Source organism: Actinomadura madurae (assembly GCF_047130825.1).
In the GTDB taxonomy this organism is placed as follows: Bacteria; Actinomycetota; Actinomycetes; order Streptosporangiales; family Streptosporangiaceae; genus Spirillospora; species Spirillospora madurae.
The window spans coordinates 9938677-9994703 of the sequence record NZ_CP083237.1 but is presented as its reverse complement, the minus strand read 5'-3'; the positions used below and the strand labels follow the sequence as shown (position 1 = coordinate 9994703).

The 56027-nt window shown below is 72.8% G+C and carries 51 protein-coding genes (2 of these 51 only partly in view); 32 read left to right on the top strand and 19 right to left on the bottom strand.

What is annotated here, in order from left to right; translation table 11 throughout:
* Nucleotides 1–418, bottom strand: the beginning of a protein-coding gene (locus K8Z49_RS46830) for a hypothetical protein (RefSeq protein ID WP_024935260.1). 1232 nt of this gene lie to the left of the window's left edge; the window shows 418 of its 1650 coding nt (coding positions 1–418); the start codon lies at nt 416–418; its stop codon lies off the left edge, out of view.
* Between the two features lie 351 nt (nt 419–769).
* Between K8Z49_RS46830 and pip the strand changes: the two genes are divergently transcribed.
* The 14 genes from pip to K8Z49_RS46760 all read left to right on the top strand — a co-directional run bounded on the left by pip (nt 770) and on the right by K8Z49_RS46760 (nt 13671).
* On the top strand, nt 770–1738 hold the full coding sequence (gene pip, locus K8Z49_RS46825; protein ID WP_412517106.1) for a prolyl aminopeptidase: 969 nt from the start codon (nt 770–772) through the stop codon (nt 1736–1738).
* Between the two features lie 583 nt (nt 1739–2321).
* Nucleotides 2322–2870, top strand: a complete 549-nt coding sequence (ectA, locus tag K8Z49_RS46820; RefSeq protein ID WP_083597233.1) for a diaminobutyrate acetyltransferase — start codon at nt 2322–2324, stop codon at nt 2868–2870.
* 56 nt (nt 2871–2926) lie between these two features.
* Nucleotides 2927–4189 (top strand): diaminobutyrate--2-oxoglutarate transaminase, encoded by a 1263-nt coding sequence (gene ectB, locus K8Z49_RS46815; protein ID WP_021597326.1) that lies wholly within the window; start codon nt 2927–2929, stop codon nt 4187–4189.
* Between the two features lie 33 nt (nt 4190–4222).
* Nucleotides 4223–4618 (top strand): ectoine synthase, encoded by a 396-nt coding sequence (locus K8Z49_RS46810; protein ID WP_021597325.1) that lies wholly within the window; start codon nt 4223–4225, stop codon nt 4616–4618.
* Nucleotides 4615–5553: an ectoine hydroxylase gene (thpD, locus tag K8Z49_RS46805; protein ID WP_021597324.1), complete on the top strand. Its 939-nt coding sequence runs from the start codon at nt 4615–4617 to the stop codon at nt 5551–5553. Before K8Z49_RS46810 ends, thpD begins: the two co-directional genes overlap by 4 nt.
* A 103-nt stretch (nt 5554–5656) precedes the next feature.
* Entirely contained in the window at nt 5657–6550 is an 894-nt protein-coding gene (gene ehuB, locus K8Z49_RS46800) for an ectoine/hydroxyectoine ABC transporter substrate-binding protein EhuB (protein WP_021597323.1), read from the top strand.
* A 3-nt stretch (nt 6551–6553) separates the two neighbouring features.
* Complete coding sequence (gene ehuC, locus K8Z49_RS46795; protein ID WP_021597322.1) at nt 6554–7270, top strand: ectoine/hydroxyectoine ABC transporter permease subunit EhuC; 717 nt, start codon at nt 6554–6556, stop codon at nt 7268–7270.
* Nucleotides 7270–7923, top strand: coding sequence for an ectoine/hydroxyectoine ABC transporter permease subunit EhuD (gene ehuD, locus K8Z49_RS46790; RefSeq protein WP_021597321.1), 654 nt, complete (start codon nt 7270–7272; stop codon nt 7921–7923). Before ehuC ends, ehuD begins: the two co-directional genes overlap by 1 nt.
* Entirely contained in the window at nt 7910–8875 is a 966-nt protein-coding gene (gene ehuA, locus K8Z49_RS46785; RefSeq protein WP_021597320.1) for an ectoine/hydroxyectoine ABC transporter ATP-binding protein EhuA, read from the top strand. The genes ehuD and ehuA overlap by 14 nt, the downstream gene beginning before the upstream one ends.
* A 390-nt stretch (nt 8876–9265) precedes the next feature.
* Complete coding sequence (locus K8Z49_RS46780) at nt 9266–10465, top strand: RNA-guided endonuclease InsQ/TnpB family protein (protein ID WP_143118272.1); 1200 nt, start codon at nt 9266–9268, stop codon at nt 10463–10465.
* Between the two features lie 7 nt (nt 10466–10472).
* Nucleotides 10473–10868 (top strand): helix-turn-helix domain-containing protein, encoded by a 396-nt coding sequence (locus K8Z49_RS46775; protein ID WP_075019954.1) that lies wholly within the window; start codon nt 10473–10475, stop codon nt 10866–10868.
* A gap of 70 nt (nt 10869–10938) precedes the next feature.
* Nucleotides 10939–12129, top strand: coding sequence for a thiolase family protein (locus K8Z49_RS46770; RefSeq protein WP_021597317.1), 1191 nt, complete (start codon nt 10939–10941; stop codon nt 12127–12129).
* Nucleotides 12130–12131: 2 nt separating this feature from the next.
* The gene (locus K8Z49_RS46765; RefSeq protein ID WP_412517105.1) at nt 12132–12503 is read left to right on the top strand and encodes a Zn-ribbon domain-containing OB-fold protein; all 372 of its coding nucleotides are present in this window, start codon (nt 12132–12134) and stop codon (nt 12501–12503) included.
* A 34-nt stretch (nt 12504–12537) separates the two neighbouring features.
* Nucleotides 12538–13671, top strand: coding sequence for an NAD(P)H-dependent flavin oxidoreductase (locus tag K8Z49_RS46760; RefSeq protein WP_111833130.1), 1134 nt, complete (start codon nt 12538–12540; stop codon nt 13669–13671).
* Here K8Z49_RS46760 and K8Z49_RS46755 read toward each other — a convergent pair.
* A complete protein-coding gene (locus K8Z49_RS46755) occupies nt 13655–14200 on the bottom strand; it encodes a putative immunity protein (RefSeq protein ID WP_200871994.1) in 546 nt (181 codons plus the stop codon). The two genes, K8Z49_RS46760 and K8Z49_RS46755, sit on opposite strands and share 17 nt — an antisense overlap.
* Nucleotides 14201–14334: 134 nt before the next feature.
* Here K8Z49_RS46755 and K8Z49_RS46750 point away from each other — a divergent pair, with 134 nt between their 5' ends.
* Nucleotides 14335–15174 carry an aldo/keto reductase gene (locus K8Z49_RS46750; RefSeq protein WP_412517104.1) on the top strand — a complete coding sequence of 280 codons (840 nt, stop codon included), beginning with the start codon at nt 14335–14337 and terminating at the stop codon, nt 15172–15174.
* Nucleotides 15175–15181: 7 nt separating this feature from the next.
* Here K8Z49_RS46750 and K8Z49_RS46745 read toward each other — a convergent pair whose 3' ends face one another.
* Nucleotides 15182–15586, bottom strand: a complete 405-nt coding sequence (locus K8Z49_RS46745) for an ATP-binding protein (protein ID WP_021598833.1) — start codon at nt 15584–15586, stop codon at nt 15182–15184.
* 147 nt (nt 15587–15733) lie between these two features.
* Here K8Z49_RS46745 and K8Z49_RS46740 point away from each other — a divergent pair, with 147 nt between their 5' ends.
* From K8Z49_RS46740 to K8Z49_RS46730, 3 genes are read left to right on the top strand one after another with little or no spacing between them, the layout of a single operon-like run.
* Nucleotides 15734–16588 carry a helix-turn-helix domain-containing protein gene (locus tag K8Z49_RS46740; protein WP_412517103.1) on the top strand — a complete coding sequence of 285 codons (855 nt, stop codon included), beginning with the start codon at nt 15734–15736 and terminating at the stop codon, nt 16586–16588.
* Entirely contained in the window at nt 16585–16842 is a 258-nt protein-coding gene (locus K8Z49_RS46735; RefSeq protein ID WP_412517102.1) for a DUF397 domain-containing protein, read from the top strand. The genes K8Z49_RS46740 and K8Z49_RS46735 overlap by 4 nt, the downstream gene beginning before the upstream one ends.
* A 55-nt stretch (nt 16843–16897) precedes the next feature.
* Complete coding sequence (locus tag K8Z49_RS46730) at nt 16898–17569, top strand: hypothetical protein (RefSeq protein WP_412517101.1); 672 nt, start codon at nt 16898–16900, stop codon at nt 17567–17569.
* Nucleotides 17570–17575: 6 nt separating this feature from the next.
* On the opposite strand, the gene K8Z49_RS46725 is transcribed toward K8Z49_RS46730, so the two are convergent.
* Nucleotides 17576–18073: an FBP domain-containing protein gene (locus K8Z49_RS46725; protein ID WP_412517100.1), complete on the bottom strand. Its 498-nt coding sequence runs from the start codon at nt 18071–18073 to the stop codon at nt 17576–17578.
* A gap of 72 nt (nt 18074–18145) precedes the next feature.
* On the opposite strand from K8Z49_RS46725, the gene K8Z49_RS46720 reads away from it, so the two are divergent.
* The 3 genes from K8Z49_RS46720 to K8Z49_RS46710 all read left to right on the top strand — a co-directional run bounded on the left by K8Z49_RS46720 (nt 18146) and on the right by K8Z49_RS46710 (nt 23616).
* Nucleotides 18146–18715 (top strand): TetR/AcrR family transcriptional regulator, encoded by a 570-nt coding sequence (locus K8Z49_RS46720; RefSeq protein ID WP_412517099.1) that lies wholly within the window; start codon nt 18146–18148, stop codon nt 18713–18715.
* 142 nt (nt 18716–18857) lie between these two features.
* Nucleotides 18858–23102, top strand: coding sequence for a hypothetical protein (locus K8Z49_RS46715; protein ID WP_412517098.1), 4245 nt, complete (start codon nt 18858–18860; stop codon nt 23100–23102).
* Between the two features lie 31 nt (nt 23103–23133).
* On the top strand, nt 23134–23616 hold the full coding sequence (locus K8Z49_RS46710) for a pyridoxamine 5'-phosphate oxidase family protein (RefSeq protein WP_412517097.1): 483 nt from the start codon (nt 23134–23136) through the stop codon (nt 23614–23616).
* Here K8Z49_RS46710 and K8Z49_RS46705 read toward each other — a convergent pair whose 3' ends face one another.
* Nucleotides 23617–24438: a class I SAM-dependent methyltransferase gene (locus K8Z49_RS46705; protein ID WP_021598565.1), complete on the bottom strand. Its 822-nt coding sequence runs from the start codon at nt 24436–24438 to the stop codon at nt 23617–23619. It abuts the gene before it with no gap.
* Between the two features lie 56 nt (nt 24439–24494).
* Between K8Z49_RS46705 and K8Z49_RS46700 the strand changes: the two genes are divergently transcribed.
* The 3 genes from K8Z49_RS46700 (at nt 24495) to K8Z49_RS46690 (ending at nt 26647) form a co-directional block, all read left to right on the top strand.
* On the top strand, nt 24495–25082 hold the full coding sequence (locus K8Z49_RS46700; RefSeq protein WP_024936667.1) for a TetR/AcrR family transcriptional regulator: 588 nt from the start codon (nt 24495–24497) through the stop codon (nt 25080–25082).
* 75 nt (nt 25083–25157) lie between these two features.
* Nucleotides 25158–25754 (top strand): TetR/AcrR family transcriptional regulator, encoded by a 597-nt coding sequence (locus K8Z49_RS46695; protein ID WP_412517096.1) that lies wholly within the window; start codon nt 25158–25160, stop codon nt 25752–25754.
* Nucleotides 25751–26647, top strand: a complete 897-nt coding sequence (locus K8Z49_RS46690; protein ID WP_021598568.1) for an SDR family oxidoreductase — start codon at nt 25751–25753, stop codon at nt 26645–26647. The genes K8Z49_RS46695 and K8Z49_RS46690 overlap by 4 nt, the downstream gene beginning before the upstream one ends.
* On the opposite strand, the gene K8Z49_RS46685 is transcribed toward K8Z49_RS46690, so the two are convergent.
* Both K8Z49_RS46685 and K8Z49_RS46680 read right to left on the bottom strand, forming a co-directional pair.
* Nucleotides 26642–27613 carry a CapA family protein gene (locus K8Z49_RS46685; RefSeq protein ID WP_075019941.1) on the bottom strand — a complete coding sequence of 324 codons (972 nt, stop codon included), beginning with the start codon at nt 27611–27613 and terminating at the stop codon, nt 26642–26644. The two genes, K8Z49_RS46690 and K8Z49_RS46685, sit on opposite strands and share 6 nt — an antisense overlap.
* A gap of 25 nt (nt 27614–27638) precedes the next feature.
* Nucleotides 27639–28697 carry a class I SAM-dependent methyltransferase gene (locus K8Z49_RS46680; RefSeq protein ID WP_021598570.1) on the bottom strand — a complete coding sequence of 353 codons (1059 nt, stop codon included), beginning with the start codon at nt 28695–28697 and terminating at the stop codon, nt 27639–27641.
* 101 nt (nt 28698–28798) lie between these two features.
* Here K8Z49_RS46680 and K8Z49_RS46675 point away from each other — a divergent pair, with 101 nt between their 5' ends.
* On the top strand, nt 28799–31684 hold the full coding sequence (locus tag K8Z49_RS46675) for a BTAD domain-containing putative transcriptional regulator (RefSeq protein ID WP_412517095.1): 2886 nt from the start codon (nt 28799–28801) through the stop codon (nt 31682–31684).
* Here the strand turns inward: K8Z49_RS46675 and K8Z49_RS46670 are convergent.
* Nucleotides 31668–32243 (bottom strand): dihydrofolate reductase family protein, encoded by a 576-nt coding sequence (locus tag K8Z49_RS46670; RefSeq protein WP_021599620.1) that lies wholly within the window; start codon nt 32241–32243, stop codon nt 31668–31670. The two genes, K8Z49_RS46675 and K8Z49_RS46670, sit on opposite strands and share 17 nt — an antisense overlap.
* A gap of 70 nt (nt 32244–32313) precedes the next feature.
* Here K8Z49_RS46670 and K8Z49_RS46665 point away from each other — a divergent pair, with 70 nt between their 5' ends.
* Complete coding sequence (locus tag K8Z49_RS46665; protein ID WP_412517094.1) at nt 32314–32895, top strand: TetR/AcrR family transcriptional regulator; 582 nt, start codon at nt 32314–32316, stop codon at nt 32893–32895.
* Here K8Z49_RS46665 and K8Z49_RS46660 read toward each other — a convergent pair.
* The 3 genes from K8Z49_RS46660 to K8Z49_RS46650 form a co-directional block, all read right to left on the bottom strand.
* Nucleotides 32892–33926, bottom strand: coding sequence for an SGNH/GDSL hydrolase family protein (locus K8Z49_RS46660; RefSeq protein ID WP_412517093.1), 1035 nt, complete (start codon nt 33924–33926; stop codon nt 32892–32894). The two genes, K8Z49_RS46665 and K8Z49_RS46660, sit on opposite strands and share 4 nt — an antisense overlap.
* 70 nt (nt 33927–33996) lie before the next feature.
* A complete protein-coding gene (locus K8Z49_RS46655; RefSeq protein ID WP_021599617.1) occupies nt 33997–34494 on the bottom strand; it encodes a GNAT family N-acetyltransferase in 498 nt (165 codons plus the stop codon).
* 24 nt (nt 34495–34518) lie between these two features.
* Nucleotides 34519–35631, bottom strand: a complete 1113-nt coding sequence (locus K8Z49_RS46650; protein ID WP_412517092.1) for an ADP-ribosylglycohydrolase family protein — start codon at nt 35629–35631, stop codon at nt 34519–34521.
* A gap of 223 nt (nt 35632–35854) precedes the next feature.
* Here K8Z49_RS46650 and K8Z49_RS46645 point away from each other — a divergent pair, with 223 nt between their 5' ends.
* Nucleotides 35855–36427 (top strand): hypothetical protein, encoded by a 573-nt coding sequence (locus K8Z49_RS46645; protein WP_052357968.1) that lies wholly within the window; start codon nt 35855–35857, stop codon nt 36425–36427.
* A gap of 69 nt (nt 36428–36496) precedes the next feature.
* Entirely contained in the window at nt 36497–37333 is an 837-nt protein-coding gene (locus K8Z49_RS46640) for a GNAT family N-acetyltransferase (protein ID WP_111833121.1), read from the top strand.
* Here K8Z49_RS46640 and uvrB read toward each other — a convergent pair.
* Both uvrB and K8Z49_RS46630 read right to left on the bottom strand, forming a co-directional pair.
* Nucleotides 37326–39443, bottom strand: coding sequence for an excinuclease ABC subunit UvrB (gene uvrB, locus K8Z49_RS46635; RefSeq protein WP_021598744.1), 2118 nt, complete (start codon nt 39441–39443; stop codon nt 37326–37328). The two genes, K8Z49_RS46640 and uvrB, sit on opposite strands and share 8 nt — an antisense overlap.
* A gap of 87 nt (nt 39444–39530) precedes the next feature.
* Complete coding sequence (locus tag K8Z49_RS46630; protein ID WP_412517091.1) at nt 39531–40115, bottom strand: sensor histidine kinase; 585 nt, start codon at nt 40113–40115, stop codon at nt 39531–39533.
* A gap of 701 nt (nt 40116–40816) precedes the next feature.
* On the opposite strand from K8Z49_RS46630, the gene K8Z49_RS46625 reads away from it, so the two are divergent.
* From K8Z49_RS46625 to K8Z49_RS46615, 3 genes are read left to right on the top strand one after another with little or no spacing between them, the layout of a single operon-like run.
* Entirely contained in the window at nt 40817–41830 is a 1014-nt protein-coding gene (locus K8Z49_RS46625) for a hypothetical protein (protein WP_021598742.1), read from the top strand.
* Between the two features lie 21 nt (nt 41831–41851).
* Nucleotides 41852–42532, top strand: coding sequence for a hypothetical protein (locus K8Z49_RS46620; protein ID WP_075019933.1), 681 nt, complete (start codon nt 41852–41854; stop codon nt 42530–42532).
* A gap of 26 nt (nt 42533–42558) precedes the next feature.
* Complete coding sequence (locus tag K8Z49_RS46615) at nt 42559–43461, top strand: inositol monophosphatase family protein (protein WP_075019932.1); 903 nt, start codon at nt 42559–42561, stop codon at nt 43459–43461.
* Between the two features lie 9 nt (nt 43462–43470).
* Here the strand turns inward: K8Z49_RS46615 and K8Z49_RS46610 are convergent, their stop codons facing one another.
* Nucleotides 43471–44697 (bottom strand): SLC13 family permease, encoded by a 1227-nt coding sequence (locus K8Z49_RS46610; protein WP_244938867.1) that lies wholly within the window; start codon nt 44695–44697, stop codon nt 43471–43473.
* 68 nt (nt 44698–44765) lie between these two features.
* On the opposite strand from K8Z49_RS46610, the gene K8Z49_RS46605 reads away from it, so the two are divergent.
* Complete coding sequence (locus K8Z49_RS46605) at nt 44766–50618, top strand: TIR domain-containing protein (protein WP_412517090.1); 5853 nt, start codon at nt 44766–44768, stop codon at nt 50616–50618.
* Here the strand turns inward: K8Z49_RS46605 and coaE are convergent.
* From coaE to K8Z49_RS46580, 5 genes are all read right to left on the bottom strand, one after another.
* Nucleotides 50615–51214 (bottom strand): dephospho-CoA kinase, encoded by a 600-nt coding sequence (coaE, locus tag K8Z49_RS46600; protein WP_412517089.1) that lies wholly within the window; start codon nt 51212–51214, stop codon nt 50615–50617. The genes K8Z49_RS46605 and coaE overlap by 4 nt on opposite strands.
* Nucleotides 51215–51230: 16 nt before the next feature.
* Entirely contained in the window at nt 51231–51722 is a 492-nt protein-coding gene (locus K8Z49_RS46595) for a GNAT family N-acetyltransferase (RefSeq protein ID WP_412517088.1), read from the bottom strand.
* Nucleotides 51723–51916: 194 nt separating this feature from the next.
* Nucleotides 51917–53869 carry an endonuclease/exonuclease/phosphatase family protein gene (locus tag K8Z49_RS46590; RefSeq protein WP_024936538.1) on the bottom strand — a complete coding sequence of 651 codons (1953 nt, stop codon included), beginning with the start codon at nt 53867–53869 and terminating at the stop codon, nt 51917–51919.
* 230 nt (nt 53870–54099) lie between these two features.
* Nucleotides 54100–55578 carry a 30S ribosomal protein S1 gene (rpsA, locus tag K8Z49_RS46585; protein WP_075019929.1) on the bottom strand — a complete coding sequence of 493 codons (1479 nt, stop codon included), beginning with the start codon at nt 55576–55578 and terminating at the stop codon, nt 54100–54102.
* A gap of 237 nt (nt 55579–55815) precedes the next feature.
* On the bottom strand, nt 55816–56027 hold the end of the coding sequence (locus K8Z49_RS46580) for a polysaccharide deacetylase family protein (RefSeq protein WP_412517087.1). It continues 883 nt past the right edge of the window; the window shows 212 of its 1095 coding nt (coding positions 884–1095); its start codon lies off the right edge, out of view; its stop codon occupies nt 55816–55818.

The window sequence follows — 56027 nt, the reverse complement described above, 5'->3', positions numbered from 1 at the left end:
GGCGGTCGGCCTGCTCGGCCTGGCCGCGGGCGCGCTGCACCTCGCCCCAGGCGGCGGCCGCGTCGCGCTGCGCCGACTCCTTCTCCTGCTGGACGGCGGCGACCTGCGACGCCGTCTCGGTCTGCGCCTCGTTGACCTTGCGCTCCCCCGCGGCGAGCGCGTCGCCGATGAGGTCGGCCATCTGGCGGAGCCGCTCGACGATGTCCCAGGGCTGGGCCTCGTGCTGCTCGACGTCGGGGCGCACGATCTCGCCCGTCCGGGCGTGCGGCGCCTGCTGGCCGGGCTTGGACATCTGGATCGGCTGCTGGGCGGCCGGCAGCGCCTGGGGGGCGCGGTTCGGGTCGCGTCCCATGGCGGGCCAGGGGTTGGCGGCGTCCGGGACGCCGCGGGAACCGCCCGATCCGTTCAGCTCGCTCACCGGTCTCCTCGCCTCCCGGGCGGGAGCGCAGCGGCGCCGTTCACCCTGCTCGCCGCGTCGCTCGCCCGACGGCTCGTCACTTCGCTCACGTGTCTCCTCGCCCGGCGGCGCGCGGCCGCGTTCGCGGGGGTCGTTGTGCTCATCTCGTTCGCTCCGCAGCCGGCCCTGTGGCTCCTCGCTTCGCTCACTAGAGGCACTCTAGTCCCGACCAGCGGAACGTTTGCCCAGTTTGGGGTTTACTTTCTCGACTCTCGCGCCGTGTTCTCGCACGCCGGACGCCTGATCGAGGCGCGCACGGTGCCGTGGGTCACACCGCTGCGGGACGCGGCCGGGGTGGGACAATCGCGCCCCATGGAGCTTCGCACCCTGTATCCGCCGATCGAGCCGTACGATTCCGGGCTGCTCGACGTCGGCGACGGCGACCGTATCTACTGGGAGGTCTGCGGGAATCCGGAGGGCAAGCCCGCGGTGATGGTGCACGGCGGGCCGGGCGGCGGGTGCAGCCCCGCGCACCGCCGGCAGTTCGACCCGGAGGCGTACCGGGTCGTGCTGTTCGACCAGCGCAACTGCGGGCGGAGCGAGCCGCACGCGAAGGACCCGGAGGTGTCACTGGAGGGCAACACCACCTGGAACCTCGTCGCCGACATGGAGCGGCTCCGGGAGCACCTCGGCATCGAGCGCTGGCTGGTGTTCGGGGGGAGCTGGGGCAGCGCGCTGTCCCTGGCGTACGCGCAGACGCATCCGGAGCGGGTGACCGAGCTGGTGCTGCGCGGCATCTTCATGCTGCGGCCCTTCGAGCTGTACTGGTTCTACCAGGAGGGGGCGTCGTTGCTGTTCCCCGACCTGTGGGAGAAGTACGTGGAGCCGATCCCCGAGGACGAGCGCGAGGACCTCATCTCGGCGTTCCGGGAGCGGCTGGAGTCCCCCGACCGGGAGGTGCGGGTCGCGGCGGCGAAGGCGTGGGCGACGTGGGAGGGCTCGACGCTCACGCTGCGGCCGGATCCGGAGCTGGCCGGCGGGTTCGCGGAGCCGGACTACGCGGTGGCGTTCGCCCGCATCGAGAACCACTACTTCGTCAACGAGGGGTTTCTCGAGGAGGACCAGCTGATCCGGGACGTGGACAGGATCCGGCACATCCCGGCGGTCATCATCCAGGGCCGCTACGACGTCTGCACCCCGGTCGCGACGGCCTGGGATCTGCACCGCGCGTGGCCCGAGGCGGATTTCCACATCGTCGACGACGCGGGACACGCCTACAGCGAACCGGGGATCCTGCACCGCCTGATCGAGGCGACCGACCGCTTCGCCGGGAAGGGCTGACGCCGGATCAAAACGGCTGCACCCTAATGCGGTGGACTGGTGTCCGGAAAGTGGCCGGGGGCGGGCTTCGGGTCCCGGCCCCGGCCGTCGCATGTGCGGCCCGAAACCCACGATTTCTTACCAGATAGCAATCAAGCTCTTACTCTCAGGCTAGGGACCTCTGCGCTTGAAGGTCAGGAAACCGGGCCCCCCAGAGCCCGCGCCAACGCCTTGTCCCCCACCCGTCCCAGGGCGCCCGCAGGCGGACGACCTCCCGCGACGCGACGTGACGCCCGCCGCACGCGTCCAGTTGACAGCGAATCTGAGTGACTTACCTCACACAACCGATACCAAAACGCGCCCTCAGACCGGCGGCCGAACATTAAGGTGACGTTCAGGAAACGTCCCGCACGGTTCCGCGGCGCGCCCGGCAGTTACTCCTGCGTATCACCGGGAAATGCGCACGACGGCCCGGGCAAAGCCCGGCGGAATTGCACTCAAATCCGCAAAGCCCTTAACCATACCCAGTGGCAGATGGGGCTAAACATCACGCAGATAACAATCATCTGCGATCACCGGTCGAGATTCGCTAAGTTGCCTGGACATGGCAGCGCAACCCCTGGAATCACCGACCGGACGCCCCGATGGAAACGAGACGAACGCGGAAGTGGCAATCCAGGAGCCGAGCCTCACCGACGGCCCGCAGCTTTGGCGGCTCGCCCGGGACTCACGGGTCCTGGATGTCAACTCGCCGTACAGCTACACGCTTTGGTGCCGCGATTTCGCGGACACGTCCGTGGTGGCGCGTGACGGCGCGGGCGCCTGCGGCTTCATCACCGGGTACGTCCGGCCGTCCCGCCCGGACACGTTCTTCGTCTGGCAGGTCGCCGTCGACCACGACCATCGCGGCCAGGGACTCGCCCGCCGGATGCTCGACCGCCTCGCCGACCGGCTCGCCCCGCGCGGGCACCGGTACATGGAGGCGACGGTCACGCCGGCCAACACGGCCTCGACCGCGATGTTCGCATCGTTCGCCCGGGACCGCGGCTGCGAGCTAGCCCGCAGCCCGCTGTTCGGCGCGGAGCACTTCCCCGAGGGGGGACACGAGCCCGAGGTGCTCTTCAGGATCGGCCCGATCACCGGCGCGCACTGACCGACCCCGTTCCCACCCCCTGCCCGCTCCCCACCCCTACCTGCCTGGAGGCAGACATGGACGTCTTCGCCCGCCTGGAATCCGAAGTCCGCGGCTACTGCAGGAGCTGGCCCACCGTGTTCACCACCGCGCGGGGCAGCCACATGACCGACGAGAACGGTAAAACCTACCTTGATTTCTTCGCCGGCGCCGGAACGCTCAACTACGGGCACAACAACCCGCAGCTGAAACGCCGGCTGCTGGATTACCTCGCCGGCGACTCGGTCGTGCACGGCCTCGACATGTACACGACCGCCAAACGCGAGTTCCTGGAACGCTTCAACGAGTACGTCCTGATGCCGCGCGGCTTCGACTACAAGGTGCAGTTCCCGGGCCCGGCGGGCAACAACTCCGTCGAGGCGGCGCTGAAACTCGCGCGCAAGTACACCGGCCGCGAGACGGTGGTCAGCTTCACCAACGCCTTTCACGGGATGACGCTGGGCGCGCTCGCCGTCACCGGGAATTCCATGAAGCGGACGGGGGCCGGCGTGCCGCTCGGGCACGGCGTGGCGATGCCGTACGACAACTACCTCGACGGCCGGACGCCCGACTTCCTGCTCTTCGAGACGATGCTCGACGACAGCGGCAGCGGCCTGGACAAGCCCGCCGCCGTGATCGTGGAGACCGTGCAGGGCGAAGGCGGCATCAACGTCGCCACAGCCGAGTGGATGCGCGGTCTGCAGGACCTGTGCCACCGGCACGACATCCTCCTCATCGTCGACGACGTGCAGATGGGCTGCGGCCGCACCGGGCCGTTCTTCAGCTTCGAGGAGGCCGGGATCACCCCGGACATCGTCTGCCTGTCCAAGTCCCTCAGCGGCTACGGGCTGCCGTTCGCGGTGACCCTGATGAAGCGCGAGCTGGACGTGTGGGAGCCGGGCGAGCACAACGGCACCTTCCGCGGCTTCAACCCCGCGTTCATCACCGCCGTCGCCGCGCTGGAGGACTACTGGACCGGCGACGACATGGAGAAGGAGACCCTCGCCAAGGGCCAGCAGGTCCAGTCGGCGCTGGAGGAGATCGCGCTCGCGCACGCCGGCGCGATCGACGGCGTCCGCGGCCGCGGCCTCGCCTGGGGCCTGGTGATGAACGACGCCGAGATGGCGCCGCGGGTGTGCGACGAGGCGTTCGCGCGGGGGCTGCTCATGGAGACGTCCGGCCCGGAGGGCGAGGTCGTCAAACTGCTTCCGCCGCTCACCACGACGGAGGCCGAGCTGGGCCGCGGCCTGGAGATCATCGCGGAGTCCATGGAGGCCGTCCGCCAGAAGGTCACCGTCTGAGCCGCCCCCGGCACATCTGAAAAGAGGAGATTCATGATCGTTCGTTCCCTTGGGGAGATCATCGGCACCGAGCGGGACGTGCAGGCGCCGACCTGGTGCAGCCGGCGGTTCGTGCTGGCCAAGGAGGGCGTCGGGTTCTCGCTGCACGAGACGATCCTGTACGCGGGGACCGAGACGAGGATGTGGTACGCCAACCACATCGAGGCCGTCTACTGCGTCGAGGGGCAGGGCGAGCTCACCAACGACGAGACGGGCGAGAAGCACAAGATCGAGCCGGGCGTGATGTACCTGCTCGACGGACACGAGCACCACACCCTGCGGGCCCACACGGACGTGCGGACCGTCTGCGTCTTCAACCCCCCTTGCACCGGGCGGGAGGTCCATGACGAGAACGGTGTCTACCCGCTGCTGACCGAGGAGGACGCATGAGCATCATCGAGTCCCATCCGACCATCGACGACGCCTATCCGACCCGCAAGTCCTCCGAGGCGGCGCTGCTGTACCGCCAGGACCCGGTCGTGCACGGCGATGCGCAGGACGGGCCGATCGACGCCGCGACGCTCGACTCCTTCGAGGCCAACGGGTTCCTGTCCGTCGACCAGCTGCTCGCGCCGGACGAGGTCGAGGACTACCGCGCCGAGCTGCGCCGGCTGTCGGCGGACCCGCAGGTGCTGGCCGACGAGCGCACGGTCACCGAGCGCGGGTCCGAGGAGGTCCGCTCCATCTTCGAGGTGCACAAGATCAGCGAAGTGTTCGCCCAGTTGGTGAGCGACCACCGCGTCGTGGGCCGGGCCAGGCAGATCCTCGGCTCGGAGGTTTACGTGCACCAGAGCCGGGTGAACTACAAGCCAGGGTTCACTGGCAAGGACTTCTACTGGCACTCGGATTTCGAGACCTGGCACGCGGAGGACGGCATGCCCCGGATGCGCGCGGTGAGCATAAGCATCGCGCTCACCGAGAATTTCGTGCACAATGGCGGGCTAATGATCATGCCTGGCTCGCACAAGACCTTCGTGGCCTGCGTCGGGGAGACGCCGGACGACCACTACAAGGAGTCCCTGCGCGGACAGGAGATCGGCACGCCCGACCCGAACAGCCTGTCGATCCTGGCCGACAAGCACGGGATCGAGCTGTTCACGGGGCCCGCGGGCTCGGCGACCATGTTCGACTGCAACTGCATGCACGGCTCGAACGGGAACATCACCCCGTTCCCGCGATCCAACGTGTTCATCGTGTTCAACAGCGTGGAGAACACCTGCGCCGAGCCGTTCTCGGCGCCCGCGCCCCGTCCGACGTTCATCGGCGCGCGTGACTTCACTCCCGTCGGCGCCGGGGGCGCCGAGGGAGGCCCGGTCGGCGCCTGACCGAACACAACAATTCGATAACCCCGACCCACCCGCTCCGCGCCCGCGGGGGCCGCCACCGGTCCCCGCGGGCGCGGAGCACACCCATCCCAGGAGTTCAACGATGACTTCCTCGAGACGCGACTTCCTCCGGACCGCCGTTCTGCTGTCCGCCGCGGTACCGCTGGCCGCGGCGGGCTGCTCCACGACGGATCCGGAAGAGGAGAAGGCCGGCGGCGGCACGCTGGACAAGGCCAAGAGCGCCGGCACGATCACGGTCGGGTTCGCCAACGAGGCCCCCTACGGCTACACCGACAAGTCCGGGAAGCTGACCGGCGAGGCCCCCGAGCTCGCCCGCGTCATCTTCAAGAACCTCGGCATCGACGACATCAAGGGCGTCCAGGTCGACTTCGGCGGGCTCATCGCCGGGCTGAACGCCAAGCGGTTCGACGCGATCGCGGCCGGCATGTTCATCACGCCGGAGCGGTGCGCCTCGGCGGCGTTCGCCAACCCCGAGTACGTCGCCAAGAGCGCCTTCATGGTGCCCGAGGGCAACCCGGAGGGCCTGAAGGCCGCCGAGGACCCCGGCAAGAAGGGCGTCAAGGTCGGCGTGCTCACCGGCGCGGTCGAGGCCGGCTACGCCGAGAAGACGGGCGTCAAGAAGGGCGACATCAAGACCTACGCCGACCAGGCGAGCGCCTTCGAGGGCCTCAAGGCCGGGCGGATCGACTGCATCTGGCTGACCCGCATCTCGCTGGCCGACCTGCTGACCAAGCACCAGGGCGAGGGCTTCGAGGTCACCGACGCCTTCACGCCCGTGATCGACGGCAAGGAGCAGCTCGGCGCCGGCGCGTTCGCGTTCCGCAAGGCCGACAGCGACCTGCTGAACGCCTGGAACGGGGAGCTCGGCAAGCTCAAGCAGGGGAACAAGCTGCTGCCGATCCTGCAGCCGTTCGGCTTCACGCAGGCGGAGATGCCCGCCGCCGACGACACCGCCGCCAAGTTCTGCCAGGGCTGACCTGTGTCCGATGTCCTCGACAGCTATCCCCAGTGGCTGGACGGGGCGTGGGTCACGGTCCGGCTCACCCTCCTCGGCGGCGCGCTGGCGCTGGTGCTCGCGCTGATCTTCGGGATGGCGGGCACCTCGCGCCACGCGTGGGTGCGCGTGCTGAACCGGGTGTACGTGGAGTTCTTCCGCGGCAACGCCACGCTGGTGCTGCTGTTCTGGTTCTTCTACGCGCTGCCCCTCATCGGCCTGCGCTTCTCCACGACGTTCGCGGCCGTGCTGGCCCTCGGCCTGAACGTCGGCGCCTACGGCGCGGAGGTGGTCCGCGGCTCGATCAACGCCGTCCCGAAGGCGCAGTACGAGGCCACGGTGGCGCTGAACTTCACGCCGGTCCAGCGGATGCGGCGGGTCCTGCTGCCGCAGGCCTTCGCGCTGATGCTGCCGCCCTTCGGCAACCTCATCATCGAGCTGATGAAGGGGACGGCCATCGTGTCCCTGGTCGGCCTGGTCGACCTGACCCGCGTCTCCAAGAACATCCAGGGCAGCACCGGTGAGACCGTCGCGGCGTTCTCCGTGGTCCTCGTCCTGTACTTCGTGATCGCGCAGCTCCTGCAGCTGTTCGTCCGCTACGCCGAGCGGCGCGTGGACCGCATGCTGGGCCGCAGGCTGCCGAGCGAGCCGTCCCTCGGGACGATCGCCGCCGGCGCGCCCGGAGCGGGGGTGGGCAGCTGATGACCTGGGACTGGCAGTACTCCGGCGACATCCTGCCCGACCTGCTGGACGGGTTGCGCTACACGGTCATCGCGACGCTGGCCGGCTACGTGATCGCGATCGTGCTCGGCCTGGTGTGGACGCTGCTGCGCCGCACTCCGAGCCGGGTGTTCAACCAGACGATCCGGTGGATCACCGAGTTCATCCGGTCGACGCCGCTGATCCCCCAGCTGTACTTCGTGTTCTTCGTCCTGCCCGCGTGGGGCGTGACCATCGGGTCGCTCACCGCGGGGATCATCACGCTCGGGATCCACTACTCGACCTACACGGCCGAGGTGTACCGCGCCGGGATCGCCGACGTGCCGAAGGGGCAGTGGGAGGCGTGCACCGCGCTGAACCTGCCGCGCACGCGGGTGTGGCTGGACGTGATCCTGCCGCAGGCGATCCGGCGGGTGATCCCGACCCTCGGCAACTACCTGATCGCGATGTTCAAGGACTCGCCGATGCTGCTGGCGATCAACGTCTCGGAGCTGCTGTTCTCCGCGTACCAGGTGGGTTCGCGGTCGCTGCAGTTCCTGGAGCCGATCACGATGGTCGGCCTGTTGTTCGTCATCGTCAGCGTCATATCCTCGATACTCGTCCGCCGCTTGGAGAGGCGCTATGCCACCAACTGACACGACACCGGACGCGCCCTCGCCGAACGACTCCGACGGCGGCGCCGAGAAGAAGGACGCCGCCGCGGGGCGGGGCGTGTCCACCGAGAAGGGCGGCCTCGAAAAGGGCGGCACAGAGAAGGGCGGCGGCGAGGAGGCGGGCGTCACGAAGGACGAGGCGCCCGTGGAGCTGCCGCACGGCGAGGCGCCAGGCATCCGCTTCGAGAAGGTCATCAAGCGGTTCGGCTCGAACGTGGTGCTCCGCGAGCTGGACTTCACCGTGGAGCCCGGCGAGCGCGTGACCCTCATCGGGCCGAGCGGGTCGGGCAAGACCACCATCCTGCGGCTGCTGATGACCCTGGAGGCCCTCGACGAGGGCCTCATCTGGATCGGCGACGACACGCTGTGGCACGAGGAGCGGGGCGGCAAGCGCGTCCCGGCGGGCCAGAAGCACCTGCACGAGATGCGCAAGCAGGTCGGCATGGTGTTCCAGCAGTTCAACCTGTTCCCCAACATGAACGTGCTGCGCAACCTCACGGAGGGGCCGGTGCGCGTGCTGGGGGTGTCCAAGGACGAGGCGGTCGAGCGCGCCAAGGGCCTGCTCGACATGGTCGGCCTGTCGGACAAGGAGAACGCGCACCCGACGCAGCTGTCCGGCGGGCAGCAGCAGCGGGTGGCGATCGCGCGGGCGCTCGCCATGCAGCCGCGCGTCCTGCTGCTGGACGAGGTCACCTCGGCCCTGGACCCCGAGCTCGTCGTCGGCGTCCAGGACCTGCTGCGCGACATCGCCCGGCAGAGCGACCTGACGATGCTGTGCGTCACCCACGAGATGACCTTCGCGAAGGACATCTCGAACCGGGTCCTGATGTTCGACCAGGGCCAGATCGTCGAGGAGGGGCCGCCGGACCAGATCTTCGGCGAACCGTCCGAGCAGCGCACCCGGGACTTCCTGCAGGCGGTCCTCGCGTCCTGAAGGAGCCCGAACCCGCGTCGCCCGCGCCCCCGTCGCCCCGGGGACGCGGGCGACCCTCATTGAGGGGGCCCGCTTGGACCGCGCTGCTTCCGACCGGGCCCGCCCCACACGATCTCGGGCCGCAACCGGTGAGCGATGCCGCGGGAGGTGTGCAGGGCGATCGCCTCCTAGACGACCCGGGTCCGCTCTGGCAGTACGCCGGGGCGCCGGCCAGGCGGTTCCCGGGCATCGAGGTCGACCCGGCGGGTGCTCTACGCCGACGGGGTCAAGTCCTCAGCTCCGCCGGTGTGGCCGTGGGCGTAGACCTGTGCCTGCACATTTGTCCGCCGCGACCACAGCCGCACGATGGCTCTCCGTGGTTTGTCGGTGGCGATCGGTATGTTGTGGGGCGTGTCCCAGTTCCGGCTGTGCCCATCCCCTGCCCAGGAGGCGGGGTTGCTGGAGCATTGCGGGCATGCCCGCTTCGTGTGGAATCTGGCCGTGGAGCAGCAGGCATGGTGGACGCCGCGCCGGGGCCCGGCGCCGGGGTATGTTGCCCAAGCCCGCCAGTTGACCGAGGCCCGCGCCGCGAACCCGTGGTTGGCGGCCGGGTCGCAGACGGTGCAGCAGCAGGCGCTCAAGGACTTCGCGCAGGCGATGGCGAACTTCTTCGCGGGCACGCACCGGCGCCCGACCTGGCGTAAGGCCGGTGTGCATGAGGGGTTCCGGATCGTCGGGGCCCGCGGCCGGGCCTGGGATGTGCGGCGGTTGTCGCGCCGCACCGGTGAGGTGCGGGTGCCGAAGGTGGGGTGGGTGCGGTTCCGCTGGTCCCGGCCCGTCCCGCCGGGGGTGAAGTCGTTCCGGGTGACCCGCGACCGCGCCGGACGGTGGCATGTCGCCTTCGCGCACGTGCCCGCCCCGGTTCCCGCGCCCGGTAACGGTGAGGCGGTCGGCGTCGACCGCGGCGTGGCGGTGTCCGCCGCGCTGTCCACCGGCGAGACCTCCACCGTGCCGGGGTTGACGCCGGGTGAGGCCGAGCGGCTGAACCGGCTGCTGCGCCGTCTGGCCCGCGCGAAACCAGGGTCGAACCGGCGTGCCCGCGTCAAGGCCGCCATCGCGCGGCTCAAAGCGCGTGAGGCCGACCGCCGTAAGGATTGGGTGGAGAAGACCTCGACGGATCTGGCGCGCCGCTTCGAGGTGATCGCCGTCGAGGACCTGAGCGTGCGCGCCATGACCCGCTCGGCCAAGGGCACCAACGACGTACCTGGCACCAACGTCCGCGCCAAAGCAGGGCTCAACCGGAGCATCCTGGCCAACGGGTGGGGTCGGCTCGTCACCCGGCTGGAACACAAGGCACCCGGCCGCCTGGTCCGGGTCGACCCTGCGTACACGTCGCAGACCTGCAACGCCTGCGGGCACCGTGCCCGGGACAACCGCGAGAGCCAAGCGATGTTCCGGTGCGTGGCCTGCGGGCACCAGGACAACGCCGACGTCAACGCCGCACGCAACATCCGAGACACCGCCGTGGGGCGCACGGTGGCCGCGCAGGGAGGCGGGGCGGCAGCCCGGCCGGTGAACCGCGAACCTCCACCGGCTCTCCTGCCCGCGTAGGGGATGGGTGGGAATCCCCCGCCTCCAGGCGGGGGAGGACGTCAACCGCCATGAGGATCCGCCGGACGGGGACGCGGCGCTGCAGCCCGTCCTGGCCTGGCTGGAGGCGAACCTGCACCGCCCGCTGACGCTGGACGACATCGCGCGGCACGCGTCGGTCAGCGTCCGGACGCTGACGCGGCGGTTCCGCGACCAGGCGGGGACGACGCCGCGGCGGTGGCTGGCGCGGGCCCGCGTCCACCGGGCGCAGCATCTCCTGGAGAGCACGGACCTGCCGGTCGAGCGGGTCGCGGCCGAGGCCGGGTTCGGGTCGCCGGTGACGCTGCGCGCCCATTTCGCCCGCCGGGTCGGCGCGTCCCCGCTGGCGTACCGGAGCGCGTTCCGGGCCCGTCCGGACGGCTGATCGCCCCCGTCGGCCCGTTCACCGAACGCGATTCTGTACCGTGGCGCTTACGGACGAGGAGAGCGAGGCGATGGGCACTTCGATCGTGGGGCTCGGGATGACCGAGCTCGGCAGGGTCTACGGGCGGAGCCCGCGGCGGCTCGCCGCCGACGCGGTGCGGCTCGCCGCCGACGACGCCGGGCTGGCGCTCGGCGACCTGGACGGGCTGCTCGTCAGCCACGGCATGGGCGGCTCCCCCGGCATCGAGCTGGCCGAGACGCTGGGGCTGCGCGACCTGCGGACGCTGTCCCTGGTCAACTCCTACGGCGCCACGGCCGGGGCGATGGTGTCGTACGCGGCCATGGCGGTGCTGAACGGGACGGCGACCACGGTCGCGTGCGTGTTCGCGGACGCGCCGCTGAAGCCGAAACAGTCGTCGGGCTCGGCCTACAACCGGGACGCCCCCGCGGGGTCCGGGGTCGCTCCCGGGAAGGCGGAATGGTACGGGTTCGGCGGGATGACGGCGGCGCTCGGGCTGCGCAGCGTCAACTCCTACTACGCCCTCGCCGCGCAGCGGCACATGGCCCGGTACGGGACGACCAGCGAGCAGCTCGGCGCGATCGCCGTGTCGACCCGCGCATGGGCCGTCCGCAACCCGCTCGCCCAGATGCGGGAGCCGATCACGCTCGCGGACCACCAGAACTCCCGCTGGGTCTCCGAGCCGCTGCACCTGCTGGACTGCTGCCTCGTCTCCAACGGCGCCGTCGCCGTCATCGTGACGAGCGACGACCGGGCGCGCGACCTGGCGCGCCCGCCCGTGCACCTGTGGGGCTGGGGCCAGGGGCATCCGGGGCACCGCAAGGAGCGCGGGAGCGACTTCGGCCTGACGACCGGCGCCGCCGCGTCCGGGGCGACGGCGATGAAGATGGCCGGTGTCACGGTGGCCGACGTGGACGTGTGCGAGCTGTACGACTGCTACACCTACACCGTCCTGGTGTCGCTGGAGGACTACGGGTTCTGCGGCAAGGGCGAGGGCGGCGCGTTCGCGGCGTCCGGCGCCCTCGGGCCCGGCGGGTCGCTGCCGACCAACACCGGCGGCGGGCAGCTGTCGGCGTACTACATGTGGGGCATGACGCCGCTGTCGGAGGCCGTGATCCAGGCGCGCGGCGACGGCGGGGAGCGGCAGGCGCCGTCCAACGACGTGATCCTCGTCAGCGGGAACGGCGGGATCCTCGACCACCACTCCACGCTGATCGTCAGCCCGCACCGGAAGGAGTCCTGACCGTGGAGATCGGCATCCTGCGCCGGGACGGCCGGACCGACCCGTTCTTCGACGGCACCACCGCCGGCCGGCTCGTCATCCGGCGCTGCGAGGCGTGCGACCGCTGGTTCGCGCCGGACGCGTCCGGCTGCCCCGGCTGCGGCGAGGAGGACCTCGCCTGGGCCGACGCGAGCGGCGAGGCGTCGCTGGTGACCTGGACCGTCCTGCCGAAGGATCCGCCCGCCTACCTGGCGCTGGTGGAGCTGGCCGAGGGCCCGTGGATGCACACCCGCCTGGACGGCGTCTCCCGCGACGACCTGCGCGAGGGCCTTCCCCTGCGCGCCGTGTTCGAGCACCCGGACGAGGGCGAGTCGTACGTCCTGTTCCGCCCCTAGACCGAATGCCGTTCGGCCCGTTAGCGTCGAGACCATGAACACCGAGGTCTGCGCACGGTTCGGCATCGAGTTCCCGCTGTTCGCCTTCAGCCACTGCCGCGACGTCGTCGCCGCCGTCACCAACGCCGGCGGCTTCGGCGTCCTCGGCGCCGTCGCGTACACCCCCGACCGGCTCGAAGAGGAGCTGCGCTGGATCGACGACCACGTGCACGGGCGCCCCTACGGCGTGGACGTCCTCGTCCCCGGCAAGATCGACAAGTCGGCGGAGGGCGGCGGCCTCGACGCCATGCTCGCCGCCATCCCGGACGAGCACTGGACCTTCCTCACCGGCCTGTTCGCCAAGTACGACGTCCCGCTGCCGGACTTCGAGAGCGCCAAGCGGTCCAACGCGCGCGGCGGCACCCAGGTCACCGCCAAGGGCGCGACCGAGCTGATCGACGTGTCGCTCGCCCACCCGATCGGCCTCATCGCCAGCGCCCTCGGCACCCCTCCCCCGCTCATGGTCGACAAGGCCAGGGCCGCCGGCGTCCCCGTCGCCGCGCTCGTCGGGACGTCCGAGCACGCCCGCCGCCAGGTCGCGGCCGGCGCCGACCTGATCGTCGCGCAGGGCGGCGAGGCCGGCGGCCACACCGGCGAGATCTCCACGATGGTGCTCGTCCCCGAGGTCGTCGACACCGTCGCGCCGGTGCCCGTCCTCGCCGCGGGCGGCATCGCCACCGGGCGCCAGATGGCCGCCGCGCTCGCCCTCGGCGCGTCCGGCGTCTGGTGCGGCTCGGTGTGGCTCACCACCGAGGAGGCCGAGACGTCCCCGCCGGTGAAGGAGAAGATGCTCGCCGCGACGTCCCGCGACACCGTCCGCTCCCGCTCGCGCACCGGCAAGCCCGCCCGCCAGCTCCGCTCCGCCTGGACCGACGAGTGGGAGGGGCCCGCCAGCCCCGGCCCGCTCGGCATGCCGCTCCAGATGATCGTCGCCGAGGGCGCCATGCGGCAGATCACCAAGATCGCCGAGTCCGGCAACCCGGGCGCCCAGGCCCTCGCCAACTACTTCGTCGGCCAGTGCGTCGGCCTCATGAACACCGTCAAGCCCGCCCGCCAGGTCGTCTACGACATGGTCGAGGACTTCGCCGGCGCCGTCGAGCGCCTCAACGCCATCACCGGGGCGGACTGACCCGCAGCCCCGCGTCGAGCCGCCGGTGGAGCGCTCCCAGCCGGGTGCGGACGTGCCCGCCGGACGGGAAGCGCCGGACCACGGCGCGCACCTCCGGCGACGCGTGCTCCACCGCCCAGCGGATCTCCTCGTCGCCCGCGCCGGGGTCACCGCCCGCCGCGAGCTCGCGGGCCTGCGCCTGCCGCAGTGCGGTCGCGAACACGTGGTTCACCTGCTGCGACGACACCAGGTCGTGGACGTACGGGCTCGCCGCCGCGTAGGCCGCGGCGCGAGCGGCGGCGGTGGCGACCGGATCGCCGGCCTCGCGCGCCGCCGCGAGCGCCGCCGAGGCGAGCGGGCGCAGCGGCCCCTTCCGCATGTCCCCGTGCGCGTAGGCGCGGATGCCCGCGATCGCCTCGCGCGGACGGGAGTCACCGGGCGCCCTCGCCTCGAACAGCGGAAGCACCCGCTCGGCGCAGTCGGCGGCCCACCGCCCGACCGCACGCCGATCCTCGTCGGTCAGCGTTATCCCAGGTTCGGACATCGTCATGAGCCTCGATCATATCGTTGAAACGCCGGTTGAAACTTTGACGGATCAGGCCCTCACCACGGCCACCAAGCCTCAAACCATGGTGATCCCCCTACCGGTCGCCTACGGTGAACGCCGAGGGGAGAACTCAACACATGTCGACCGAGAACATCCGTATCGGGGACGAGTGGCCGGTGCGGCGGCTCGGGTTCGGGGCCATGCAGCTGCCGACCGAGCCGGGCGAGGCCCGCACGAACTCCATCGCGGTGGTCCGGCGCGCCGTCGAGCTGGGCGTCACGCTGATCGACACCGCGTATCTGTACGGGTGGGGCGCCAACGAGGAACTCCTCGTCGAGGCGCTGCACCCCTATCCGGACGAGGTGCTCATCACCACGAAGGTGGGCGTCGTCCCACCGGCCCCGCCGCGCGAGGCGGCCCTGTGCGGACGCCCCGAAGTTCTGCGAGATCAGGTCGAGCAGGCCCTGCAGCGACTTCGGGTCGACAGGCTTGAGCTCCTCCAACTGCACCGCGTCGACCCGGAGGTGCCGCTGCCCGACCAGGTGGGGACGCTGGGCGAGCTGCGTGCCGAGGGCAAGATCGGCCACATCGGCCTGTCGGAGGTCACCGTCGCCGAGCTCGCCCAGGCGCGGCGGATCGTGGACGTCGCCAGCGTGCAGAACCGCTACAACATCCTCGACCGCGAGCATGAAGCGGTGCTCGACGCGTGCACGGCGGCGGGAATCGCCTTCCTGCCCTGGCGGCCCGTCCTCCCGGCGGCCACGGCGCGCGCGAGGGAGATCACCGCCGTCGCGGCCGAACTCGGCGCCACCCCCGCCCAGGTCGCGCTCGCGTGGCTGCTCGACCGTTCGCCGATCATGGTGCCCATCCCGGGGACCTCGTCGATCAGGCATCTGGAGGAGAACGTCGCAGCGGCGAGCCTGCGGCTGGACGACGACCAGCGGAGCCGCCTGGACGCCGTCCGGCCACCCGCGTGATCGCCCGTCATCGCAGGGGCGGCGGGCCGGGGAACCGCATCCACACCGCCGTCCGCTCCCCGTCGGCCCGGACGCTCCACTCCAGGGTCAGCGCATCGATGATCCGCAGGCCGCGCCCGTCCACGGCGAGCGGATCGTCCCGCATCACCGGCCGCGCCCCGAGCGCCCCGTCGTCGACCACCTCCGCCACGATGTCCGCGCCGAAGGCGGAGAACATCACCGTCACCCGCCCGCCGCACCCCGACGCGGTGTGCTCGACCGCGTTGGTGAACGCCTCGTTGACACAGGTCTGGACGTCCCCGAGCGAGGGGTGCCCCTCCCCCAGGACGTCCCGCGCGAACCCCCGCACCTGCCGCGCCGCCCGCTCCGCCCCCGGCAGCGTGAGCGCCGCGATGACCTCGCTGATCGCCATCTGAGTCCTCTCTCTCGGACCCACAGACTCCAAGCGCAGCGCAGTCACCTCAACACGTTCCGTGTCACCCGAAAGGACTCCCGGCTAAATTTTCAGCGGTGGTCGATTCTCCGGACATCTGACTTCGTAGCGTGACACTCTGATCACATGTCGGAAGCGACCCTCTCCACCACGCGCCGCCGCAAGATCGGAAGAGTCCTCCGCCAACTCCGGGAGGAGGCCGGGTACACCCTCAAGACCGCCGGTAAGCAACTCGAACGCTCCCCGTCGTCCCTCAGCCAGATCGAGAACGGCGTGCAATGGCTGCGCCTACGCGACCTCGGATTCATCCTCGACCAGTACAACGTCCCCACGGACCTGCGCGCCGCCCTCATGACCCTCAGCGAACAAGACCGCCAACCCGGCTGGTGGGACGCCTACCGCGACCTGGTCAGCCCGGAGGCCATCGACTATGCGTCGGTGGAAAACAACGCAGCGCGCATCATGATCACCGAGACCACCTACATCCCGGGGCTATTGCAAACCGAGGCCTACGCCAGCGCGCTGCACCAGAGGCAGGTGCCGGAGAACCCACCCGAACAAATAGAGCGCTGGGTCGCTTTCCGCCTCGCTCGCCAGCAGATTCTGCAAAGATCTCGGGTACCGCGACTCGACGTGACCGTCGACGAAGCGGCGCTTCGCCGCGTACGCGGCGGACGCCACGTGATGAGATCCCAACTCCGAAGACTGTTGAACGAGATGGAGAAGGACTACCTCCACTTGCACGTTCTCCCGCTGGATGTAGATCCCGGTCCTGCCTACGGCGGTCAGTTCGATCTCCTGGAGATCGGCTCGCCCGCCATCCTCAGCATCGTCCTCACCGACCACTTGACCGGACGATGGCTTCTCGAAGGCGACACGGAGGTCTCACGGTATAAAGTCAAGTGCATAGAGGTGCAATCGTCGGCACTCTGCCAGAACGCCTCCCGTGATGCCATCGAGAGAATAATCTCTGAGCTATGACGGGATCGGATCTGAGGAACGCGATCTGGCGGAGAAGCAGCTTCAGCAGCTCTCAGACTCAGGAATGCGTAGAGGTCGCCGCAGTCTGGCGAAAGAGCAGTTGGACAGGCTCTTCAGGAACCGATTGCGTCGAGCTTGCTAGCGTCGACCGGCTGGTGGCCGTGCGGGACTCGAAGGATCCGGAGGGGCCTGTCCTCACCTTCGGAGCACGGGCATGGAGCGCGTTCCTCAGCACGCTCAAGGCGCGGGGCTGAGGCTGTGCATAGGCCGGGGCGGCCTGGGGATCTGCCGGAGCCTTGGGAGCTGTGGGTGCGGGGCGCGGCGATGGCGGCGGTGGAGGCCACGATCCCGGAGGACTTGAACGCGTCGTTCCTGGTGCACTCCAGAGGCGTCTCGCATGACGATTCCGGCGGCAACGAGTGGACGCTGGCGCTCATCGAGGGCGGGCGTGCCGTCCTTTACGGCTGCGACCACGAGGCGAGCAGGACGAGGTTCCGCGAGCCGTGCCTCGATCTGCTGGCGGGCGCGCCGTCCTGGCTGCCGCTCGAATGGCTGCGCGACCTCCTGGAAGCGGACGAACTGGGGTTCGTCTATTGGTTCGACGGCGAGTGGACTCGGGTCGAGTATCCGGCGGGCGTCCGGGACGACGGGCTCGCCGGCACGGTGGGGCGCACCATGGACATGCAGAAACTGGTCGCCATGGTGACCGACGTCGTGTTCGGCTACAAGCTGGCCGAGGCCGTCGGCGCCGACGATGACGAGGACGTCGACAGCGCCTTGGACGAAACCATCGGCAGGGCGCGGAAGGGCGCTCTGGAGGAGATGGTGAGGCAGGCGCGGGAGCGTGCCCTGTCCGCCGATGGCTTCGCCTGGTTCAGCGAGCGTTTCGACCTGGATCTCACCGCGGCGCTCAGGACCGCTCAGCGGGCAGGGCTGACCCCCGGCAGCGCCTTCCCGGAGCTGCCCGCCGGGGCGGAATGAGCGCGATCAGCGGGTGATCTTGTCGAGGAAGGTGGTCAGGTTGGTCCGCATGCGGGCGATCTTCTCGTCCAGGGTGAGGGCCTCCTCGTACTCGCCGGCCGCGACCGAGTGCTTCTTGTCGCGGACGTAGAGGGAGCAGTCGAGGTCGTCGCAGAGGTACTGGCCGACCGAGTTGCCCTGGCGCCCGGCCTCGCCGGTGCGGCGGGCCGTCATCAAGGACACGGCGCCGCCGGTCCGTGTCGTCAGGCACAGCGAGCACATGCTGCGCGCGGTGAAGCCTCGGGACGCGCCGGAGGCTCTGCGCAGGGCGATGCCGGTGAGGCGGCCGTCGTGCTCGGCGACCAGGTAGGCGCGCTCGGGGGCGCCGGGATCTCGCCAGCCCAGGTAGTCCAGGTCGTCCCAGGGAAGGTCGGCGAAGTCCTTGGGCAGACCGAGGCGCTTCGCCTCGCCCTTGGAGCAGTTGACGAAAGACGTGCGGATCTCACGCTCGGTCAGGGGTCTCATGTGCGGCGAGGCTAGTCTTCCTAATAGGCTTAGGCAAATACATTAGAAGCCTAGGTTATTGAGGAGGGGGCCATGGCTCGGGCGGGGGTGACCGTCGAACGGCTGACCGGGGCGGCGGCGGAGCTGGCCGACGAGGTCGGCTTCGGCAACGTGACCGTCGCGGCGCTCGCGCGCCGGTTCGGCGTCAAGGAGGCGAGCCTGTACTCGCACATCAAGAACGCCCACGACTTGAAGACTCGCGTCGCGCTGCTGGCCCTGGCCGAGCTAGCCGACGAGGTCTCCGCGGCGGTGGCGGGGCGCGCGGGCAAGGACGCCCTGGTGGCCTTCGCGAGCGCCTACCGCGACTACGCCAAGCGCCACCCTGGCAGGTACGCCGCCGCCCGGATGGAGTTGGACCCCGAGACGGCCGCCAAGAGCGCGGCGAAACGGCACTCGGAGATGACCCGGGCACTGCTGCGGGCCTACGACCTGTCAGAGCCCGACGAGACCGACGCGGTCCGGATGCTGGGCAGCGTCTTCCACGGCTTCGTGAGCCTGGAGACCGCGGGCAGCTTCAGCCACACCCCCCGCGATGTGGAGGCCTCCTGGAGCAGAACCCTGGACGCCCTCGACGTCGCCCTCAAGAACTGGCCCCCGGCCTGATCCTTGCGCCACCCCTCGTGACCTTTTGGTCGATTACGGTGTTCGCCGCTCCCTGCCGCTCCCGATGCACTGGGATTGGCGTGTGCGCGAGGACACTCAGAGTGATCGATCGGAGTTGATGCGGGCCGGAGTGAGGGCCCGGGTGGTCCGATGGACGGGGTCGACCGGGGCGCAGGCGCGGCGGTGGTCCACTCCGGTGCTGCTGTCGGTGTTGGCGGCGGGCGCGGTCGGGCCGTTGCTGACCCCGGTCGTCGGGGCGTCGGCGGTGGCCTCGGCGGGAGTCGGGGCGGTGACGGCGGTCGGCGGGAACGTCCTGACCGATCTGGTGAGGTCGGGGATCGCGCGGCTGGCCGGCCAGGAGGTCCAGGGCTCGGAGGGAGATCTGGAGTCAGAGCTGGAGCGGGGCGTCCAGCGGATCCTGGAGGCCGGCGGGGAGCGGGCGGAACGGCTGCGCGGCGAGATCGCGGAGTTGCTGCGGGAGGTCGGGGCGGTCGGCGCCGCGATCGAGGCGGTGCTGGAGACCGGTGACCGCCGGTTGCAGGCGGAGCTGGCCGCCGGGCTGGCGGCGGTGGGCGAGGAGTTCGGCGAATTCGGGTTCGTCCTGTCCGAGCTGCGGGTTCAGCTGGGGCTTCTCCGCGAGGGCATCGACCGCCAGGGCGGCCGGCTCCGGCAGCAGAGCGCCCAGCTCCAGCTCGCCGTGGACCTGGGGTACCGGCAGGCCACCGATACGCGGCTGCTCCTGGAGCAGGTGGCCGCGATCGAGCGGCGGACCCGCCCGGGTCGTCCGCCCGAGTCCGGGGCGGCGTGGTCCGACGGGTGCCCCTACCGGGGGCTGGTCGCCTTCAGCGAAGCGGACGCCGGGGTGTTCTACGGGCGGGAGGTGCTCACGGCGCAGCTGGTGGCCAGGCTCGCGCAGCGCCTGACCGGCGCCGGACCGCTGGTCGTGACCGGCGCGTCCGGGGCGGGCAAGTCGTCCCTGCTGCGCGCGGGGCTGCTGCCGGCGGCCGGGCGCGGCGAGTTGTCGGAGGCGGCCCGGCAGTGGCCGCGCCATGTCCTCGACCGGCCCACCGGATCTCCGCTGGAGCGCTTAGCAACCCTGGTGGCCGGGCTGGCGGGCCTGGACGCTCCCAGCGTCCTGCGCTCGCTCACGCGGGAGCCCGGTCAGGCGCACCTCCTGGTACGCCAGGCGCTCGACGCCGACGCGCGGCGCCGCGGCCTGTCCGGCCCGGCCGTGACCGGATCCCGGCTGATCCTGGCCGTCGACCAGTTCGAGGAGCTGTTCACCCTGGACGTCCCGGACGAGCGGCGCGAACGGGCCGAGGTGGAACGGGACGCGTTCATCACCGCTCTCCACGCGGCCGCGAGCGCGCCGGCCGGACCCGACGGCGCCTCCGCGGCCCTGGTCGTGATCGCCGTCCGCGGCGACTTCATCGACCGGTGCGCGCAGCACCCCCTGCTCGCCGCCGCACTCCAGGACGGCCCCTTCGTCGTGGGCCCGATGGCGGAGGCCGACCTGCGGCGCGCGATCACCGGGCCCGCCGACGTCGCCGGCCTGAGCATCGAGCCCGGCCTGATCGACACCATTCTCAGCCCGCTGCGCTCGCCCGCCGGCGGTTACGACGCCGGGGCGCTGCCGCTGCTGTCCCAGGCGATGCTGACGATCTGGGAGCACCGGGAGGACGACCGGCTCACCGGCCGCGGCTACGCGCTGACCGGCGGTGTCACGCAGGCGGTGGCCACCAGCGCCGAGGCGGCCTACGCCGACCTGGACCCCGGCCGGCAGCGGCTGGCCCGCCACGTGTTCCACCGGCTGACGGCGGTCTCGCGCGACGGCCGGCTCGCCCGGCGCACCGTCCAGCGCCCGGACCTGCACGCCAGTCACTCCGACCGGGGACGCGCCTGCACGGACCGGATCCTGGACGTCTTCGCCGCGCGGCGGCTCATCGTCGTCGACGACTCCGGCGTTCAGATCGCCCACGACGTCCTGCTGCGCGCCTGGCCGCGACTGCGCGGCTGGCTGGAGGCGGACCTGTCCGATCACGCCCTCTACAACCAGCTCGTGGACGCCGCCGGCGAATGGGCCGGCCACGGCCGGTCCGCCTCCTTCCTGTTCCGCGGCGAACGGCTGGCCGCCGTCCAGAGCGCCCGGATCCGCTGGCAGGCGGACCCCGGCCGCTTCCCCGCCCTGACCGACACCGCGCGTCTCTTCCTCGCCGCCGGCGCCCGCGCCCGGATCCGCGGCAGGCGCCGCCGCCGGGCCGTGCTGGCCGCCTTCTCCGTGCTCGTGGTGTTCGCACTGGGCCTGGCCGCCACGGCCGTCCGCTCGTCCGTCGACGCACGGGATCAGCGGGACCTGGCCGTCTCCCGCCAGCTCATCGCCCAGAGCCGGCTCCAGGCCACCGACCCCGCCCTTTCCGCACTGCTGGCCGCGGCCGCCTGGCGCATCGACCCGGCACCCGCGACCCGCGCGAACCTGCTCTTCATGCTGAGCAGGCCCGAGCGCGGCGTTCTCACTTCGCGCGCCGACTCGATCACCGCGGCCGAGCTCAGCCCGGACGGACGCACGCTCGCGCTCGGCACCCTGGACGAGGTGTCGTTCGTCGACATCGGGACACGCCGTCAGGTCGGAGCGCCGCTCACCGGCCTGGACGGTGCGGTCTCCGCGAGTTTCAGCCCCGACGGGCGCACCCTGGCGACCAGCAGCGGCGGCGATCACAGGGTGCTGTTCTGGGACGTCAGGACGCGCAAGCAGGTCGGAGCGCCGCTCCCCGATCACGGCAACCCCGTCGACGCGATGGTGTTCGCCCCGGACGGACGCACCCTGGCCACCAGCGGCGACGGCATGGTCCGGCTGTGGGACGCCAGGACGCACGAGCAAATCGGAGAAGACCTCACCGGCCGGGGCGAACCCGCATCCGTGGCGTTCAACCCGGACGGCGGCAGTCTCGCCATCGGCACCGAAGGCAAGGTGCAGATATGGGACACCAGGACGCGTGAGCGGATCGGCGCCCCTCTCGAAGTCGACTACGACTCGATGCCCCCCACCGCGGTGTTCAGCCCGAGCGGGAACATGCTCGCCACCGGCGGGAAAAGCGTGGTGCGGCTATGGGACTCCGCGACGCGCAAGCCGGTCGGCGGTCCTCTCACCGCCCACGACGGCGACGTGACCTCTCTGGCCTTCAGCCCGGACGGGCGCACCCTGGCCATCGGTGACAGCGGCAACACCCTGCGACTGTGGAACGTTCATACCCGGCGCCAGCTCGGTGAGCCCTTCATCGGCCATACCCACTCGGTGACGTCCATCATCTTCCTCAATGACGGCGGCACCCTGGTCACCGGCGGCACAGACGGCACCGTGCGGCTGTGGAACTTCACCACGCACAGGCAGGTCGGTGACCCGCTCGCCGGTCATCGGGAAGAGATCACCTCCCTGGCGCTGAACCGCGACGGAAAGACCCTGGCCACTGGCAGCGCGGACAGGACAGTGCGGTTCTGGGACCTTCACCGGCGCCGTCAGATCGCCTTGCTCGAAAGGGCGCACGCCGAGAGCGTCACATCCGTCGCTTTCAGCCTCGGCGGGGACACCCTGGCCACCAGTGGCGGCAACGACAAGACGGTCCGGCTGTGGGACGTGCGGACCCGGCGTCAGACCGGCGCCCCCATCACCGGCGACTACAGCGGATCCGTGGCCTTCAGCCCGGACGGACGCACCCTGGCCGTCGTGGACGGCTATTCCACGGTCCGGCTGTGGGACGTCCGAACCTGGCGGCAGACCGGCGCACCGATCACCGGCTCCGGCGACTACAGCGGACCCGTGGCCTTCAGCCCGGACGGGCGCACCCTGGCCACCGAGGGCGACGGCAACTCGGTGCGGTTGTTCGACAGCAGGACGCACAGGCAGATCGGCGCCCCTTTCGCAGGCCACGAAGGCATCATCTCCTCCCTGGCGTTCAGCCCTGACGGCCGATCATTGGCGAGCGGCAGCCTCGACGGCACGGTCCGGCTGTGGGACGTCCGCGCCCATCGGCAGATCGGCGCGGCCCTCACCGGCCACACCGCCTATGTGGGTTCCATCGCGTTCAGCCATGACGGGCGAGCCCTGGCCAGCGGAAGTGGTGACGGAGAGATCCACTTGTGGGACCCGGAAACGCGAACGCAGATCAGCGGTCCCCTCACCGGGCACGACGGGGCCGTCGCCGCCGTGCTCTTCGGCCCGGACGGGCGCACCCTGATCAGCGGCGGCGCCGACAGGACGGTGCGGCAGTGGGACGTGGCGGCCCCCCGCGATCCCTACGCGGCCGTCTGCGCCATCGCCGGGCGCTCGCTCACCGCCGGAGAGTGGGCCCGATACGTCCCCGGGCAGAGATTCCGTTCCGTCTGCCCCTGACCGGGCGAGCGATCTGCAGGAAGATCTCAGGATGAGCCTTCCTGATGATCTGGACGAGCTGGCGCGGAGCGTCATCGACGGGAACCGGTACATGACGCTCGCAACGAGCGAGGACGACGGCCGGCCGCGGGTGTCGCCGGTGTACTTCACGCACGCCGGCTACCGGACGTTCTACTGGGTGTCGTCTCCGGACGCGCGGCACTCGAAGAACGTCGCCGCGCGCCCCGAGGTTGCGATCGTCATCTACGACTCGTCCGTGGAGATCGGCAAAGGCCGCGCCGTCTACCTCGACGCCGTGGCGTCGAGGGTGCCGGACGACGAGCTGCCGCGGCGGTGCGCCGAGGCGTTCGCGGAGGTGGATCCCGGCGCCTACCGGCTCGAACCGCGGGACCTCGTCGGGGACAACCCGTGGCGGCTGTACCACGCGGACGCGACCGGGTGGGAGGTGCACCTGCCCGGCCGCGACCCGCGCAACCCCACGGGCACCGACACCCGGCGCCGCGTGACGCTCTGATCAGCCGGTCCGCGTCGCGGTGACGGCCATCGTGACGTAGGGCAGCGTGAAGCCGCCGCCCAGCGCGTCGATGGCGGCGCCGACGCCGTCGAGCACCTCCGTCGCCTTCTCGGGCGGGAGGGTGGTCAGGCTGCCGTGCGTGGGCATCTGGTCGAGCCACTCGTCCCGGGTGTAGTGGTGCTCCCAGTCGAAGCGCCACTGCTCGGGATCGGTGAACGCGCCCGCCTGCCGCATGCCGTCGGCGGCCTTGTCGAACATCGCCTGGTAGACGTCCAGGGCGGGCCGCCCCGCCTGGCCGGAGAGCGGGGAGCCGGGCGCCACGCGCTCGTAGACCTCGACGAGGGCGTCCGCGACCTCGGCGGGAAGCTGGAAGACGTGCCAGAACGCGGCGAGGCGGCCGGCGGGGCGGAGCACCCGGGCCGCCTTGGCCGCGCCCGCGACCGGGTCGATCCAGTGCCAGGCCGTCCCGGCGACGACGGCGTCGAAGTCGCGGCCGGCGGCGTCCCAGGTCTCGAAGGCCGCCACCTCGACGTCGAGGCCGCGGCGCCGCGCGAAGGCGGCCATGCGGGCGTCGGGCTCGACGCCCAGCACGGTGCAGCCGGCGGCCTGGAACTGCCGGGCGGCGGTGCCGGTGCCGCAGCCGACGTCCAGGACGTCCGGGCCGGGGCTCGCGGCGGCGATCCGGTCCACCATGGCGTCGGGATAGGCGGGACGGGTCCGGTCGTAGCGTGCGGCGTCCGTGCCGAAGGACTCGGCGACGTGCCTGGCACGATGGGGTTCGGCAGGGGAGCTGTCCGCTTGCCGGGACGGTAGAGTGGGCATGCGCCCACTATGAATGGGCAAGCGCCCACTCGTCAACGGGAGAGGTGGGATCCACGGTGCCGACCGGGGTCGCCCTGCGCGACGTGCGCGAGCAACTGTTCGACGCCGCCGAGCGCGTCCTGCTGCGGGACGGGCCGAGCGCCCTCACCAGCAGGGCGGTCACCGCGGAGGCGGGCTGCGCCAAGGGCGTCCTGCACCGGCACTTCGCCGACTTCGACGCCTTCCTCGCCGAGTTCGTGCTGGACCGCGCCCGCCGGATGGACGCCCAGGCCGCCGTGCTGCGCGACTCCGCCGGCGCCGGCACCGTGGTCGGCAACCTCGCCGCCGCGATGACGGCCGTGTTCGAGTCGGTCGCGATGGCGATCCTCCCGCTCATCACGTTCCGGGACGAACTGCGCGCCCGGCTGCGGACGACCTGGCCCGCCGGGCTCCCCGTCATCACCGAGGCCGTGGAGATGGTCGCCGCCTACCTCGCCGCCGAACGGGACCTCGGCCGCATCGCGCCGGACGCCGAGGTCGAGGTGCTCGCCCCCACCCTGCTCGGGGCGGGGCACCTGCAGTACGCCGACCGGGCGGCTCCCGCACCGGATCCCGAGGCGGTCCGCAAGACGGTGACCACGGTCATCGGCGGCGTCCTGCGCTGATCGCGCCGCGCGCACTTGCCCCGGCGCCGCCGGCGTGGTTTTATAAATGCACGTTCATTCATTAATGGAGGTGCGATGGCGGGGCGGCCGCGGGGCGTGGACGACGCGGTGATTTTGCGGGCGGCGGTCGAGGTGATCGGCAGGGTCGGCCCGGCGAGGCTCACGCTCGCCGCGGTGGCGGACGAGGTCGGCCTCGTACCGGGCACGCTCGTCCAGCGCTTCGGGTCGAAGCGGGGCCTGCTGCTGGCGCTGGCGGAGCGGTCGGTCCAGGACGCCGGCACGCTGCACAAGCGGGCGCGGGACGGGCACGAGTCCCCGCTCGCGGCGCTCCGGGCGTTCGCCGCCGCGTCGATGTCCGAGCTGGCCACGCCGGAGAAGTACGCCAACCACCTGGCGTTCCTGTGCATGGACCTGACCGACCGGGAGTTCCACGAGCGCGCGCTGGCCGTCCACGAGGCGCACGGCCGCGTGATCGAGATGCTGCTGGACGAGGCGGTGGCAGGCGGCGAGCTCCGGCCCGGGACCGACACCGGGGCCGTGGCCGGATCCGTCCAGGTCGCCATCGCGGGGGCCGGGCTGACGTGGGCGCTCGACCGCCGGGGAACGCTGGCGGACCGGCTCGCGCACGAGATCGGCACCGTCCTGGCGCCGCACGCGAAGGAGGGACCATGACGCTCGAAGGGCAGGTCGCGCTGGTGGCCGGGGGCACCCGGGGCGGCGGGCGCGGCATCGCCGTCCAGCTCGGGGCGGCCGGGGCGACCGTGTACGTCACGGGACGCAGCAGCGGGTCCGAGCGGTCGGACCTCGGCCGTCCGGAGACCATCGAGGAGACCGCCGAGCTGGTCACGGCGGCCGGCGGGACCGGCATCCCCGTCCGCGTCGACCACAGCGTCCCGGACGAGGTCCGCGCGCTGGCCGGGCGGATCACGGCCGAGCAGGACGGCCGGCTCGACGTCCTCGTCAACTCGGTGTGGGGAGGCGACCCGCTGACCGACTGGGAGCACCCGCTATGGGAGCAGGACCTCGACCGGGGGCTGCGGCTCCTGCGGCAGGCCGTCGAGACCCACGTGATCACCAGCCGGTTCATGCTGCCGCTGATGGTCGCCCGGAAACGCGGCCTCGTGGTGGAGGTGACCGACGGCAACACCGCCCGCTACCGCGAATCGTTCTTCTACGACCTCGCGAAGTCGAGCGTCATCCGGCTCGCGTTCGCGCAGGCCGCGGAGCTGAGGCCGCACGGGGTCGCCGCCGTCGCGATCACGCCCGGCTTCCTGCGCTCGGAGCACGTGCTGGAGCACTTCGGCGTCACCGAGGAGAACTGGCGGGAGGCGGTGGCCAAGGACCCGCATTTCGCGTACTCCGAGACCCCGGCGTACCTGGGGCGCGCCGTCGCCGCCCTCGCCGCCGACCCCGAGATCATGAGCAAGACGGGACGGGCCCTGGCCACCTGGGGTCTGTACGAGGAGTACGGGTTCACCGACGTCGACGGGACCCAGCCCGACTTCGCCGCGCACTGGGCGGACGCGCTGGTCGACGAGTACGGGCCGCTCGGCGACCCGCTATGACCGCGGCACGTCGACGACCAACCGGCCGTCCCGGACGGTCACCGGCGTGCCGAACCCGGCACAGGCCCGGGTGAACCGGTCGGCGATCCAGGCGCGGTCCGCCCCCTCGGCCAGGCGGGTGCGGCAGAAGTCGAGCCGCAGCGGCACCGCCTCGATCCGGGACGGCCCGGCGGCCTCCAGCCTGACCAGGAACACCAGCCCCAGGTCGTTGCGGAGCCCGGCGTCGACGGCGTAGTCGTCGATGAAGTCGCCCATGTCGAAGATGACCGGCCAGGCGATCCCGTGGAAGACGTGCGCCGAACTCCCGGCGACGAGCGTCGCGCCCGCGTCCACCAGGGCGCGCGCCGCCCGCCGGACGTACGGCAGCGGCTCGGAGGTCATGTTCGGGCCCCAGTGCGGCAGGACGAGCACGGCGTCGTGCTCGTCCCGGAGCCGCCGCACCTCGTCCAGCAGGAATTCGGGGACGCCTCGCTCCAGATCGGCAAGGGCGACCCCCGGACGGCCCGCGCCCGCGGCGAAGTCGGACGGGTGATCGGTGACGCCGACGACCGCGACCCGCACTCCCCCGGCGTCCAGGACGACCGGCTCCCGCGCCCGCTCCAGATCGGCCCCGGCGCCCACCGTGCGGATGCCCACGCGGCCGAGGAGGGCGAGCGTGTCCGCCAGCGCGTCGCGTCCGAAGTCCAGCGCGTGGTTGTTGGCGAGCGTCACGCAACCGACGCCGAGATCGGCGAGGGCCTCGACCGCGGCCGGCGGCGCCCGGAAGTGGAACGGCTTGCCGGGCGCGTCCCACCGCCGTCCGCGCCCGGACACGCAGCACTCCAGGTTCAGCACCGCGAGATCGGCCTCCGCGAAGACCTCTCGCACGCCGCCGGAGAACAGCCCGTACGGGCCGGACGCGGCGATCTCGTCCGCCACGCCCCGGCCCAGCATGGTGTCCCCGGCCAGCGCCACCGTGATCGTCATGCCGTGCTCGCCATCCTTGGGGGCCTCACATCCTCAATCGGTAGATCCGCCAGAAGCCGGTGTCGCTCACGTCGAGCGTCTCCACCCCGGCATACCCGGCATCCGTCGCGTACGCCGCGAGCGTCCCCGGGCGCATGACCGCCCCGGTCCCGGCCGACCCGTCGTGGCTGAGCGAGTCGGGCAGGCAGATCAGCAGGCTGAAGCCGTACAGCAGGCGCTGGACCTCGTCGCCCGGCGTGGTGAGGACCTGGTCGGCGGCCTCGTCGACGACGATCACGACCGCGTCCGGCGCCGCCGCGGCCCGCATCCCCGCCAGCACCTCCGTGGGGCGCGGCATGTCGTGCAGGCACTCGACCAGCATCAGCACGTCGTACGGGCCGCCCGGGAGCCCCGCCGCGGCGTCGGCGCGGTGGAACCGCACGCGGTCGGCGACGCCGGCCTCCGTGGCGTGCTTGCGCGCGGCGTCCAGGGCGACGTCGTCGAGGTCGAACCCGTCCACCTCGATCCGCGGATGGGCCTTGGCCAGCCCGATCGCCGACCAGCCCTGCCCGCAGCCGACGTCGGCGACCCGGGCGCCCGCGGCGAGCCGCTCGCGCAGCCCGGGGATCTGCGGCGCCCAGTCGCGTGGCAGGGCGTGCAGCAGCATCGGCCGGTTGAGGTCGCCCTGGGCGTTGGACATGTCCTCCCCGTAGGCGTCCCAGGGCACGCCCCGCCCGGCCCGGTACGCCTCCGCGATCGCGGGCAGCTGCAGCACCGCCGCCATGATCTGGCGGACCAGCGGCTCGGTCCAGGCCGGGCTGTCGGCGTCCAGCAGCGCCTCGGCGTGCCCGGCCGGGAGCTCGTACCGGCCGTCCGGCAGCCGGACCAGGACGCCCGCGACGGCCTGCTGCTCCAGCCACTCCGTGGCGTACCTGGGCTGCGCCCCGGTCCGCCCGGCGAGCTCCTCGGGGGTCGCCGGACCGTCCTCATGGAGCGACGCGTACCAGCCGAGCCGCCCCCCGAGCCAGACGGCCGCGGCCTCCATCGTGGCCACTGCCTGCCCGAACAGCCGTTCCGACAGGGCACCCGGGCTATATTCGGTCATGAGGTCTCCTTTCCTCCTCTACCGAAGAGATAGGCCTCGGCACATGCAGCCGCCTTGCACGGCGCTTGCACGCGGCGGCGACCGCACGGGGGTTCACGGCCATGGAGTTCCGGGTGCTCGGCTCGCTGGTGCTGGTGGACGGCGAGCGGGAGATCATGCTCACCAGCGCGCACCAGCGGCGCCTGCTGGCGGCGCTGCTGCTGGAGCCCGGATGCCCGGTGTCGGCCGGCCCGCTGGTGGACGCCCTGTGGGGCGAGGACCCGCCCGCCTCCGCCGCCACGACCGTCCAGTCGTATGTGTCCCGGCTGCGCCGCGTCCTCGGCCCCGGGCTGCTGCAGCGCAGCCCCGGCGGGTACCTGCTGGCCGCCGGCGCCGAGTCGACCGACGCCGGACGGTTCGAGCGGCTGGCCGCACGCGGCCGGTCCGCCGACCGCCCTGCCGACCGGATCCGCCTCCTGGAGGAGGCGCTCGCGCTGTGGCGCGGGGACGCCTTCACCGACCTCGCGCACCACCCGCCCGGCCAGGCGGAGGCCGCCCGGCTGGCGGAGCTGCGCGCCTCCTGCCGCGAGGACCGGGCGGCCGCGCTGCTCACCCTCGGCAGGTTCGCCGAGTCCGTCGCAGACCTGCGGGCCCTGACCGTCGCGGAGCCGTTCCGGGAACGGCCGTGGCGACTGCTCATGCTCGCGCTGCACCGCTCCGGCCGCCAGGCCGAGGCGCTCGCCGCGTTCCGCGCCTACGACGGGATCCTCGCCGAGGAGGGATTGGAACCGTCCTCGGCGATCAGGGCCGTGCAGGCGACGATCCTGGCCGAACCCGACCCCGCCCCGCCCGCCGAACCCCTCACGGCCGCCCGCCGCCCGCCCCGCCCCGTCACCCCGCTGATCGGGCGGGAGGACGAACGCGCGTTCGTGCTGGACCTGCTGAAGGAGCACGCGCTCGTCACCATCACCGGCCCCGCGGGGGTCGGGAAGTCGCGCCTGGCGGCGGAGGTCGCCGCCGCCGAGGCCTCCGCCCGCCTCGACGGAGCCCGCGTCGTGCACCTCGCCGCCGTCGCCGACCCCGGCAGGGTCTGGTACGCGGTGGCCCAGGAGTTGGGCGTCAGCGGCCAGGGGCCCGACCGGCTCGCCGACGCGCTCGCCGCGCGCGACATGATCCTCGTCCTCGACGGCGCCGAGCACGTCCTGGACGCCGTCGCGGCACTGGTGACCACCGTCCTCGCCCGCTGCCCCGGCGTGACGGCGCTCGTGACCGCCCAGGAACGCACGGGCGTCGCCGCAGAGTGCGTCGTGCCGCTGTCCCCGCTGTCCGCGGACGGCGCGGACGCCCCCGCCGTCCGGCTGTTCACCGAGCGCGCGACCGCCGTCAACCCCGCCTTCCGGGCGGACGGCCCCGGCGCCGCCACCGTCGCCGCGCTGTGCCGCCACCTCGACGGGCTGCCGCTGGCGCTGGAGATGGCCGCCGCCCGCATGGGCTCCTACACGCCCCGCGACCTGCTCGACCGGCTCGACCGGCGGTTCGCGCTGCTGCACGGCGTCCGGGCCACCGAACCCGGCCGGCACCGCACCCTGCGGGCCGCGGTCGACTGGTCCTACCGGCTCCTCGCCCCCGCGGAACGCGAGGTCTTCACCGCCCTGTCGGTCTTCCCCGCCTCGTTCGACGCGCCGGCGGCCGCGGCGACCTGCGGCGGCGACCCCGAGCACGTCCGCGACGTCCTGGCCCGGCTGGTCGAGCGCTCCATGGTCACCGCGGAGCTGCGCGGCGGCCGGGCCCGGTTCGCGCTGCTGGAGACCCTCCGCGGCTACGGGCGGGACGTGCTCGCCGCCCGCGGCGACCTCGACGCCGCCCAGGGCCGGCACGCCGCCTGGGCCGCCGACCTCGCGGAACGGGCCGACGCCGGGATGCGCGGACCCGGCGAGGCCGAATGGACCATGCGGATCGACGACGCCCTGCCCGACCTGCGCGCGGCCTTCGCCTGGGCCTCCGCCGGACGGCACGCCGACCTCGTCCGGCGGCTGACCGTGGCGCTGCTCGGCTACGCCTACCACCGGCTGGTCCTGGAACCCGCGGACTGGGCGGCGCGGGCGCTGGAGACGTTCGGGGAGGACGCCCCGGCCGCCCTGCACGTCCTCGCCGCGATCGGCCCCCTGAACAGGGGCGACCTCCCGGCCGCGGAGTCCCTCGCACGCACCGGCCACGGCCTGGCCCGTCCCGGCGCCCCGGAACGGAACATGGCCGCGCTCCTCATGGCGGACGCCGCGGGCTACGGAGGCCACGCCGAGGACGTGGCCGGGCGCGCCGCCGAACTCCTCACGGCCGCCGACCCCCACCTCCGGGCGCTCGGCCACGTGACGGCCGGCATCGCCGCGGCGTACCTCGGCCGCCCGGACGCCGCCCGCGAGCACGCCGCCCGGCTGCGGCCCCTCGCCGGCCGCGCCGCCGCCCCCACCCTCGCCGCCTGGCGGCACTACCTCGCCGGAGAGATCTCGGCCGCCGGGGACGGCATCGCCGCCGTCCATGACCTCGACACCGCGGTCCGGACCGCCCGGCAGGTCGGCAACCGGCTGATCGAGGGCGTCGCGCTGGTCGCCGCCACCGCGTGCCGCACCCGGCACGGCCGGCCCGAGGCCGCGCCGCCGGCGGTCGCCACCGCGATCGGCCACTGGCGCCGCCAGGGCGACTGGACGCACCAGTGGCCGACGCTGCGGACGGCCGCGATCCTGCTCTCCCGGCTCGGCGGCCACCGCGACGCGATCGTCCTCGCCGCCGCCGTCGCCGCCCTCGGCCCGGCGCCCTACGGCCGGGAGGCCGACGACCTCGCCGCGCTCGAATCGCGGGCCCGCTCGGCGCTCGGGCCGGCCGCGGTGGCCGAGGCGCGCGCGGCGGGCGCCGCGCTCGGCCCGGCCGACGCCGCCCTGTACGCGCTGAACGCCATCGACGCCCGATCTCGGGACGCGCGCCCGCGTGCGGGCGTCACGGACTCCGGCTGAACCAGGTGACCTGCGCCCCGTTGCCGAACGACTCGCGCCGCTCCGGCGTGAACCGGGCGGGACGGAACTCGCCCGCGAAGGCCGGGACCCCCGCTCCGGCCACCACCGGGTAGGACTTGACGATCAGCTCGTCGATCTCGGGCAGGAGGACGGCCGCCAGCCGGCCACCGCCGGCGAGCCAGATGTCCTTGTCGCCCTTCTCGGCCTTGAGCTCCCGGACGGTGCCGAGCGGTTCCCGCACCAGCTCGACGCCCGGATCGTCGATCGCCTCCAGTGAGGTGGACGCGACGTACTGGCGAACGTGCGCGTACGGGCTGGTCACGCCGATGTCGAGCGCGGGCCGGTAGGTTCCGAGGCCCATGATCAGCGTGTCGAACCGCTTGTTGGGAGCGTCCTCCAGCCCGGCCTGCGGGCGGACGTGGGTCGGGACGGTCTCCGGATACCGCTCGTTGATCCAGGCCGCCATGTCGTCCCCGAGCGGGTAGAAGTCGACCTCGCCGCGGGGGCCGGCGATGTAGCCGTCGATGCTGACGCCGACGTAGTAGACGAGTTTTCGCATACCGACACTCCATCGTAGTACTCTCTCTGTAGTGGTTTGAACGTAGTACTACAGATGGAGTGGTGTCAACATGCGGCGGAACACCGAACGGAGGGCGGCCCTGGTCGACGCCGCCATCGAGGTGCTGGCCAGGGAGGGCGCGCGCGGGCTGACGTTCCGCGCCGTGGACGCCGAGTCGGGCGTGCCGACCGGCACCGCCTCCAACTACTTCGCCAACCGGGACGACCTGTTCACCCAGGCGGGCGGCCGCATCTACGAGCGCCTCACACCGGACGCCGCCACCGTGGCCGGGGTGCGCGAGGGCCCGCGCGACCTGGCCAAGGTCACCGAGATCCTGCGGGAGACCGTCGGCCGGATCGCCGAGTTCCGCACCGGCTACCTCGCGCTGCTGGAACTCCGCCTGGAGGCGACGCGGCGGCCCGCCCTGCGCGCCGTCCTGACCGACCGGGTGCGGGCGGACGTCGAGACCAACATCGCCCAGCACCTGGACTCCGGCCTGCCCGGCGACGCCACCTCGGTCCGCCTGCTCTACCTCGCCCTCAACTGGCTGATCGTCGAGCACCTGACCCTGCCGGGGGTGTTCTCCGACGAGGAGGTCCAGGAACTGGTGGGGCTCGCGGTGGAGCGCGCCGCCCCGCGCGAGGACGGCTAGAAGAGCGGCCGGCCGGGGCCCTTCTTGATCTGGTCGACGAAGAGCCGGGCGAGCGCCCGCTGGCCCGCGACCGTCGGATGGTAGCTGCGCGGCTCCGCCTCCAGCGCCGCCAGGTTCAGCGTCAGGCCGTTCATGTAGGCGTCCTTGCTGCCCACCTCGTGGCCTGCGAACGCGCTGTAGGCGTCCACGAACTCCACGCTGCCGGGGCGCCGCCCGGAGACCTTCCGCGCGTCCGCCTCCGCCACCGACTGCCGGATCAGCCGGTCCAGGTCGTAGGTGCGCGCGTTCAGCCAGCGCTGGTCCGACACCGTGATGTTGTCCCCGTCCGCGCCGCTGACCTCGGAGAACGCCTTCGGGTACCCCATCACGACCACCCGCGCCCGGGGCGCCCGCTCGGTGATCTTCGCGATCAGGTCGGGCAGGCTCCGGCGGAGCTCGGCCATCCGCCCGGCGATCTCCTCGCCCTGCGCGGTGCAGCCCTTGCTCCACGGCAGCCGCACCACGCAGCCCGCCAGCACCCTGGAGAACCCGACGTCGTTGCCGCCGATGCTGATCGTCACCAGGCTCGTGTCGGCGCCGATGCGGCCGATCTGCGGGGGCTCACCGCCCCGCCCCTTCAGCACGTCGCCGGTCTTGGCGCCGGAGCACGCCCAGAACGCGCTGCCCTTCGCGAAGCGAAACGCCTTCGAGACCTCGTGGTAGTACGCCTTGGACGTCCGGTGGCAGCGGTCGAGCGGGTTCTGGTCGGCCACCGTCGCCTCCGCGCCGACGCCCGCCGAGTAGGAGTCGCCGAGCGCGACGTAGGAGCCGCGCGTCGCCACCTCCAGCGGAGTCGGCGCCCTCGTGGTCGCCACCGGGTCGGCCCGCGCCTCCGGCGCCGGCGTCCGGCACCCGCTCCCGAAGACCTCGCACCGCGCCGCCGGCAGCAGGACCAGCGGGACGACGGCCAGGGCCAGCAGCACCACCAGCAGGGCGAGCGCGGCCTCCCGCTCGCCGAGACGGCCCCGCACCCACGCGACCGGGCTGATCATCGTTCTCCTTCGCGTCCCAAGGTCCAGACGTCCGTGAGCCGCCCCGGGTTCCCGCCTTTACATTGTAGATCTACTCCAGTGGCGCCCACATGACGAGGCGCGGGCCGAGTTCGTGCAGGCCGGCCTCGATCTCGGCCTCCCAGTGGGCCCTGAGACCCGGCCCCCAGCGCTCCGGGGGCAGCTCGGCGAACCCGTGCCGGGCGTACCAGGGGCCGTTCCACGCGACGTCCCGGAACGTCAGCAGGCTGACCCCGGGCGACCCCGCGGCGGCGGCCCGCGCCTTCACCTCGTCCAGCAGCCGGACGCCGATCCCCCGCCCCACCAGGTCGGCGCGCACCGAGATCTGCTCCAGGTGGACGGCCCCGTCGACCTCCTCGACGGCCGCGAACCCGACCGGCGGATCGCCCGCCACCACGATCTCGGCGCCCTTGGCGATCATGTGCTCGACCACGGGCGGGCCGGGCGGGAAGACGATCCCGATCTCGTGGAACATGGGGTCGCCCGAGTTCTCGATCGCCCCCAGCCCCGGCAGATCCCCGGGCCCGGCCAAACGCACCGTGTAGTCCATTCCGCGATCGTAGGGCCGCGCCGGTCAGGCGTAGAAGCGCATATGCCACTCCAGCGGGGGCTCGCCGTAGGCGTCGCCCGGCGGGTTGGGGCCGAACTCGACCTCGCTGCCGTGGGCGAGCTCGATGATGGCGGCGCCGGCCTCGACCGTGTCGCGCCAGTGCTCGGGGACGGCCCGCGCGCCGTACCGCGCCCCGAGCAGGTGGCCGCAGAGGGCGCCGGTCGAGTCGCTGTCGCCGGAGTGGTTGACGGCGAGCAGCAGCCCGCGCGGGACGATCTCCAGCGGGTACCCTCCCCCCGCCTCCGCGGCGAGCGCGGCGTGGACGGCGATGGCGAGCACCTCGGGGCCGGTGAAGCCGCGTCCCAGGCTCTCCACCCGCTCGGGGGAGGGCCGGCCGCTCCCCGCGAGCTCGACGGCCCGGTCGAGCGCGGCGGCCGTCTCCTCGTGGCCCGGGTGCTTGCGCAGCTCCCCCATCGCCTGCCGCACGGCGTCGGCGAGCGCGGCGCCGTGAACGAGCGCCGACACCGCCACGGCGAGCGCCCCGGCCGGGAGGCGGCCTGACGGGTGGCCGTGGGTGAGGGCCGCCGTGCCCTGGCCGCGCGCGAAGACGGCCTCGGGATCCGGGTGGCCGAATCCGGCCGGTGCCGCGCGGACCGTCCCCGCGCAGCCCTTCGAGTCGTTGACGGGCTCGTCCACCGTGCCGAGCGGCCATCCCGGCTTGCCGCGCTCCCCCGCCGCGAGGAGCGCGGCCCGGGTGGTGCGGCTGACGCCCCGGCGGGCCATGACGGCCGGGGCGTGCAGCGCCGGCCCGGTGGCGTGCAGGTCACCCGCCGGGAACCGCTCGCCCTGGACCCTCATCCACGAGAGGTAGTTGGACTGCACCAGGCCGAAGTACGCGCCGCCGATCCCCCTGGAGCGGGCCCGGATGGACGCCTGGAGGCCCGCCTGCGCGGTGAGCAGGCAGAGCTGCGTGGCCTCCCCGATCTCGGGCCGCCCCGTGTACCCGGTCACGCCGCCGGGCCCGTACGCCTCCCGGATCGCCTCCAGCGACATGCCCTCCACGGGCCGGCCCAGCGCCTCGCCGACCGCCCCGCCGAACAGGCACCCGCGCATCCGATCACCCATCGTCTCCGCCATAACCGAACACGGTAACGACACCGCCCGCACCGCGGCCGCCTCCGCCATCGACGCCGGCCCTTCGATGATCACGATCTCCGTGGCGCGGTGGACCTCGTGCGGTAGCGGGGTGGGGTTTCCGTCTGGGTGGGGAGTTGGATCACCCGTGGGAGGGAGGTCTCGGTCTTGCGGGTGGTCGTTCACTTGCTCTGAACGATCCCCGAGGACGAGAAGGGCCTGATCAATGGCAGGGAACGCTGTGTCGCTCGTCCGGCGCGTGCACGGAAGGACCGTCGACGGTGCGCCGCGGTGGGCGGTGTGGGCCGCCTACGGCGCCAGCCTGGTCGTGCTGCCGTCCTGCATTTGGCGGATCGCGCTGGGCTTCGGCGCGCCGATCGGCCCGCTCATGCCGAGCGACGGCGACACGCACGGCGACGTGCCCGGCTGGGTGCCGATGTGGTCGTACACGATCCTGCTGAGCATCGTCAGCGAGTTCCTCGCCTTCCTGGCGGTGGGACTGGTGAGCCGGTGGGGCGAGGTGTTCCCGTCCTGGATGCCCCTCGTCGGCGGCCGCCGGGTGCCGACCACGGCGGCCGTCCTGCCCGCGGGCATCGGCGCGCTGCTCCTGATCCTCCTCACCTCCTCGCGCGTGCCCGGGTTCGACACCTTCACCGCGCCGGACGGGAGCACGGTGTACATAGAAGGGTGGCGGCTCGGCCTGTTCATCGTGTCCTACGGGCCGCTCCTGGCGTGGGGCCCGCTGCTCGCCGTCGCCACCGCCGCCTTCTACCTCCGGCGGAGGAGGGCGCGGTCGTGACCGGGACAGGACGCCGCGCCCGCCGGAAAAGCGGATGCGGTGCCGGGCGGACCGCGGTGATGCTGGGGCATGGCCTGGACGCTGACCAGTGATCTCGAAGAGTTCCGCGCGCGGGCGGGCGGCTTCCTGCGGGCCGACCCCGTCCGCAACACCGTCGCGCTCACCGTGATCGAGGCGATGCGGAAGCAGGGACCCGGCCTCTACGAGGGCGCGCTGTTCGGATGGTGGCCGCGGGACGGGCGGGTCGCGGCCGCCGTCCTGTGGGCCGGCGCGAACCCGCCGATGCTGAGCGCGATGCCGGACGGCGCCGCGCGGGACCTCGCGGACGCGCTCGCCGCGCGGGGCGCGACCGTGCGGGGGGCCAACGGGACGCCCCGCGCCGCCGAGGCGTTCGCGGGGGCGTGGACCGCCCGGACGGGGGCGGCGTCACGGGTGGTGATGCGGCAGCGCCTCTACCGGCTGGGGAAGCTGGAGGCGCCCGACCCGGCACCGGACGGCGCCGCGCGCGTCGCGGGGGACGCCGACCGCGGCCTGGTGCTGGACTGGTTCGCGGCGTTCCACCGGGACGTCGGCGAGCACGGCGAGGTGAACACGGCGATGGTCGACGGGCGGCTCCGCGCGGGCGGCGTCCTGCTGTGGGAGGCCGGCGGCCGGCCGGTGGCGATGGCCGGGCGGACCCCCGCCGTCGGCGGGATGGCGCGGGTGGCGCCCGTGTACACGCCGGCCGGGCACCGCCGCCGCGGCTACGGCGCCGCGGTCACCGCGGCGGCGACCCGGGACGCGCAGGACGCCGGCGCCGCCGACGTCGTGCTGTTCACCGACCTCGGGAACCCGACGAGCAACGGCGTCTACCGGCGGCTCGGCTACCGGCCGGTGGAGGACCGGGTGGTGCTGGCGTTCACCTGACGCCGGCCTCCTTCATGTCGCGCAGCTCCCGCTTGAGCTCCTTGATCTCGTCGCGGAGGCGGGCCGCCAGCTCGAACTGCAGGTCGGTGGCGGCCTGGTGCATCTGGTCGGTCATCTGCTCGATCAGGGCCTCCAGCTCCTCGCGGGGCCGCTCTCCGACGAGGTCGGCGGCGTGCCGGCCGACCTCCTTGGTGCGGGACGCGAGGCCCGGGACGGGGGCCTTGCCGCGGGACTGCTGGCGCCCGGCGCCGCCGATGAGGGTCTCGGTGTCGGCGTCCTCGCGGGCCAGGGAGTCGAGGATGTCGGCGATGCGCTTGCGGAGGGCCTGCGGCTCGATGCCGTGCTCCTCGTTGTAGGCACGCTGCTTGGCGCGGCGCCGGTTCGTCTCGTCGATCGCCCGTTCCATGGACGGCGTGACCGTGTCGGCGTACATGTGGACCTGGCCGGACACGTTCCGGGCCGCGCGGCCGATCGTCTGGATGAGGGACGTCTCGGAGCGCAGGAAGCCCTCCTTGTCGGCGTCCAGGATCGCGACGAGGGACACCTCGGGCAGGTCGAGGCCCTCGCGCAGCAGGTTGATGCCGACGAGGACGTCGAACTCGCCGGCGCGCAGCTCGCGGAGCAGCTCGATGCGGCGCAGCGTGTCGACCTCGCTGTGCAGGTAGCGGACCTGGATGCCGAGTTCCAGCAGGTAGTCGGTGAGGTCCTCGGCCATCTTCTTGGTGAGCGTGGTGACGAGGACGCGCTCGTCGCGCTCGGTGCGCTCGCGGATCTCGTGGATCAGGTCGTCGATCTGGCCCTTGGTGGGCTTGACGACGATCTCGGGGTCGATGAGGCCGGTGGGGCGGATGACCTGCTCGACGACGTCGCCCTGGACGCGGTTCATCTCGTACGGGCCGGGCGTCGCCGACAGGTAGACGGTCTGGCCGATCCGGTCGAGGAACTCCTCCCACTTGAGCGGCCGGTTGTCCATGGCGGACGGCAGCCGGAACCCGTGCTCGACCAGCATCCGCTTGCGGGACGCGTCGCCCTCGTACATGGCGCCGATCTGCGGGACGGTCTGGTGGGACTCGTCGATGACGAGGAGGAAGTCCTCCGGGAAGTAGTCGAGGAGGGTGTTGGGGGCGCTGCCGGGGCCGCGGCCGTCGATGTGCCGGGAGTAGTTCTCGATGCCGGAGCAGGTGCCGACCTGGCGCATCATCTCGATGTCGTAGGCGGTGCGCATGCGCAGCCGCTGCGCCTCCAGCATCTTGCCCTGCCGCTCCATGACGGCGAGGGTCTCCTCCAGCTCGGCCTCGATGTCGCGGATGGCCCGCTCCATCCGCTCGGGCCCGGCGACGTAGTGGGAGGCGGGGAAGACGTACAGCTCGTCGTCCTCGGTGATCAGCTCGCCGGTGAGCGGGTGCAGGGTGGCGAGCTTCTCGATCTCGTCGCCGAACATCTCGATGCGGACGGCGAGCTCCTCGTACTGCGGGATGATCTCGATGGTGTCGCCGCGGACCCGGAACGTGCCGCGGGTGAAGGCGAGGTCGTTGCGGGTGTACTGCATGCCGACGAGCTGGCGGAGCAGGTCGTCGCGGTCGATCTCCTGGCCGACGTGCAGGCGGACCATCCGGTCGACGTACTCCTGCGGCGTGCCGAGGCCGTAGATGCAGGACACCGACGCGACGACGACGGTGTCGCGGCGGGTGAGCAGCGAGTTGGTCGCCGAGTGCCGCAGCCGGTCGACCTCGTCGTTGATCGAGGAGTCCTTCTCGATGTAGGTGTCGGTCTGCGGGATGTACGCCTCGGGCTGGTAGTAGTCGTAGTACGAGACGAAGTACTCGACGGCGTTGTTCGGCAGCATCTCGCGCAGCTCGTTGGCGAACTGGGCGGCGAGGGTCTTGTTCGGCTGCATGACGAGGACGGGCCGCTGCAGCTTCTCCACCAGCCAGGCGATCGTGGCGGTCTTGCCGGTGCCGGTGGCGCCGAGCAGCACGGCGTCCTTCTCGCCGCCCTGGACGCGGGCGGTGAGCTCGGCGATCGCCTGCGGCTGGTCGCCCGACGGCGTCATCTCGGTGACGACCTCGAACGGCGCCACCCGGCGCCGCAGATCCGTGATCGGGCGCATCGGCATCTCCCTGGTCCGGCGTACTCCCTGCTCCCCCACTGTATGCAGCGGGTGGGACATTCCCGTCCCGTGCGGCTCAGGCACGGCTCAGGACGCCGGGAGCGGGATCCTGGCGCGGACGGCGTAGCCGCCCTCCCGCGGCCCGGCGTCGAAGCTGCCGCCGAGGGCGGTGACCCGCTCGCGCAGCCCGACCAGGCCGTTCCCGCCGCTCGGCAGCCGGTGCTCGGGCCGGGCCGTGGACGGCTCGTTGGCGATCTCCACCTCGATCGCCTCGGGCAGCAGGCCGAGGTCGACGCGGGTGTCGGCGGCCCCGGCGTGCTTGTGCACGTTGGTGAGTGCCTCTTGGACGAGGCGGTAGACCGTCCGCCCGACGGCGACGGGCATCGGGCGCTCGTCGCCGCGGATCACCAGGTCGACGCGGAGCCCGGCGGCGCCGGACTGGTCGACCAGCTCGCGGACGTGGGCGAGGGTCACGGCCTCCTGCGGGAGGGCGTTCTCCCCCTGCCTGAGCACGCCGATGACGTGGCGCAGCTCCTCCAGCGCCTGGCGCCCCATGTCGCCGATGACGGAGGCCGTCTCGGCGGCGCGGGCGGGGTCGCGGACGGCGATCGCCTTGAGCGCGCCCGCGTGGACGACCATGACGCTGATCCGGTTGGCGACGACGTCGTGCATCTCCCGGGCGATGCGGGTGCGCTCCTCGCCCCGCGCGCGCTCCGAGCAGGTGCTGTTCCCGTTCGAGCCGTGCCGTGCGCTCCTGAAGCGATGCGATCAGCTGCTTCCGCGCGCCCATGTAGAGGCCGAGCAGGACGGGGACGGCCACGAACGCGATGCCGAAGATGGACTGCGCGAGGAAGCTCTCCGTGTTCGACGTCGGGGAGGGGAAGGCCAGCCCGGCGACGTAGGCGGCGACCGCGAGCACCACCACCGTCCGGCGGGACGTGGTGTAGGCGGCGAGCGAGTACATGATGACCAAGGCCGCGAAGACCCCCGCGCCGGTGACGGTGCCGAACACCACCATGAACACGGTGAGGCCCACGGGGTGGAGGCGCCGCACCACCAGGGCCAGCCCTAGGACGACGCTGCAGGCCGACACGACCGGTGGCGGGAGCCAGAACATCTGGTCCGCGAACCACAGGAAGACGCTGTCGAAGATGGCGAGGGTGAGGGCCAGCGCGATGTCGAAGGCGCGCGAACGCCGCGTGGGCCATGCCCCCGCCACCCAGCCCCGCACGTGCATGGCGACGAGCCTATAGCGACCGGAGGGGCGGATTGTCGCACATGTGAGCGAACCCCTTACCTGCAGGGCTTTTCCGGCCCATGACCCCTCGTTACGATGAACGACGCGCCGATTTGGGACGGGGTAGCCACCGACAATGACCCGATTCACCGACTGGTTCGGGAAGAACGCCGACGCGGTGATCGCGCTCGTGCTGGCCGTGATCGTCGCGATCCTCGGGCTCGGGGTGAACCTGCCGAACGAGGACGAGATCACCAACAGCGGGATCCTCGCCGTGATCGGCCTGCTGGCGACGTCGGTGCTGCGCGACCGCGGGCGGCGGATCCCGGTCGAGGCGGAGGTCCGCGACACGCTGCGCGCGTCCTCGGCCACGCTCGACGACCTGAGCGGCAAGCTCGCCCACATCGAGACGTTCGAGGGCGTCCTGTCCGACACCAAGCGCGCGCTGGACGAGACGGCGGTCGTGCGGGTCATCAGCGGGGCCCAGGTGGCGCAGGTGCTGGCGGAGGCCCGCCGCGACACCGACCGCTGGTTCTTCAAGGGCGGGACGGGGACCTACATCCGCGCGCGGACGCTGCCCGAGTGCGTGAGCGCGGCCCGGCGGGAGCGGCGGACCCTGCTGTTCCGCCTGGAGATCCTCGACCCGACGAACGTGGAGGTGTGCGAGGCGTACGCGCGGCACCGCCGGTCGGTGTCGGACGGCCCGGACGCGACCGGCGAGCCGTGGACGCTGGAGCGCACGCGCAAGGAGGCGTACGCCACGCTCCTCGCCGCGTGCTGGCACAAGCAGCGGTTCGCGATGCTCGACATCGACATCGGCCTGGCGCAGACCATGACGACGCTCCGCTACGACCTGGCGTCCTCCCGCGTGGTGGTCACCCGCGACGACCCGCGCGGCGAGGCGCTGGTCGTCGACAGCAGCAAGTTCTACTACAGCTGGGTGAGCGCGGAGCTCCAGACCAGCCTGGACCAGGCGCGCCGGGTCCCGGTCGAGCAGGCCCGGCTGGCGCCGCTGGACGACGAGCCCACGGTCGAGGAGGCCCGCAAGCTCTTCGAGGTGATCGGGATCGACCTCGCGCCGTCCTACACCGACCGCGACGTCATCGAGATCATCCGCAAGGCGCTGCGCGCCAAGGACCCGTACGAGTGATGACCGGATGAGGCCGCCGCCGTGAGGTACGAGGAGATCCGGGAGCAGATCCGCGCCGGGACCGCGGCGCGGACGCTGCCCGCGTGGGCGGAGGGCGTCCTCGGCGAGATCCTGGACGGTGCCGCGGCGGAGGGCTCGCCCGCCCCGGCCGTGCGGCACCCGCTCGGCTTCCTGTGCCTCCCCGTGGAGCGCAGCGGCGACCTCGGCGTGTGCCTGCACATCTGGACGCCGGAGGTGCGGCCCGCCCCGTCCACCACGTCGCCGGTGCACTGCCACAGCTGGGACCTTGTCAGTTTCGTCCTTTACGGGACGGTACGTAATGTGCGGATGGACATCGACGACGCCTCCGGCGGTGCCGAGCAGCAGATCTTCGAGGTCGTCAGCCGGGACGGCGTCGACGAGCTGACGGCGACCGGACGCGCCGTCCGCTGCTCGCCGGGCCCGTCCAGCACGCACCGGACGGGCGAGTCCTACACATTGCCCGCGGGTGTGTTCCACAGCACGCTCATCGAGGACGGCAGGGACGCGGCCACGATCGCCCTCGGCCGCCAGTCCCCGGGCGGCGGCGACCTGTCGCTCGGCCCGCTGGACGTTCCCACGCACCAGGTGCGCCGTTCACGTTCCGACCATGGCGACACCGTGCGCGCCCTGCGGCGCTCGGCGCGCAGGATCGCCGCGGCCCACTGCTCGGCGGGCCGGTAGGCCGCCGCGACCGACTGGAGAGGCCGATGAGACCCACGACCCCGGCGGAGGCCCTTCCGGTCGATCTCTCGGAGGCCCGCCGCGTGGCGGTGGAGGCGGCCGAGGCGGCGGGCGCCCTGCTCGCCGCGGGCGTGGGCGGGCCGCTCGGGGTGCGCGCGAAGGGCACCGGCGGCGACGTCGTGACGGAGCTGGACACGGCCGCCGAGGACCTGATCCTGGGGCTGCTGCGGGCGGCGTACCCGCGGCACCGCATCATCGCCGAGGAGTCCGGCGTCCTCGACGGCGCGCCCGGCGAGGACATGGTGTGGCTCGTCGATCCGCTGGACGGCACCAACAACGTCGCGATCGGCATGCCCGTCTACGCGGTGGGGCTGGCGTTGTGCTGGCGCGCCGAGCCCGTCCTCGGCGTCGTCCATGACCCGGTCTCGGGGCGGACGTGGTCGGCGGTGCGCGGCTGGGGCGCGCGCGGGCCGGCCGGGAAGCCGCTCACGCTGCCCGCCCGCCCGCGCCCGGGACGTGCGAAGAACCCGGTCCTGGCCTGGACGCAGGGCCACGCGGTCGGGCCGGACGACCGGACCGCCTTCGCCCTGCGCTCCTCCCTGGAGCGCCGGTGCGCGCGAATGCTGCAGCTGTGGGCGCCGCTGGTGGGGTGGGCGATGCTGGCGCGCGGCGACATCGACGGGATCGTCGGCTACCTGCCGGAGATCGTGGACCTGCCCGCCGGGGCCCTGCTGGCGGCCGAGGCGGGCGCCGAGCTGCGCCGGCTGGACGGGAGCCCGTACCGGCTGGAGATCGACCGTCCGGCGTCCGAGCTCGGTTTCGTCGCGGCGCGCCCCGAACTGCTCGACCGCCTTCTGGAGACGGCCGCGGAGGCCGGGCGGCACGACGGCCGCCCCCGCGTCGCGGGCCGGCCCGGCCTCACGGGGTGAACCGGAGGCTCACCGGGTGAGCCAGAGGGCCCCGACCGAGGCGGCGCAGCCCGTCACGGCGAGGACCGTGCCCGCGAGCACGAACTTCCTGATCGGCACGCGGACGTCCCAGCGCCGGCACCACTCGAACCACAGCAGCGTGGCCAGCGACCCCCACGGGGTGATGACCGGCCCCACGTTCGTCCCGGTGAGCAGGGAGAGCAGCTGGTCCTTGTTCGCCGGCGGCACGGCCGACTCCCCCGCCACGTAGGCGGGGAGGTTGTTGAGGACGTTCGACAGCCCCGCCCCGGCGAACGCGGCCCGGAACGCCCCGGCCAGGCCGCCGTCCTCGCCGACCAGGCCGCGCATCACGTCGTCCAGCCCGAACCGCTCCAGGGCGGGCACGACGAGGAACAGCCCGGTGACGAACACCATCAGCTGCCAGGGGATGAGCGACGGGCGGAGGGCCGACCGGTCGCGCAGGGCGAAGGCGGCCACGGCCACGGCGGCGGCGACGGTCGCGGCGATGCCGAGCTGTATCCCGGTGTGGACGCCGCCGAGGATCGCCCCGATGAACAGCAGGCACGCCGCCCCGGTGGCGGAGAACAGGACCCGGTCGCCGATGGGCGCCGGGGCGGGCGGCTCGTAGGCGTCCTCGCCGCGCATGCGCCTCCGCCAGTAGAACCACCACAGCAGGACCATCGTGACGGCCAGGACCGCGAGCTGCGGCGCCCACATGCGGGCGGCGAACGCGCGGGTCTGCAGCGCCACCCGGTCGGCGGCGAGCAGGTTGGTCAGGTTGGACACCGGCAGCAGCAGGCTCGCGGTGTTGGCGAGCCACACCGTCGTCATGGCCAGCGGAAGCGTCGCGATCCGCGCGCGCGCCGCCAGCGCCAGCATGACCGGGGTCAGCAGGACGGCGGTCGTGTCGAGGTTGAGGAAGATCGTGGTGAGCGAGGCGAACGCCACGCACAGCAGGAAGAGCGCCGCGTAGTTGCCGCGCCCGGCCCGGGCCATCCGCTGCGCGATCGCGTCGAAGACCCCGGCCTCCTTGGTCAGCTCCGCCAGGATGATGACGCTGAACAGGAAGAGCAGCAGCGGCGCGATCCGCTCCACGCTGGCGCGGGCCGTGGCGGGTGGCAGGAGGCCGGTGGCCACGAACACGACGCCGACGGCGAGCACGCCGATGCGGATCCAGTCGAGGATCCCGAGCGAGCCGGCGGCGCGGCGCAGGGTCTCGGACCGAGGGGACTGCACGCGCGCCATGATCCCATAGGCGCCGCGGCGCGCTGCCGTCCGCGGCCCGGCCGCGCGATACTGGCGGCATGACTCCCCCCGGCCACCCCCAGGAGCGCCCGACCGACTTCTTCATCAGCTACTCGCCGGCCGACGAGCGGTGGGCGTCCTGGATCGCCTGGCAGCTGGAGGCCGCCGGGCACCGGACGATGATGCAGGCGTGGGACTTCGTGCCCGGGACGAACTTCATCGACTTCATGGACCGGGGCCTCTCGGAGGCCAAGGCCGTGGTGGCGGTCCTGTCGCGCAACTACCTGCGGTCCCGGTACGGGCGGCTGGAGTGGATGGCGGCGCTGCGGGCCGACCCGGACGACCCGGCGCGCAAGCTCGTCACCGTCCGCATCGAGGACTGCCCGATCGACGGCCTGCTGTCCACGATCACCTACGTCGACCTCGTCGGCGTCGACGACCCGGACGAGGCGCGGGGCCTGCTGATGCGGCGCATCCGGGAGGCCCTCGCCGGCCACGCCCGGCCCCTGGACGGCCCCGGCTTCCCCGGCGGCCGCTTCGCGCCGCCCGGCCGGGCGGAGCCGCTCCCAGGCCGCCTGGAGCCGTCTGAGGGCGCCCAGGAGCCGTCCGGGCCCGGGCGGCAGGACCCGTCCGGGGAGCGTCCCGCCCGCCGGGCCCCCGCCGCCGCGCCGGCGTTCCCCGCGGCCGACGCCGGGGACGAGCCGCGCGAGCGGCTGAGCGTCCTGCACGTGTCGGGGCCCCGGTTCGGCCGCACCCTCGCCGAGCCCGGCGAGCCCACCACGGCCGCGGAGCTGCAGGACCGGATCTGGAGCGACGTGACGCGGCTGGCCGACGCCGGCGTGCCGCGTCCCGACCTGCTCGTGGTGACCGGCAACATCACCCACTCGGGCAGCCGCAAGGAGTTCGCCGAGGCGCTGTCGTTCCTGACGAGCCTGCGCGCCCTGCTCGGCCTGGAGGCGCAGCGCGTCGTCGTCGTGCCGGGGACCCACGACGTCACCCGCGCGGCCTGCCAGGCGTACTTCTCCAGCTGCGAGGCCGACGACATCGAGCCGCAGCCGCCGTACTGGCCGAAGTGGCGGCACTACGCGAACCTGTTCAAGGAGTTCTACCAGGGCATCGACGCGCTCATCTTCGACAGCGCCCAGCCGTGGACGCTGTTCCCCGTCCCCGACCTGAAGGTGGTCGTGGCCGGGCTCAACTCGACCCTGCCGCAGACGCACCGCGAGGAGGACCGGTACGGGCGCGTCGGCCAGGCGCAGGCCGCCTGGTTCAACGAGCGGCTCCGGCATTTCGAGGACGAGGGCTGGCTGCGCCTGGGAGCGATCGAGCACACCCCCATCCCCGGCGAGCCCGGCGCGCTGCGCGACCCCGAGACGGTGGAGTCGCTCCTCGGCGGCCACGTCGACCTGTTCTTCCAGGGCACGGAGTCGGAGTTCGGCGCGATCCCCCTGCTCGGCGGCGGTGTCCCGGCCGTGCCGGCGCTCGGCCCCGGCCGGCACCAGACCATCGTCCTGCACCGGGACGGCCTGGAGAGGTGGATCCCCGAGGCCGCCGCCCGGCGCGGCCCGGAACGCCTCGAACGGGCCTGGCCGAACGTGGACGGAACGTTCCCGCCCTCGCGCACGGAGGTCCCGCCCGCCCCGCCCGCCCCGGAGCTCGGCCCGGGGGCCGAGGACGGCGCCGACCCGGTCCCCGATCCCACGGCGCGCCTGCTCGACCGCCTCACCGAGGCGTGCGAGACGCGGTTCGAGCGGGCGACCATCCGGCGCGTCGTCCCACCCGCCGGTCCGGACGGACGGCAGGACCCGCCGCACCTGCTCCTCACCCACCTGGAGGACGGGTTCGTCCGCCAGTACCGCATCGGCGCCCACGTGGGGCAGGTGACGGAGGAGGACGTCGACGCGTTCGTCCGGCACGTCCACGCCGACGGGACCGACCACGGCTCGGAGCTGGTCTACCTGGGGCCGGCCCCCGCGCGGTCGGTGCGCGACGACGCGCTGCGGCGGGGCATCCGCGTGCGCAGCCTCACCGAGTTCCAGGGCCTGGTCGACCTGTCGGAGTACGTGACCGCCCAGACCAGGCGGCTCTCCGCGGAAGGCCTGTACCCGCCGTCCCTGTACGTCCCGCAGCGGTACCGGAACCTCGACCGCCTGCGCCCCGAGACCGGCCCGCAAGAGGAGCGCTCCGCGGCCGACGTCCACGAGGACGTCGTCGGCGAGATGCTGCGGCTGCTCGCCGCGGACCACGGGCGCTTCCTGCTGCTCCTCGGCGACTTCGGCCGCGGCAAGACGTTCGCGCTGCGCGAGCTGGCCCGCCGCATCCCCGAGGAGCTGCCGCACGTCATCCCGATCCTCATCGAGCTGCGGGCCCTCGACAAGGCGCACTCGGTGGACGGCCTGGTCGCCGCGCACCTGGCCAACCACGGCGAGGAGCTGATCGACCTCAAGGCGTTCCACTACATGCTCCGCCAGGGGCGCATCGTCCTGCTCTTCGACGGGTTCGACGAGCTGGTGACGCGGATGACCTACGACCAGGCCGCCGACCACCTCGACACCCTGCTCCAGGCCGCCCAGGACAAGGCCAAGGTCGTCGTGGCGAGCCGGACGCAGCACTTCGAGTCCCAGGCCCAGGTGCTGACCGCCCTCGGCGAGAAGGTCGGCGTGCTGCCGCACCGGCGCGTCCTCGGCCTGGAGGAGTTCACCCCGCCGCAGGTCCGCTCCTACCTGGTGAACCGGTACGGCAGCGAGGACGCCGCCGAGGCGCGCCTCGGCCTGCTGACCGGCATCGAGGAGCTGCTCGCGCTGACGTCCAACCCCCGGATGCTGTCGTTCATCGCCGACCTGCCCGACGACCGGCTGCGCGCGGTCGCGCAGGCCCGCCGCGCGGTCAGCCCGGCCGACCTGTACCACGAGATCCTCTCGTCCTGGCTCGCCTACGAGGCCGAGCGGGTCGGCGGCGCCGGCGGGCCGTCCGGGCTGAAGAGCGACGCCATGTGGCAGGCCGTCGGCACGCTCGCGCTGCGGCTCTGGGACGGCGACGAGCAGTTCCTGCGCCTCGCCGAGCTGGCCGACGTCGCCGAGACGCTCACCGGGCTCGCCGGCGGGCGGATGTCGTCCCACCAGGTCACGCACGCCGTCGGCGCGGGCAGCCTGCTCGTCCGCACCCCCGAGGGGCTGTTCGGGTTCATCCACACGTCGGTGATGGAATGGCTCGTCGCGCGGCACATCGCCGACGAGTTCGCCCGGGGCGCGGCGCCGGCCGTGCTGGGCCGCCGCGCCCTGACCCAGCTGATCGTCGACTTCCTGTGCGACCTCGCCGACACCCGCGCCTGCCAGGCCTGGGCGGCCGGCGTGCTCGCCGACCCCGACGCCGACGACACCGCCCGCGCCAACGCGATCCGCATCACCACGCGGCTGCGCACGCCCGCGCACACCGACCTGCGCGGCGCGCACCTGCAGGGCGAGGACCTGTCCTACCGCGACCTGCAGGAGGTGGACCTGACCGGCGCCGACCTCACCGACGCCCAGCTCGTCGGCGCGAACCTGTCGCGCGCCGTCCTGCGGGACGCGTCGCTGGCGGGCGCGCGCCTGGACGAGGCCAGGCTGACCGGCGCCGACCTGCGCGGCGCCGACCTGTCCCGGGCCCGCCTCGCCCGCGCCGACCTGCGGGACGTCGCCGTGGACGGCAGCCGCTGGACCCGCGCCGCGCTCGTCGCCGCCGACCTGCCCGACCGGATCGCCGCCGCGCCCGAGCTGCGCGAGGCCGCCGTCGCGCCCGGCCGCCCCATCGACATCCAGGTCGCCCCGGCCGCGGTGGGCGTCCCCTACGGGTTCCACTTCCAGACCAGCCGGCTCCCGCAGCCCCTCGCCTACAGCCCGGGCGGGTCCGTCGTCGCCATCGGCGGCGAGGACGGCGGCGTCCTCATCTGCGACGCCGTCACGGGCACCCCCCTGCGCACGCTCCAGGGCCACACCGACCGCGCCTACGCCGTCGCCTTCGACCCGGCGGGCAACGTCCTGGCGAGCGGATCCGCCGACGGCACCGTCCGGCTGTGGGACCTCGCCACCGGCCACGGCACGCACACCCTCGCCGTCCACCCCGACGGCGTGTGGCCCGTGGTCGTCGGCGGGCGCTCGGCGGCGGGCGGCGACCTCGTCGCGGCGGGCGCCGCCGACGGGACCATCCGCATCTGGGACATCGTGTCCGGCGTCCCGCTGCACGAGCTCGCCGGACACACCGCCCCCGTCTACACCGCCGTGTTCGACCCGGCCGGCTCCCTCATGGTCACCGGCGACTCGGGCGGCACGCTGCGCGTCTGGGACCTCACCACCGGCGCGCTCCTGCGGGAGCTGACCGGCCACCGCGGCGCCGTGTTCCGGGCCGTCTTCCACCCGGACGGCTCCCTCCTCGCCGCCGGGGACGAGGCCGGCGTCGTCCGGCTCTGGGACATCCGCACCGGCGAGATCAGGCAGGAGCTCCTCGGCCACACCGGGCGCGTCTACGCCATCGCGTTCCACCCGGACGGCACCCTGCTCGTCACCGGCGACACCGACGGATCGGTCCGCCTCTGGGAGGACGGCCGGCAGCGGGCCGTCCTGTCCGGCCACGGCGGCGGCATCTACCAGGCGACGTTCAGCCCGGACGGCGGCCGCCTCGCCACCGCCGACAGCGCCGGGTCCGTCCGGCTCTGGGACCCGCGGACCGGGCGGCAGCGCCTGGAACTCGCCGGCCACCGCGGCGCCGTGTGGCCGTTCGCGTTCCGCCCCGACGGCGCCCAGCTCGCCACCAGCAGCAACGACGGCACCGCCCGGCTCTGGGACGCCGAGACCGGCCAGTGCCGCACCGTGCTGCGCGGCCACGGCCGCCGCGTCACCGGCGTCGCGTTCAGCCCCGACGGCGGCATGCTGGCCGGCAGCGGCAACGACGGCCTCGTCCGGCTCTGGGAGCCGCGCTCGGGCCGGATGCTCCGCGAGCTGCGCGGCGTCGCCGACAACCTCACCGCCGCCTCGTTCAACACCCGCGACTCCCAGCTCGCCACCGCCACCAACGACGGCGGCGTCCACCTGTGGCAGGCGGGGACCGGCCTGTTCGAGCGCGAGCTGAACGTGGAGACCGACCACGTGTGGGCGCAGGCGTTCGCCCCCGCGGGCGACGTCCTCGCCACCGCCAACGACGACGACTCCGTCCGGCTCTGGTACTGGACGACCGGCCGCGAGATCGTCAACCTCGCCGACCACCGGGGCCGCGTCCGCTCCATCGACTTCCAGCCGGGCGGCGCCCTGCTCGCGACCGGCTGCGACGACGGTCTCGTCCGGCTGTGGCACCCCCGCACCGGCGAACTGACCGCCGTGCTGCGCGGCCACACCGACCGCGTCTACCAGGTGGCGTTCTCACCGTCCGGCGAGACCCTCGCCAGCGCGAGCAACGACGGCACCGTCCGCCTCTGGGACCCCACCACCGGCGAGGCCCTGCACACCCTCGCCGACCACGCCGGCCGCCTCTGGACGACCGCGTTCCACCCGTCCGGGGCCCTGCTCGCCAGCGCGGGCGACGACATGGTCGTCCGCCTGTGGAACCCCTCCAGCGGCCGCCTCCTGCACACCCTCGCCGGCCACACCCGCCGCATCTGGTCGGCCGCCTTCAGCCCGGACGGCTCCCTCCTGGCCAGCGCCGGCGACGACGGCGCCATCATCCTCTGGGACGTCACCGACCACACGGCCCCCGCCCGCCGCACGACACTGCTAGGCCTGGCCGAGGGTTGGGCGGCCCTGGCCCCCGACGGCCGCTACAAGTGGGAGGGCAACGCCACCGCCGAGTTCTGGTACGCCGTAGGCATGTGCCGCTTCGAACCCGGCGAACTGGACCCCTACCTCCCCGAAGTCCACCGCCTCCCCCTAGACGCCCCCTTCTAGGAGGCGGCGCGGCGGGTCAGGGCCTTCCAGAGGGCGTCCACCCGGGTTTTCAGGGCGTCCAGGGTGCCGTTGTTCTCGATCACGTGGGTGGCCACCGCGCGGCGGGCCTCGCGGGTCGCTTGGTTCGCCATGCGGGCTCGGGCGTCCTCTTCGGTCATGCCGCGGCGGGCCACCAGGCGGTCCAGCTGGGTCTCCTCGGGCGCGTCCACGACGACCACCTCGTCGTACATGTCGGCCAGGCCGTTCTCCGTGAGGAGGGGAACGTCGTAAACGACGACCGCGTCCTCGGGGGCGGCCTCCATCAGCTGCCGCATCCGCTCCCCCACCAGGGGGTGGACGATCGCGTTCAGCGCCGCCAGCCGCTCGGGGTCGGTGAAGACGATCTTGCCGACCTTCTCGCGGTCGAGGGCGCCGGAGGGCAGCAGCACCTCCTCGCCGAACTCGGCCACCACGGCGGCCAGGCCCGGGGTGCCCGGCTCGACGACCTCGCGGGCGATCTTGTCGGCGTCGATGACCAGCGCGCCGTGCCGCTCCAGGCGCGCCGACACCTCGCTCTTGCCCGAGCCGATCCCGCCGGTGAGTCCCACTTTCAGCACGGGCTCACCCTAGCCGTCAGGCCTTCGCCGCCGGGACGAGGGGCTTGCGCATGTGGACGAGCGTCAGGTGCGCGGCGACGCGCTCCCGGTGCGTCTCGCTGTAGCCGAGGCGGCGGTACAGCCGAAGATTCGCCTCGCTCAGGTGGCCGGTGAACAGCACGCACGCGTCGGCGCGGCCGGCGACCTCCTCCTCCAGCGCCGCCATCAGCCGCCGCCCGATGCCGCGGCCCTGCAGGTCCGGGACGACCACGAGCCGCCCCACCAGGCAGGTGTGGTCGCTGAACTGGGCGCGGACGGCGCCGACGAGGCGCCCGCCGAGCATCGCCTTCAGCACCACGGCGTCGCCCGCGAGCACCTTCCGCAGCTGCTCGCCGGACTCGACCAGCGGCGGGATGAACGGGTCGCCGTACAGCTGCGCCTCGGCGACGTACGCGGCCCGCTGGACGGTCATCAGCTCGCCCGCGTCGCCGGGGCCCGCACGCTCGATCACGACCGTCAGCTCGTCCATGGGCCCTCTCCCGGCGGGGGGCCGGCCCCCGGCACCCCCCGGTTCGCTTCGCTCATGCACCGTCTCCCGGTGGGGGGACGACCCCCCACACCCCCCGGTTCGCTTCGCTCATGCACCGTCTCCCGGTGGGGGGACGACCCCCCACACCCCCCGGTTCGCTTCGCTCATCCGACGACCCTAGTGGCGGACGGCTCTCACCGCCCGATCCGGACCGTCACCGCCACCGGATAGTGATCGGACGCGTCCGACTCGGGCACCCCGTAGTCGGTGACGAGCACCCCGTCCGACCCGAAGACCCAGTCGGTGCTGGCGCCGTCGGACCTGGTCGGGTACCCCTCGCCGCCGATCGCGGTGTTGCGCAGGTCGGTGCCGTCGGTCATCGCGGTCAGCTCGCGGCTGCCGGCGCCCGCGTTGAAGTCGCCGCCGATGAGGGTGCGGGGCGCCCCGCCCCAGGCCCGCAGCAGCGTCGCGATCGACCGGAGGCGCTCGTCGACCTGGTCGTCGCCGCCCTCCAGGTGCGTCGACCACACGTCCATCGTGGTCCTCCCGACGGCGAGCCGGGCCCACACGTAGCCGCGGATCTGCGACCAGTCGCCCTTGCGCATCCGGCCCGTCCCGGAGCTGCGCACCGGAAGCGACGTCAGGATCGCGTTGCCGAACTGCCCGTCGGCGGCGGGGCCCCAGATCAGCTTCATGCCGAGGCGCCGCGACAGCCACACGCCGACGTCGGTGGTGCCGGACAGCAGCGATCCCCGCCCGGCCTCCTGCAGCAGGACGACCTGGGCGCGCTGCCCCTCGATGACGCGGGCGATGCCCTCCGGGTCGAGCCGCCCCGACTGGTTGACCGCGTCGTGGATGTTGTAGCTGAGCACCCGAACCTGGCCGTTGGCGGGCGCCGCCGGGGCGTCCCCGTCCGGGGCGGCCACGGTGAACACCAGCGTGCCGATCAGCAGCGCCAGCGCGGCGGCGCCGGCGGTCAGCGCGCGCAGCGGCGCGCGGGCGGGCAGCGGGCCGCCGCGGGCCGCCGCGAAGGCGGCGAGGGCCCCGAGCAGGATCCCGGCGAGGCCCGGCAGCACGTTGTTCGGGAACGGCAGCGGCGACACGGCGCTGATCTGGTACGGGATCAGGATCGCGGCGATGAGCAGGCCGCCGAGCGCGGCGCCGGCGTCGACCCGCCACACCGGCCCGCCGGCCCCGGAGCGGCGCAGCGGCGCCCGGCACGCCACCGCGAGCAGCCACGCCGACAGCACCTGCCCGACGATCACGATGGGGACGACCTCGACGCCGGAGAGCGCGTACGTCCCGGCGACGGCGCCGGCCCCGACCCCGAGCAGCGTCCCGCCGAACACGCAGACGCCGCCCGGCACCGCGCGCACGGCGAGCCCCGACGCCAGGAACGCCAGGGCGAGGCCCTGCCCGGCGACGATCGCGATGTGCGCGCCGGTCAGCGACTGCCAGCCGGACGAGGCGATGAACGCGGGGCTGGACAGGACGAGGACCTGCAGCGCGAGGAACGGCCCGAACGCGGCGGCGCCGATCGCGTCCCGCCAGGAGATCCCGGGCGCGGTGACGGGACCGGACGCCAGCTCCCGGTAGAGCGCGGCGGCGCCGACCGCGACGAACACCAGGCACGCCAGCCAGGGGCCCACGCCGTCCCGCCACACCGGATCCCACGTGGCGAAGCACATCCGCACGGCGGCGTCGATGGACAGGCCCGCGACGGTGGCCGTGGCGAAGCCGACGCCGGACAGGCCGCGGGCGCCCTCGTACAGCGCCGCGACGGCGATCATGCCGATGGCGGTGCCGGCGAACGCCAGCCAGGTGCGCGGGTCGATGGCCTGCGCGAGGAGCCGGACGGCGAACAGGCCGCCGATGCCGGTGAGCAGCAGCGCGCGGGGGCCGGCGGCGCGGCGGATCAGCGGCGCGGCGAACCCGGCGAGGTAGATGACCGCGACCCCCACGGCCGCCGCCGCGGTGCCGGTCTGGTCGGCGAAGTGGTCGAGCTGGGGCAGCGAGAACCGCAGGGTCTGCGCGAGGACCGCGACGGTGACCGCGATCAGCGCGAGCCTGGCGGGGCCCTGCGGGACGATCGAGGGTCCGGCCGCGGCGGGGCCGCCTGTCCTCGTGCCTACGTCTGTGCTGGCCAATTGAACGAGTGCTCCCGGGGGACGAGCGGACCTGCGGGATTGGCGGACGCGCCTGGGCTGCGCCTGCGGCGGCGACCAGGTGTCGCCGCCGGAGGCCATCGTGACGCAAACCGAGCACGGCCGGAGGCCGATCCAGAAGATCGTTCTCCGGCCGTGTCCGGGACGTTCACCGGCTCGCCGCGCGGGGCCGCCGGAGCGGCCGGGCGCGGCGAGCGCGCGTCAGCGGGCCGTCACTGGCCGCCGGAGAGCTTCTCCCGCAGCGCCGCGAGCGCCTCGTCGGTGGCCAGGGCGCCACCGCCGGACTCGCTCTCGCCGCCGCCGGAGTAGGAGGTCTCGCCGCCGGTGGCCGCGGGCTCGGCGCCCGCCTCGGCCTCGGCCTTGCGGGCCTCCTCGATCTGCTTGCGGTGGGCGTCGAAGCGGGCGCGGGCCTCGGCGTACTGCCGCTCCCACGTCTCGCGCTGCTCGTCGAAGCCCTCCAGCCACTCGCCGGTGTCGGCGTCGAAGCCCTCGGGGTACTTGTAGTTCCCCTGGTCGTCGTACTCGGCGGGCATGCCGTACAGGGTCGGGTCGAAGTCCTCTTCCTCGATCCCGGCGGCGCCCTCGTTGGCCTGCTTGAGCGACAGGCTGATGCGGCGCCGGTCGAGGTCGATGTCGATGATCTTCACGAAGATCTCGTCGCCGACCTGGACGACCTGCTCGGGGATCTCCACGTGGCGCTCGGCCAGCTCGGAGATGTGCACCAGGCCCTCGATGCCCTCCTCGACCCGGACGAACGCGCCGAACGGCACCAGCTTGGTGACGCGGCCCGGCACGACCTGGCCGATCTGGTGGGTGCGGGCGAACTGCTGCCACGGGTCTTCCTGGGTCGCCTTGAGCGACAGGGAGACGCGCTCGCGCTCCATGTCGACGTCCAGGACCTCGACCGTGACCTCCTGGCCGACCTCGACGACCTCGGACGGGTGGTCGATGTGCTTCCAGGACAGCTCGGAGACGTGCACGAGCCCGTCGACGCCACCGAGGTCGACGAACGCGCCGAAGTTGACGATCGAGGACACGACGCCCTTGCGGACCTGGCCCTTCTGCAGGGTGTTGAGGAAGGTCTGGCGGACCTCGCTCTGCGTCTGCTCCAGCCAGGCGCGGCGGGACAGCACCACGTTGTTGCGGTTCTTGTCCAGCTCGATGATCTTGGCCTCGAGCTCGCGGCCCACGTAGGGCTGCAGGTCGCGCACGCGGCGCATCTCGACGAGCGACGCGGGCAGGAAGCCGCGCAGGCCGATGTCGAGGATGAGACCGCCCTTGACGACCTCGATGACCGTGCCGGTGACGATGCCGTCCTCGTCCTTGATCTTCTCGATCGTGCCCCAGGCGCGCTCGTACTGGGCGCGCTTCTTGGACAGGATCAGCCGGCCCTCCTTGTCCTCCTTCTGGAGGACGAGGGCCTCGACGTGGTCTCCGGTGGAGACGACCTCGTTCGGGTCGACGTCGTGCTTGATGGACAGCTCGCGCGAGGGGATGACGCCCTCGGTCTTGTAGCCGATGTCGAGGAGGACCTCGTCACGATCGACCTTGACGACAGTGCCTTCGACAATGTCGCCGTCGTTGAAGTACTTGATGGTCTCGTCGATCGCCGCGAGGAAGGCTTCCTCGGACCCGATGTCGTTGACCGCTACCTGCGGGGTGGTCGAGGTGGCCTCGGTGCTGCTCGTCATGTGTCGGCTGGCTCCGGTACGGACATGGAAGTCGTATGGGGTTGTGCGCGGAGGGCCGTTTTCCGCCCTGCCGAAGACCGGATTGGAACGCGGTCGCCGCCGCGTCAGTACACCGAACCGTTGTCGCCGACCTGACCGAGCGCGAGCCTGCTCCGTCCGAAGCGCGCGCAGGCCCACAGCGCAGCGATCAGGATATGGGACCGATCTCTCGTGGTCAATCCACAGGGACGGCCGCGATCAGTACATCCGCGCCTTCGCCCGGTACTCCTTGGCGAGCCGGTCCTCGGCCGCCTTGGGAAACGTCACGGTGTTCGGGTCACCGTCAGATGTGTACCGCTCATCGGGGTTCTTGTCCAGGTATTCGAGCCACGCGGTGGAACAGTACCGCGTGCAGTCGTTCTCCTTGATCTTGCCCTCGGAGCGGACCCGGTCGATGTTCCAGCGGTCGA

What these genes read in the sequence shown, in the direction of transcription:
- K8Z49_RS46640 (WP_111833121.1), top strand. Translation starts at nt 36,497, where the DNA reads ATGGCCTGGACGCTGACCAGTGATCTCGAAGAGTTCCGCGCGCGGGCG.
- K8Z49_RS46770 (WP_021597317.1), top strand. Translation starts at nt 10,939, where the DNA reads ATGGGCACTTCGATCGTGGGGCTCGGGATGACCGAGCTCGGCAGGGTC.
- ectA (WP_083597233.1), top strand. Translation starts at nt 2,322, where the DNA reads ATGGCAGCGCAACCCCTGGAATCACCGACCGGACGCCCCGATGGAAAC.
- pip (WP_412517106.1), top strand. Translation starts at nt 770, where the DNA reads ATGGAGCTTCGCACCCTGTATCCGCCGATCGAGCCGTACGATTCCGGG.
- uvrB (WP_021598744.1), bottom strand. Translation starts at nt 39,443, where the DNA reads ATGCGCCCGATCACGGATCTGCGGCGCCGGGTGGCGCCGTTCGAGGTC.
- thpD (WP_021597324.1), top strand. Translation starts at nt 4,615, where the DNA reads ATGAGCATCATCGAGTCCCATCCGACCATCGACGACGCCTATCCGACC.
- K8Z49_RS46740 (WP_412517103.1), top strand. Translation starts at nt 15,734, where the DNA reads ATGTCGGAAGCGACCCTCTCCACCACGCGCCGCCGCAAGATCGGAAGA.
- ehuB (WP_021597323.1), top strand. Translation starts at nt 5,657, where the DNA reads ATGACTTCCTCGAGACGCGACTTCCTCCGGACCGCCGTTCTGCTGTCC.
- ehuD (WP_021597321.1), top strand. Translation starts at nt 7,270, where the DNA reads ATGACCTGGGACTGGCAGTACTCCGGCGACATCCTGCCCGACCTGCTG.
- K8Z49_RS46685 (WP_075019941.1), bottom strand. Translation starts at nt 27,613, where the DNA reads ATGACGATCACGGTGGCGCTGGCCGGGGACACCATGCTGGGCCGGGGC.
- K8Z49_RS46690 (WP_021598568.1), top strand. Translation starts at nt 25,751, where the DNA reads ATGACGCTCGAAGGGCAGGTCGCGCTGGTGGCCGGGGGCACCCGGGGC.
- K8Z49_RS46710 (WP_412517097.1), top strand. Translation starts at nt 23,134, where the DNA reads ATGAGCCTTCCTGATGATCTGGACGAGCTGGCGCGGAGCGTCATCGAC.
- K8Z49_RS46705 (WP_021598565.1), bottom strand. Translation starts at nt 24,438, where the DNA reads ATGCCCACTCTACCGTCCCGGCAAGCGGACAGCTCCCCTGCCGAACCC.
- K8Z49_RS46670 (WP_021599620.1), bottom strand. Translation starts at nt 32,243, where the DNA reads ATGCGAAAACTCGTCTACTACGTCGGCGTCAGCATCGACGGCTACATC.
- K8Z49_RS46810 (WP_021597325.1), top strand. Translation starts at nt 4,223, where the DNA reads ATGATCGTTCGTTCCCTTGGGGAGATCATCGGCACCGAGCGGGACGTG.
- K8Z49_RS46675 (WP_412517095.1), top strand. Translation starts at nt 28,799, where the DNA reads ATGGAGTTCCGGGTGCTCGGCTCGCTGGTGCTGGTGGACGGCGAGCGG.
- K8Z49_RS46595 (WP_412517088.1), bottom strand. Translation starts at nt 51,722, where the DNA reads ATGGACGAGCTGACGGTCGTGATCGAGCGTGCGGGCCCCGGCGACGCG.
- K8Z49_RS46745 (WP_021598833.1), bottom strand. Translation starts at nt 15,586, where the DNA reads ATGGCGATCAGCGAGGTCATCGCGGCGCTCACGCTGCCGGGGGCGGAG.
- K8Z49_RS46645 (WP_052357968.1), top strand. Translation starts at nt 35,855, where the DNA reads ATGGCAGGGAACGCTGTGTCGCTCGTCCGGCGCGTGCACGGAAGGACC.
- K8Z49_RS46660 (WP_412517093.1), bottom strand. Translation starts at nt 33,926, where the DNA reads ATGATCAGCCCGGTCGCGTGGGTGCGGGGCCGTCTCGGCGAGCGGGAG.
- ehuA (WP_021597320.1), top strand. Translation starts at nt 7,910, where the DNA reads ATGCCACCAACTGACACGACACCGGACGCGCCCTCGCCGAACGACTCC.
- K8Z49_RS46695 (WP_412517096.1), top strand. Translation starts at nt 25,158, where the DNA reads ATGGCGGGGCGGCCGCGGGGCGTGGACGACGCGGTGATTTTGCGGGCG.
- K8Z49_RS46615 (WP_075019932.1), top strand. Translation starts at nt 42,559, where the DNA reads ATGAGACCCACGACCCCGGCGGAGGCCCTTCCGGTCGATCTCTCGGAG.
- K8Z49_RS46665 (WP_412517094.1), top strand. Translation starts at nt 32,314, where the DNA reads ATGCGGCGGAACACCGAACGGAGGGCGGCCCTGGTCGACGCCGCCATC.
- K8Z49_RS46650 (WP_412517092.1), bottom strand. Translation starts at nt 35,631, where the DNA reads ATGGCGGAGACGATGGGTGATCGGATGCGCGGGTGCCTGTTCGGCGGG.
- K8Z49_RS46680 (WP_021598570.1), bottom strand. Translation starts at nt 28,697, where the DNA reads ATGACCGAATATAGCCCGGGTGCCCTGTCGGAACGGCTGTTCGGGCAG.
- K8Z49_RS46725 (WP_412517100.1), bottom strand. Translation starts at nt 18,073, where the DNA reads ATGAGACCCCTGACCGAGCGTGAGATCCGCACGTCTTTCGTCAACTGC.
- K8Z49_RS46750 (WP_412517104.1), top strand. Translation starts at nt 14,335, where the DNA reads ATGTCGACCGAGAACATCCGTATCGGGGACGAGTGGCCGGTGCGGCGG.
- ectB (WP_021597326.1), top strand. Translation starts at nt 2,927, where the DNA reads ATGGACGTCTTCGCCCGCCTGGAATCCGAAGTCCGCGGCTACTGCAGG.
- K8Z49_RS46655 (WP_021599617.1), bottom strand. Translation starts at nt 34,494, where the DNA reads ATGGACTACACGGTGCGTTTGGCCGGGCCCGGGGATCTGCCGGGGCTG.
- K8Z49_RS46735 (WP_412517102.1), top strand. Translation starts at nt 16,585, where the DNA reads ATGACGGGATCGGATCTGAGGAACGCGATCTGGCGGAGAAGCAGCTTC.
- K8Z49_RS46720 (WP_412517099.1), top strand. Translation starts at nt 18,146, where the DNA reads ATGGCTCGGGCGGGGGTGACCGTCGAACGGCTGACCGGGGCGGCGGCG.
- K8Z49_RS46755 (WP_200871994.1), bottom strand. Translation starts at nt 14,200, where the DNA reads ATGACGATGTCCGAACCTGGGATAACGCTGACCGACGAGGATCGGCGT.
- K8Z49_RS46605 (WP_412517090.1), top strand. Translation starts at nt 44,766, where the DNA reads ATGACTCCCCCCGGCCACCCCCAGGAGCGCCCGACCGACTTCTTCATC.
- K8Z49_RS46630 (WP_412517091.1), bottom strand. Translation starts at nt 40,115, where the DNA reads ATGCACGACGTCGTCGCCAACCGGATCAGCGTCATGGTCGTCCACGCG.
- K8Z49_RS46625 (WP_021598742.1), top strand. Translation starts at nt 40,817, where the DNA reads ATGACCCGATTCACCGACTGGTTCGGGAAGAACGCCGACGCGGTGATC.
- K8Z49_RS46760 (WP_111833130.1), top strand. Translation starts at nt 12,538, where the DNA reads ATGAACACCGAGGTCTGCGCACGGTTCGGCATCGAGTTCCCGCTGTTC.
- rpsA (WP_075019929.1), bottom strand. Translation starts at nt 55,578, where the DNA reads ATGACGAGCAGCACCGAGGCCACCTCGACCACCCCGCAGGTAGCGGTC.